This is a genomic window from Paeniglutamicibacter sulfureus (assembly GCF_030512175.1).
GTDB lineage: Bacteria > Actinomycetota > Actinomycetes > Actinomycetales > Micrococcaceae > Paeniglutamicibacter > Paeniglutamicibacter sulfureus.
Genome location: NZ_JAULBL010000002.1, coordinates 57,672 through 99,588 on the forward strand (window position 1 = coordinate 57,672; position 41,917 = coordinate 99,588).

Sequence of the window (41,917 nt, forward strand, 5' to 3'; positions counted from 1 at the left end):
GATCGTGTTTCGTGACCAGTGCACCCGGGGTGACATCTCGAGTGAGCAGGTCGGTGACTGCGGCGGCCATCGCATAGGTGTCGGCCGATGCGTCGTTGAACCACCCGGAGATGGACCCCAACGCTGCGGCTGCCGGTTGGGAGAGACTCATTGGTTTTCCTTCAAGTCGGTGGAGTAGCTCAGTGCCAGCTTCGTATCAATGAGGTGGTGCGTGCTGCGTCGGATATGGTCAATCACCAATTGCTGTCCTTGTTGGCTGCGGTTTTCGGACACGGCCCGCACCAGTGCCAGGTGTTCCGCGGTGGCCCGTTCCGCATCAAACTCATCGACCAACGGTGACCACAACACCTCCACCGTTTCGGCTTGCAACCGAATTTCGGCATTGGCCAGCCGGGTGGATTGGGCAGTCACCGCCAATTCGATGTGAAAGCGGCTATCGGCCCTTGCCTTGGCCTGGGCGCTGTCGGCCATGACCAACGAGCGGGCCATATCCTGCAGCCTCTCCAGTTCATGCGGCTCGGCCCGGTCGCATGCCAGGCGGACTGTGGCCGCGGCAATGGCTGACTGCTCGTCGCCCAAATCCCGGATCTCGGCAATCGATGTGGTCATGAGCCACTCTCGCATGGCCTCCAGCTGGAATTGCGGTTGCTTCAGGATGAAGGTCCCGCCGCTGCGTCCGCGCCTGGTCTCGACGATCCCCTGGTCGCGCAGGACGGCCAAGGCGTCGCGCAGGGTGGCTGCGGCAACGCCGAACATCTCTGACATCTCGATTTCGTTGGGTAGGCGTTCGCCGACGCGCAGCATGCCAAGAGTGATCGCCTTGGAGATGCGGTTGACGATGGCATCGGAACGTTCCAGATCGGGCAAGGATCGATAGATCTGCGACTGGAAAGACATATTTAAAGCCAAACCGGGTACTCCAAGCCAAACAATCGGAAAGTGTGCCCAGTCTATCGGCACGAACAGGCGAAACGTCGGAGCACGACGTGGTTTGGAACAGCGGCTCGGACATCTCTGTGTCCATGCGGGAACTGTCCCGGGGACAGGGAGCTGCAACGTTCCGCTTCCAGGGCACGTTGACTGGAATCAGATCCGTAGCATCTGCTCCGCGACATTGCTAAACACGACCCCAATGGCACGTGGAGCTGAAAGCCAGAGTGGAGAATTCAATCCTTTGATCCGATAATTATCGGGCCGTGGACTGCGCGGTGCTACCTCTCCAGCAGTGAATCCGGGACGGGGGTCTCGGCCGTGGCTTTCCTGTTTCCGATGAGCGAAACGAGTGCCCACCCGATCATTGCCGCAATGAATCCGCCGGCGGTGTTGGTGATGATGTCGGTGATGTCCGAGGCGCGGTTGTTGCGCAGCGCCAACTGGGTGGCCTCAACGCAGATTGAAATGCCCAGCACCAAGAGGGTGGTTTTCAGCACCGCGAACCGACGCCAACAAAAGCCCAACATCAATCCCAGCGGGGCAAAGAGCCCGAAGTTCGCCAGCATCTCCACGCCCAGGTCGCGTTCCCGGTGCGCCAGGAACGGAATCCAGTTGAAGGTACCAGCCGGGATTGAAGGGTCAGGCAGGGGAGCCGCGGGCAGCACGGCCACGGCCAGACCAATGGCCCATGCGGGAATGGCCACGAGCAGCACGCTGCGTTTCGCTCGGACATTGCCCCTGGAAGCGAACCAAAGTAGCGCCGCCAGCAAGGCCATGCTGGCGGCAAGACCCATCACGACAAGCAGGGCAACGGTGGGGACGGCGAAATAGAGCATAGGCATAACAGCGTATCGGCGAACCCTGTGAGCCCGCTGTCTCATACCCGGGTATGAGCCAAGCGGTGGATAAAAGGGTCCCTCAGGATGATCCAAAACCATACAGTGAACACATAACGTGGAACCATGACCATTACTGCACCTCATACCAGTACCGATTTCGCTGTCCACGCGACGGGCCTGACCAAGATCTACGGCGAAGGAACCACGCGCGTCGAGGCCCTGCGCGGCGTCGACGTCTCCTTCGCCCGCGGCAAGTTCACCGCCATCATGGGCCCCTCGGGTTCCGGCAAGTCCACACTCATGCATTGCCTGGCCGGCCTGGATGATGCCAGCGGCGGTCAGATCTTCATTGGCGGGACAGACATCTCGAAGCTGAATGACGATGCGTTGACCAAGATGCGCCGCGAAAAGGTCGGCTTCGTCTTCCAGTCCTTCAACCTCGTCCCCACGCTCACCGCGGAAGCCAACATCCTGCTGCCGCTGGCCCTGGCCGGCAAGAAGCACGACAAGGAGTGGCTGCAGACAATCGTCACCACCCTGGGGTTGACCGACCGCTTGAACCACAAGCCGCACGAACTCTCCGGCGGGCAGCAGCAACGCGTGGCCGTCGCCCGGGCCCTGCTCACCCGCCCCGAGGTCGTCTTCGGAGACGAGCCGACCGGCAACCTGGACTCGCGCACCGGCGCCGAGGTGCTATCGCTGCTGCGTTCCTCGACCCGCGAGATGGGCCAGACCATCATCATGGTCACCCACGACGCGGTCGCGGCCTCCTACGCGGACACCGTGCTCTTGATGAAGGACGGCGAACTGGTCGGCCAACTCGAGGATCCGACCGTCGACACGGTCACCCAGGCGCTTTCCGGGTTGGGTGCATGACCCCGTGCTGAAACTAGCCCTGGCAAACCTCAAGACGTATTCACGGCGCTTCATCGCCGTGACCCTGGCGGTCATGATCGGCACCGCCTTCCTGGCAGCGACGCTCATGGTCAACGCGTCCGCCACCGAATCCCTGAAAGCCAGCATCGGCTCCTCCTACGCCAATGCAGACCTCGTTGTCACCGGCGACTACATGGCCGACATGGACGCCGACGACAGCGAAAGGCCCGAAACCTACAGCCTCGACGCCAAGACGCTGAAGGCCATCGAGGACATTGACGCCGTGGCCGCCGTCCACGGCGTCACCAACTCCGGGGTGAGCGTCAACGCCGGGGGCAGGGACTACTACGCCTCGGCAAACACCGCCGCCACCAACACGAAGCTGAACACCACGACGCTCACGTCGGGGTCCCTGCCCACCGGCGGAGACCAAGTGGCCGTCGATGACACGTACGCCGGTGAATACAACATTTCCGTCGGAGATGTCCTGGAAGTCGGTTCGACCACCGCGGAGGGCAAGGAAGTCAGCCGCCAGGTCAAGGTCTCGGGCATCACCGCTGCCTCCAACGACCCGATCACCGGCGCGGCCATGAACCTGACAGTCGGCCAGTCCCTGCTTGAAGCCCTCTCGGGGCCCGGGGATGCCAGCTACGGCAGCATCACCCTCGCGGCCAAGGACGGAGTTGACCTGCAGGGGCTCAAGGCCCCGCTGGCCACCGCCCTGGAGGCAACCGGCCTGAAATACTTCCACGTCAACACCCCGGATGAGCAAATTGTTGCGGACGTTGCCGCGTTCTCCGGCGGCAGCGACCAACTCACGATCGTGCTGCTGGTCTTCGCCCTGATCGCGCTGGTGGTCACCGGGCTGGTGGTCATGAACACCTTCGCCGTGCTCATTGCCCAGCGCACCCGCGAACTGGCCCTCATGCGCACCTTGGGTGCATTGCGCGCCCAGATCCGCTCCTCGGTCCTCATCGAGGCGCTGCTGATCGGGCTCTTGGCCTCGGCCGCCGGCGTGCTACTGGCCACCGGCATCATGGCGGGCCTGATCGCGATCCTGGGTGCCACCGTTCCCGAGATGTCCTTTGCCATCCTGGCGGTACCGGCACAGGCCATCATCGTGCCGATCCTGGCCGGAACGCTGATCACCCTGGTTGCCGCCTGGGTTCCGGCCGGCAAGGCCATGTCAGTCTCCCCGCTGGCTGCCCTGCGCCCGGCCGACGACGCGGCGGTGGGCAACAAGGCCGGCAAGGTGCGCATCGTCTTCGGGCTCCTGCTGCTCCTTGCCGGCGCCTCCGCCCTGGCCTTCGGCGCGATCCAAGGGAACATCCTCATCGCCTTTGGCGGCGGGATGCTCTCCTTCCCCGGCGTCCTGATGCTCGGCTCTCTCTTCCTGCCCAAGACCGTCTCGGCCATCGGCAAGCTGACCTCCGGGTCCAGCGTTCCGGGCAAGCTCGCCAGCCTCAACGCCGTCCGCAACCCCGGACGCACCACCGCCACCGCCACAGCGCTGCTGATCGGCGTCACCTTGGTCTCGATGATGATGGTCGGTGCGCAGACGGCCAAGACCTCCCTGGGCGATGCCTTGGGCAGTGAATACCTGGTGGACGTCGAGGTCAACGACTACTCAGGCACCACCTATTCCGCTGACTCCCTGTCCAAGGTCGGGGCCATGGACGGCGTCGAGGGCCTGGCCGAACTCACCTTCGTCGGCAACTCCAAGAGCGGCCAGGAAATCTTCGCCACCGATCCCGAAAACCTCAAGTCCGTGCTCAACAGCGGCAAGCAGGTCCCGGCTGCCGGCCAGGTCCTGGTCTCCTCCAACAACGAGGGCAAGACCATGGAGGCCACAGGTGCCGGTGGCAAGAGCGGCACGCTGGACATGCTGGTCACCGAAAGCAACGCGCTGCAGCCGGTCATCGGCTGGGACACCGCCACGTCAATGCTGGGCGTAACCAAGGAATCCGTGGCGACGGACCAAAACGCCCGCACGGTGCTGTGGCTGAAGGTCGATGACCAGCTCGACGCAGCAGCGGTGCGGTCGCTGCAGTCCGACATGGCCGATGAACTGAACGTCGATGAATTCGCCGTGGGCGGCGGGGTCATGGAGAAGCAGATGTTCAACACCGTCATCGACATGCTGCTGATGATCGTCTCGGGCCTGCTGGCCGTCGCGGTGCTGATCGCGCTGATCGGCGTGGCCAACACGTTGAGCCTCTCGGTGCTCGAGCGGACGCGGGAGAACTCGCTGCTCCGTGCCCTAGGCCTGACCCGCCGGCAGCTCAAGGCCATGCTGGCCACCGAGGCGGTGCTGATCGGCGGGGTCGCCGCCCTGCTGGGCGTGCTGCTCGGATCTGCCTACGGGCTGCTCGGCGCCCAGTCGGTCATGGGTGCCTTCGGCGCCATGAGCGTGTCGATCCCGTGGCTGCAGCTTGCAGGAGTGATCGCCGTCAGCGTGGTTGCGGCGCTTGCCGCCTCGATCGTCCCGGCCCGCCGCGCGGCGAAGCTGGCCCCGGTGCAGGGGCTCGCCAGCGAATAGCGCCCGGCCGAATCTAGCCCAGGGGGTCCTGCTCGAGATCGAGCAGGACCTTCTTGGCGTCCAGGCCGCCGAGGTAGCCGCCGAGGGACCCGTCGCTGCGCAGCACCCGGTGGCAGGGGACCAGGATCGGCAGCGGGTTGGTGGCGCACGCGGTGCCCACGGCCCGCACCGCAGCCGGACGCCCGGTCAGCGCGGCCATTTCCTTGTAGCTCATGGTGTGGCCGTAAGCGATCGAGGGCAGCGCCAGCTGGACCTGAAGCCGGTAGCCGCTGGAAAGCCGGTGGTCCAGGGAAAGCTCGAAGCCCGTCCGCGCATGTGCGAAGTACTCATCGAGCTGGGCCGCCGCCGCATCCAGCGGTGCGGCGCGGTGTAGCACGCGCACCCCGACCTTCTGCGCCAGGGTTCCGAGCACCGCATCGAAGTCCTCGGCGGCGAAAGCGACGCGCACGACCCCACGCTCCGTGGCGGCAAGCATGAGCTGCCCCACCGGGGAATCCACCAGCCGGTAGGATACGTCGATCAACCCCTCGGCCGCGGCCCGCTCGGCCAGTTGCTGCCGCAGGACATCCATCTCGTGCATGGCAAGTTCGCTCATGATTCTTCCTCCGCTTCGATAAGTTCCTTGCGCAGGGCCCTGATCCCGTCGGACGCGGCCCGGCGCAGGGAAGCTGCGCTGCCGCCCAGGTACGCCGGGATATCCGCGTAGGGGAACCCGAGCAGGTAGTGGTAGCCGATCACCTTGCGTTGCAGTTCGCTGAGCGAGCCCAGGGATTCGAGCAGCTCCAGCTGTCCCAGGCCTTCGGGTAGCCCCACGGTTTCCGGGAGCTGCCCGACGGGCACGGGATGGTTGGCCCGCAGGATGTCGATGGCCTTGTGCCTGGCGATGGTGATGAGCCACGCCTCGAGGTTGGCGCCCTTGGCCAGGCCCGGATAGGCGCGCAAGGCCGCCAGAAACGTTTCGCTCCAGGCGTCCTGCGCGTCCGCTCCCGGGCCCAGCAGTGCGGTGCACATGCGCAGCACCGTGGTGCCGTGCCGGCGCACCACCAGCTCGAAGGCGGGTTTGGTTGTCATCTCCATACCCTGTAAACGTGCCGGCGGACCATTTTGTGAGGTGCTATCGCAAAATGATGCTCGTGGCCACGGCCGGGGAGCGGCCCGAGGCCACGAAGCCGGAGACATTGGATTCGGGGTGCTTGATGATGTCGCACACCGAACCCAGGTGCCGGGACAGGTCGATCTTGTCCTCCGGGGCCGCGAGCAGCAGCTGGAAGCCGAATTCCTGCAGCGCATTGATGCCGGCTGCCGCATATTCGGAGTTCGCCTGGATGAAGGCCTCATCGATCATCACGGTGCCATAGGCGGTGAACCCGGCCGTGGCGAAGCCCAGCTGGTAGGCCAGTGCGGCTCCCATGATGAACGAGGTGAAGCGCTGGCCCTCGCCGCCCGAAAGCGTGCCGGGCTCCAGGCCGGTCTCGACCTCGCCGTTGGGCTTGTGCTCATTGCAGCTGATGGTCACGTGTTGGCGCACGTCCAGCACGGTGTCGCGCCAGGCCGCACGCGAGGAATCATCCAGGGCATCCACCAGGGCCTCGAGCGCCTTGTAGCTCTCGCTGAGCGTTCCCGCCCCGCGCGAGGAATACGCACCGGCCAAGGCGTCCTTCAAGGCCTGGCGGAACGCGCGGGCCTCGTCCGGAATCGTCGTGGCGACCTCGAGGGCCAGCTTGGAGCCGTGCTCGAAGGTGACATCCGCGAGGATCTGGTTCAGCGGGGAGATTCGCTCGGCAATCGAGCGGCGTTCCTCTTCCAGCAGCTGCAACAAATCAGAGAAGCGCTCGTAGGAGCGGTTGGAGAAGTACTCACGGAACTCCTCCTCGTGCTGCGGCAACCCCTGCTCGATGATGCCCTGGTGCAGGGCGACATAGTGCTCGGCGGCCTCCACCGAGGTGCCGAAGGAGACTGCGGCGGAATTGCCGAATTCGCGGGCAAAGGCCCGGAAGGTGTCCTTCAGCGAGGCTTCCAGCGTGTACGCCTCGCGCTTGAGCTCGGCCCCGGATTCGGACAGCGACAGGGCCAGCGCGTTCAGCGCGGCCTCCAGCTCGGCGGTGCCCACCGGCGAGCCCTCGTCCAGCCGGCCGACCAGCGGCGCCAGCTGCTCGCTGGCGGTAAGCTTCGCCGCTGCCCAGTCCTCGGTCGCCGTGTCGCGCACGCCCGCGGCGCGCAGCGCGGTTTGCGCTTTGTCCAGGGCGGCGGAGAGCGTCGTGGCTTCGGCGCGGGCCACTGCCAGTGTGCCGACGCATTCCTCGAGTTCGGCACGTGCCGCTTCCAGGGAGCGGCGCACGTGGGAGAGGTCCCCGGATTGGGACAGCGCTTCGGCCATGCGCGCTTCGAGGTCCTGCAGGGTGTTCAGGGCGCCGGAGGCATCCAGCGAGGCGAAGCTGCGGTCATCGCTGGCCAGGGTGCCCAACAGCGCCAGCTTGGCCGCGAGCTGGTCCTTGGCGGCGGAACGGTCATCTGCCACCGCGGCGGCCTTGGTGGTCTCGGCCTCGAGCTTCGCCAGCTTGGTCTCCAACTCGGAGATCTTCTCGGCGTTGGTGAAGCCGAGCAGGTAGTCGGAGGCCGCCACGCCGCGGGTGTCGCGCTCGAAGGTCCCCGCACCGGTCTTGATGGTTCCGGCCAGGGAGATGGCCTTGTCGTGCACGTGCAAGCCTGCGTCCGAATCGACGCAGGCCAGCGGGTAGTCGGCGGCGATCTTGGCATGCAGCCAGGTGCCGGCCGGCGAATGCTTGAAATCGAGCTTTCCCACCAGGTCCCCGGGGCCGGCGACGACATCGCGCGGGGTCTTGGAGATGTCCATCCAACGGATCCGGCCCAGTCCCGAGAGCGAATCAATGGCGCGGGTGACGGCCTTGATGTCTTCGCCGCGCACCAACAGGGTGGTGGCCAGGGAACGCAGGGCTTTTTCGGCCGCCGGCCGCCATTGGCCGTGGGCGGGGGACAGGTCGATCAGTTCCCCGGCAAAGGGAAGGTCCTCGATGTCCAGGTTGGTGGAGGCGGCAATGGCGCGGCGGGCGGCAATGGACCTGTCATCGATGTTGGAGCCGCGCTTGGCGTAGGAATCGATCTGCAACCGGAGTTTCTTGGCACGGTCCTTCAAATTCATGACCGATGCCATGGCCTCGTATTCCATGGTGCGCGCGTCCTTGGCAATCGAAGCCAGGTTCTCGGCGCTGACGGCAGCCTGCCGGCGCATGGCCTGCAGGCCGGAGGCGGTGAACGTGAATTTCAGGCCCACGGCCTCGAAGTTCTCCCGCAGGGTGCGCAGGACCGATTCGCGGTCGGCCAGGTTCTTGCGGGCGGACTCGGCCTCGCGCTCCAGCAATGCCAGCCCGGCTCCGCCACCGGCCTCGTGCTGCTCGGCGAGCGACGCGACCTTGGCTTCAAGGGTGGCCTTGCGGACGCCGCTTTCCTCGATCAGCGCCGCATTGGTCTCGACCGCGGCGCTGAGCATGGCGGTTTCGCCCCGCAATGCCCGGGTGGCCAACTGGGCACCGAAGGCCGGAAGCTGGGTGGATACCAGGTTGTTGAGTGTGGCGAGTTCGGCGCTCAGCTCATCGTGGCGCAGCTTCTGCTCGGGTACCGAGGCCAGCGCGTCGCATTGGGCGCGGGCCTCCTCCAGCTGGCGGTGGATGCCCCGCAGGTGTGAGAAGTCTTCGATGGCGCCGGTGGCGGCCTTCATGGTCGCGGGGATTTCCAGTACTTCGTAGCGGAAGAACTGGTTCACGCCCTTGTCCAGTCCCTTGCCGTTCTGCAGGGTACGCAGCAGGGAAAACGCTTTGTCGTTGTCGATTCCCAAGCGGCGACGGAACTTCTCGGCGAAGGCGCGGTGAACGTCGAAGGCCTCGAATCCGGGCAGCGACTTCTGCAGCGAGGAGGGGGTGAAGCGGCGTGCCCCGTGTTCCTCCAGGGCAGCGGTGTCCAACACCCGGTCGCCCATGACGTAGTGCTTTCCGACCTGGCCCTCCAACCCGTTGGCGGGTAGGTCGAAGATCGCGCCGATGCACACGTTCGAGCCCAGCCCGTCTTCGTACACCAGCGCCAGGGCGCTCCAGGTGGCGCCGGGGCGCTGGTACAGGGTGCCGGCCTCGGTCTTGAAGCGGCGCCCGCGCATGTAGGAGTAGGTGGTACGCCGGTCCTTGCGGGTGGAGGCCTCGTGCGCGGACTCGTTGAGCCGCGGGGCGGCATGGAAGATGTGCCCGATGCCGTCAAAGAGGGTCGACTTGCCCACGCCGGGGTGCCCGGTGAGCAAGGTCCCGGCGCGGTCCACATACAGGGTGTGCCGGCCGTGGAAGGTTCCCCAGTTGATGACCTGGATCTGGGTCAATCGGTGCTGCCCGGGGTTCAGCGCGTCAGAGAGCGGAAGGGTCATTTCAATGCTCATAGCTCTTCTGTCTCCAACTCGAATTCTTCGGTGTCATCGGTGCCCACGCGCTCAATGGCCTTGATGTAGTCGGGGATTTCCTCGATCGCGGCAAAAGGCAAGGCCAGCGCCAGCGCCCCGGAAACCTTGTACTCGTCGCCCAGCTCGGTGGGCAGGATGAGCTTCAGGTTCAGCAGCCGGGTCAGGGCCGCATCGGTGTTTTCTTCCAGCTTCTTGTCGTCGGTGTCCCCGGGGGCACGGTGCTCCAACAGGATCTCCCGTGCGGCCTCCCGGGTGATGACCGCGTCGGTGCCCGAACCGGCATGGCGTTCAAGAAGCAGCCGCAGGCGCAATGCCAGCAGGGTCTCCTCGCGCTTCAGGGCTCGGCGCGGGGCAATCGCGGTGGTGTGGGCCGCTTCCAGGTCCACGGGGCTCAGCAGTGCGATCTTGCGGTTGGCATCCACCTCGAGCACCAGGAAGATCTCGGCGACGTAGGCGGCGATGTCGGCCCGCCGGTCCAGCACCAGTTGCCAGAGCCGGGGTTCGGCAACGCCGTCAAGATAGGGGCCGCGCAACAGGCGCACCAGCAGCTGGCGCAGCGGCAGTTCGAACGAACCTGTGTCGCCCTCGAAGAGGCGGCGTTCGTCGATCGCGCCGGTGGGAAGTGGGCTGCTCATGCGGGATCCTTCGTGAAGCTCATGGCCGGCACCAACGCTGTTCGCGTGACGCCGTTGACCTGGGTGAAGCTGATTTCCTCGAGGGTGGACTCGTCGATGCGGTCCCCGCCGTTGCGGGCCGCCTCGATGAGGTACCTGATGGTGTTCAGGTGCCGGTGTTCCTCGCCGAGGCTGTTGTAGGTTTCCCTCAGGCCCGCCGAACCACCGGAGGCGGCGCGGACAGCGGCGATCGCGTTCTTCAGCACCGGGATGTCGGGACCCGGGGTGGAAGGGGTGCGCCGGATGTCGGCGACCGACAGGGGCGGCGGGGCTGCCAGCTTGGGCGGGGCGACATGTTCGTCGGGATCGTAGATGCCCAATGCCGCAATGGAGGTGAAGCGCGGTGCGTACAGCCGGATGGGGGCCACCGGCGTGCGCGAGTGCAGGACGCGCGAGGAGGAAACGGCGACTTCCGCTGCCCGCACCGCCTCGCGCAGGATGGCCGCTTCCTTGAACTCGGCCGATTGCACATAAGCGTGCAGCGATTCCGAGAGCCTGCCGTAGGACTGGTGGACCTCGGAGGCCTGGCGGCGCAATTCCCGCAGCAGGTTTGCCAGGGTGTGGCGTTCCTGGTTGTCCAGTGCGTCCACGAAGTCGCGTTCGAGGACCTCGTTGACCGCCTCGCGGAACCGGACCTGGGCCTCGGGGGAGTTCAGGAACTCCGTGAAGCCGCGGAAGGTCTCTCCCTGCGGGGTGCTGCGCAGCTGTTTGTCGCCCTCCAGCACCGCGCCAACGGCCACGCCCTTGGCGGAGGAGGACTCCATGATTTCCCCGCGCAGGGCGTGGAGCATCTCTTGGACCCCGTCGCGCATGCGCTTGAAGTCGGCGGGCAACCCCGAGGCCATGTCCAGCACCGAGCGGGTGGCGGCCAGCGCGCCTTCGCGCGGCAGCACCGCCGGGGAGGTTCCGTCGCGCAGGGAAGCGATCTTTTCCTGGCGCTGGGCGATCTCCGCCTCCAGCGCACGGATGCGCGCAGCGGGGTCCGGGTCGGTTTCGTGGGCCAGGGATTCGAGGGAGGTGAGCAGGGTGTTAAGCCGCGAGGAGTTCAGGTTGGTCCGGTCCCCGGAGAAATCGGACAGGAATTTCAGCACCCGGGCGGTTTGCGCCGTGGGTTCGTAGACGAAGTGCCCGTCGACCAGCGGTCGGGCCAGGAACTGGTTGCGCACCCAGGCATCGGCGTATTGGGCAGCCCCCATTGAGTCGTTGAAGCCCGGGTCCTCGGAGCGCACGACCTTGAGGAAGGATTCGAGGGAGGCATGGAAGACCTCCAGCCCCACGCGGGGTTTGGCGCTGGTGAACTCGGCGCGCAGGAAGGCCACGGCCCAGGGTGCGGTGGAGAGCAATTTCCAGGCGGCGGACGACCTGAATTGTTGCGTCTGACTCCACAGCGGGCTCGCCTGGTGGGTAGGTCGCATCACGGTCCTTTTGCTGGGGATTGACCAAACAATCCTAGTCCATCGAAGCGGCGGTTTAAGGTTCGGGACCAACCGGGTATGGTCGGTTGAACCACACCGGTGACGGGGCCGGCGGATGGTTTTTCCTTCGTGCCTGGGCTATATGGGAGGGAAAAGTGATGAAACCGCGTCGTCGCTCGGCAACCGCGGTCGCACTGCCGGCAGCTTCGGGACCGGTCTTTGCCAGGTGCATCACTGCGCCCAAGATGCCCCCGGGCGATGCGACCCCACTTCGATCCGTTCGGCCTCGCAATCCATGGTTCTTCCAAGTCGGGAACAGGAAGGCCCGACCGAGACGGATCGCATCGAACGGGCGACCAAGCTGGCGGCGGGCTACGACTATGCGGCTGCGACCACGGCCCTGGCCGGAATCGAAGGTGCCCAGGCGCAGAAGGTCATCGACCCCAGGCGACCCAAGTCGGAGTAGTCGGTCTTGCCTACCTGGCCTCCTGGAATTCCTCGCTGTCGATGGTCTTTTGCTGGTGGACGTTGTACCGCGCCCCGGCAATCGTGGACTGGTTGATGATCTCCCCGGCCTCCGCCAGCTCGGCGGGGGAAAGCGACAGCCGGAGTGCACCGAGGTTCTCGGCGAAGTGGCCGGGGTTCTTGGTTCCAGGGATGGCATGGACATGCTCGCCCTGCGCCAGCACCCAGGCCAACGAGAGCGCGGCGGCGGTGGTCCCCAGGCGTGTCGCCAATCGTGCGAGGCGGTCGACCAGCTCTAGGTTGTGCGGGTAGTTTTCCTGGCTGAAGCGTGGCATGTGATGCCGCATGTCGCCGTCGGCCAGCGCGTCGATGCCACGCAGGTTGCCCGAAAGGAAGCCCCGGTAGAGCGGGGAGAATGCCACCAACGCCGTCCCCAGCTCGGCGCAGGCCTCCACCATGCCCAGCTCCGGGTTGCGGGTGGCCAGCGAGTATTCGTTTTGCACCGCGGCAATCGGGTGCACCTCGTGCGCGATGCGCAGCGTGGCGACCGAAACTTCGGAGAGCCCGATGCCGCCGATCTTCCCCTGGGCCACGGCCTCGGCCAGCGCGCCGACCGATTCCTGGATCGGGACCTTGGGGTCGAGCCGGTGCAGGTAATAGAGGTCGATGTGCTCCGTCTGCAGGCGCTGCAGCGAGGCGTCGACCTGGGCGCGGAGAGTTTCGGGGCGTCCGTCGATCTGCCCGCGGCCATCGACCAGGGCCAGCCCGCCCTTGGAAGCCAGCAGGTACTCGCCCCGGCGCTGTTTCAGGTGCTGGCCAATGAGGTTTTCGCTGCGGTGCCCGCCGTACAAGGTTGCTGTGTCAAGGTGGTCGACCCCGGCATCCAGCACGTCGTGCAGCAGCCGCCCGGCTTCCCGGTCGGTGGGGAAATCCGAGTATCCATGGGCGATGTTCATGGCCCCGAAGCCCAGGGGATTGACGTTCTTGCCTGCCAGTACACGCGTAGTCATGGGTTCATTTCTAGCATGCGACGCCGACCGAGCGCCCATCACCGCGCATCACTTCGTCATGCTCGGAGAGCAGGTGTTTGCCTCGACGCCCGCCGTTCCGGCCTCTCGGTTCGGGTGCATGACGCCGTCTTGGTGGCGCTGGCCCGGAAGCGGTGGGCGTGCTCCGATGCGGGTGGACGCCAAGGGAGTGCACATGGCCGCGGACGCACGGGGGCTGCGTCGCAATTCTTCGGCCAACGCGCGCACGGCGACAGGCTGGGTGGCGAAAATGCGGCTGTCCAGCGGTGCATGTGAATTGGTCATGCCCAATCTTCTCCAACGGACGTGTCCCACCGGCGAACCGGACATGAATCCCTGGGGGTGCCGCCGGGGGTGGTCGGCCGGCTGGCTCAGGACCCCAGGGCCAGGAACGCCCCGAGCTGTGCGAAGGCAGCGGGAGTGGATGGCAGGAACTGCGTCAGCGCGGGGGAGCGCACGATGACCGCCCGCCATTGTCCGCGCGAGACTGCCACATTGATCCGGTTGCGGTTCAGCAGGAAGTCGATGCCGCGGGCCGCGTCATCTGCCGAGGAGCACGCCATGGAGACAATGACCACCGGCGCCTCCTGCCCCTGGAACTTGTCGACGGTGCCGACCTTCACGTCTTCCAACCCTGCCGCGTCGAGCTCGGCGCGCAGCAGGTTCACCTGCGCGTTGTAGGCCGCGACCACCAGGACGTCCTTTGCCAATAGCGGCCTCGGGGACTCTGCCTCGCCTCCAATCCAGGACAATCCCATGTGGGCGCGCACCTGGTTGATGACCTCGTGGGCTTCCTCCACGGATTGGGTGGTGTTTCCGCGGTGCTCCACCAGGACGGTGGACACCCCGGCGGGGACCTGCGAGAGCGAACGCTGTGCGGCCGCGGAGGCCGAATGCAGCTTGGACTCGTAGCTCAGCGCCGAGACCTTGGCACACAGCTCCGGGTGCATGCGCCACGAATCGGCAAGGAAGTAGCCCAGCTCCTCGGGCAGCGTGGGGTGCCCGGCGCTGAGCCAGCCCAGCGCGGACTCGTCCACCGGCTGCGGGTGCGAACCCTGGGTGACCTGCGGCAGCTGCTGCGGGTCACCCAGCAGGAGCAGGCGGGTGGCGGCACGGGAGACCGCCAGCGTGTTGGCCAGCGAATACTGCCCGGCCTCGTCGATGACCAACAGGTCCAGGGAGCCCTCGGGGACCCGCTTGCCGGTCATGGTCCACGCGGTGCCTCCAATCAGTGCCCCCTGGTCCGAGTTCAGCAGATCCTCAACCGCGTCGTCGGTGGTGCCGGACCACGGGACCTCGGTTTTGTCCCCGGCCTTCAGCTTCTTGGCGACCTGCTCCGGATGCACCCCGGCGCTGGTGATGGCCTTGGTCAGCACGTTGTCCACCACCGAGTGGGACTGGGCCACCACACCGACCTTCCATCCCTGTTTCACCAGGGCCGCGATGACGTGGGATGCCACGTAGGTCTTGCCGGTGCCCGGGGGTCCCTGGACTGCAAGATAGGAATCGTCGAGGTCACCCAAGGACTCAATGATGGCACCCACGATGTTGGGGTGCCCGTTGACGATGTTGGGCACCGGCGGGGTGGAAAGTGTCTTGAAGCGCGGTGCGGACTTGCGCAGGATGTCGATCCCCGGGTGCCTGGGCAGGGAAGGCAGCGCACCGCCGACGGTGCGGGCCAGCTCGGCCAGTGCATCACGCAATGAGGTGGTGTTGATCGGCTGGTCCGGGGTCAGCGCCACGGGCAGGGTGCCGAACGGCGGGACCTTGGTGTTGGATTTTTCGGTGATGACGAATCGTTCGTCGTTCTCGTTCACCACGGCGTTGAACAGCCCCGCCCGCCCGGCCATGCTCGGTTCGAGTTCGGGGGGCAACGGCTGGGAGTACATGGCAAACCAGCTCGAGCCGACCTTGAAGTCCGAACCTTCGGCCATGGTGCCGCTCAGCTCGGTGACACGGGATTCAACCCTGGCCCTGGTGCTTGCCTTGTGCCAGTCCTCGAGCACTCTTGCCTCGTCGACAACGAACACGTTGCGGGTCTCGGCCCACGAATCGAAAGGTGCATCGAGCCGGTCGAAGTGCTCCCACCAGAACTGCTTGGCCTCGCGCCGGTGGTAGCCGGTGGCGGCGGCAACCATGGCGATGGCCCGCTCGTCGTCATCCAGTGCGCGGTCCTGAGGGAGTGATTCGAGGTACTCGCGCAGCGCGATTTCCTCAGCGCTGGGCTCGACGTCGTCGACGCCGGGAAGGGGGGTCTCGTCCACCCACTCGGCGCGTGTTTCGTGCGGTACCAGGCCCAGCAGCCAGTCGCGCAGCCGCAACGTGGAGAGGCAATCGTATTCGTTGTAGTCGCGGATGGATTCCAGGATCCGCCCGGCCTCGGCATCGTCAACGCCCAGCTGCTCGGTGTACTTGGCGTAGGCGACGACGGAGGCGCCTGCGTCCTTGACGTCCCCGCCGCGCAGGTGCTCGCCCATGTAGAGCGGCTCGAGCTTCTTGATCGAATAGGAGCGCTCGGAGATCAACAGCGAGTGGCGGACGGTGTCGTAGAGGTCCACCAGCAGCCCATCGCGCAGCCACTGGTCGATGGTGTCCTCGGCGACCACGTGGCGCAGCGAGAGGTTCCGAAGGGCGCTCTTCTCATAGGGCGCATAGTGGTAGATCTTCATCTGGGGGAAGACCGCTCGGCGCGCCTCGACGTAGGCGACGAAGTCGGTGAAGGCCTTGCGCTCCTCGGCCCGGGAATGCGCCCAGAAGGGTTTGAACACCGGCTCGGCCGTATCGATCTCGATGACGCCGAAGAGGTATTCCAGTCCCCAGGACTCGTCAAAAGGATCCTGCCACAGCGGATCGCCTTCGAAGTCAAAGAAGATGTCCCCGGCGTTGGGTTCCGGGAGCCGGGAAATGGTTTGGGTTCCATTGACCTTGTAGGCAACCCCGCCGATGGTTCCGTCGCTGGTTCCGAGCCCGACCTGCATGCGTGCCTGTTCGGCAAGCTTGTGGTGCGGATCGCGTGCCTTGGTGTTGCCTGCGGCGAGCTCGTCAATGGTGTTGATTCCGGCTTCCATGAGCTTCCTGCGCTTGACGGTGCTCATGCCGGCGACCAGCAGCAGGTCGCGGTGCTTGGCCACCTGCTCGGCGCAGTAATCGCAGCGTCCGCAGGCGCCGATGCCGTCCTGGCCCCAGATGACGGGGTTTGTTCCCGACCGATGGGCGAAGGTCAACGCCTTGAAACGGGCCCGGCGCTCCTTGAACACCGGAAGCAGCTCATGCATCTGGTGCACCGAATGCGTCTTGTCCCCGAGCACCAGGGTGGTCTTTGCGGCGACCGGGATTCCGGCGGTGATGAGCTGGTCGCCGTAGGCAGCCAGTTGGAGCAGGGCCGTGACGCGGGCGTGGCGGGCCAACTTGGTGTCCCACACCGCGTAGGAGCCGTCCGGTTCACGGACCAGGAAGTCGGCAAAGCCGACGAATTCCCCGTCGAAGAAGGTCGCCTGGAACACCACGTCGGCGCCCTTGAGCAGCGCCTGGTGCGTTTCCTCGTGTGCCTGCTCCAGCGAGGCCCGATCCCCGCGGACTCCGGCGGCCAGCATCTTGACGCCGCGGCCGGTGGATGGGTCGTAGTCGCCGAATTGTGCGCGCAGCTCTTCCAGGACCTTGTGTTCATGGGCGTCGCCAAGCACCGCGGTGCGGTCGAGCATTTCATCGGGTCCGAAATCGGCCTTGTCGCTGCGTCCCAGGCGTTCGTCGAGCTTGCTCAGCGAGGCGAATTCGCAGCTTGCGGCCACCACGAGGTCGGATGCGGAGTAGATCAGGTCCTGATCGAGGAAAAACACGGGACGGGTGCTCCTTTGCCTTGGCTTGTCTTTGAACCTAGCACCGACCCTCCGTCATTTCGGTTCCGGTGAGGAGCGGCGTGCGCCCTGCGCTACTTGACGCCGGGGGCGGACACCGCGGATTTTTCGTTTCCTTCTTCCTCCGGCTGCATCGAGGCGCCGCGGGTCATGGTGCACAGGAACAGCGCGGAAATACCGGCCGAGACCAACATTGCGGCGGCCATCGGCACCGCGCTGTGCTCGCCGGCCATGCCCACGATCGGGGAGGCGATGGCCGCGAGCGTGAACTGCAAGGCGCCGAGAATCGCCGAGCCGGTGCCGGCAAACCGGGTGACCTGCGCGGTGGCCAACGCCGAGGCATTTCCCAGCACAAGGCCCAGCGCCGAGACCGTGACAAAGAGCAGCAGCATCGTGGGGATCGCCGGGGTGCCGGCGAAGACGATGATGCACAGCAGTGCCGCGCTGCCGGCCAGCAGGCTTCCGACCCCGATATAGGTCAGCCGCTTCGGGCCGGCCCGGGTGACCAATCTGGCCGAAACAATGCTGGCGGCTGTCAGGCCGAGTGCATTGGCTCCGAAAGCCAATGAGTAGGTGGTGCTTCCCAGTCCGATGATGTTCTGCAGGACGAAGGGGGAGGCTGCGATGTAGGCGAACATCGCAGTCATGGCGAAGGCGAACGTGAGTGTGAATCCGAGGTAGGGCTTGTTTCGCAGCACCTGCCCGGCGTTGGAACCCAGTACCTTGAGCCCGCCGGCGCTGCGGCGCTCGGGCGGCAGCGATTCGCGGACCAGGAAGGCGGCGCCGATGATCATCAGCAGGTTCAGTCCCGCCAGCACCCAGAACACGCCGCGCCAGCCGAAGCCCTGGATGATTCCGCTGCCCAGGAGCGGGGCGAGGACCGGGGCGATGCCGCCGACGGTCATCATGATTGAGAACATCCTGGCGGCATTGACGCCGCGGGCGATGTCAGTGATGATGGCCCTGGCCAGGACCACGCCGGCGGCGCCGCTGAAGCCCTGGACGAAGCGCATGGCAATGAGCCACTCGATGGTTGGCGCCAGCGCGCACAGGGCGCTTGCCGCAAGGCAGGCCACCGTGCCCAGCAACAGTGGCCTGCGGCGGCCGAACTGGTCCGAAAGCGGACCGATCACCAATTGTCCCGTTGCCAGGCCCAGCATGAAGGTGGTCAGGGTGAGCTGCACCGAGGTGGCGCTGGTGTTCAGATCCGACATCATCTGCGGGAACGCCGGGAGGTACATGTCGATGGCGAAGGGCGCAATGGCGCTGAGCAGCGCCAGGATGCCCAACAGGGACGCGGAGGTTTTGCCGGGGTTGGTCATGGCGTGGAAGGTGCCCACTTTCTCGTTGCAGGCAGGGTCCGGGACATACCCACCATGTTTCCACATTGATGATGGGCATGCCCGCGCCGGCATCCGTGGGCGGTGCCAAGGACCGTGCTTGCCGAATCAGTCCTTGGAAAGCTGCCTGAGGATGAAGGCCGCGGTGGCCTCGGCGAGCCCCGCACCGTCCTCGGATACCGTGCGCCCGGAGCGGGCGACCTTGAAGGAGTGGTCTCCGCCTTCGAACCAAACCACTTCGCTGGCCGGGTTGAGGTTGGAGACCACGCGGGTCATGAGTTCCTGGTTGGCGAAGGGGTCGCGGGTGCCTTCGAGGAAAAGCATCGGCACCTGCAACGGGTAGAGGTGTTCGTCGCGAAGTTTGTCTTCCTTCTTCGGGGCATGCAAGGGGTAGCCCAGAAAGATCAGGGCCTGGGTGTCCATGCCGTCGGCGACGGCCATGGAGGCCATGCGACCGCCAAATGACTTGCCGGCGGCGAACACCGGAAGTTCCCCGGAGAGGTTCGCGCCGACCCACTCGCGTATCTGTTTCCACACGTTGATCGCAACGGGTGCACGGTCCGGAAATTTCTTGCCCGCATCCATGTACGGGAAATTGAAGCGCAGCACCGAAATGCCTTTTTCGGCGACTGCCCGGGCGTAGCCGGCCATGAAGTCATGGTCCTTGCCGGCGCCGGCTCCGTGGGCGAGGACCAGAAACGCCAGGGGATTTTCGGCCTCATCAAGCAAAGCGGTGACACTTTCGGTGCCGCACGGGATGTTCAATTCCTGGCTCATGGGTTCAAGCCTAGATCTTGTTGGCCGGTTGGATCGAACCGATCACGATGGTCGGAGGGCGGCGCTGGTCGCCACCGACTCCAAGAGCGCTGTCGACGAGGTGGCAGTGCCTTGCGAATTCGAAATGCGCTGGCACCGGCCGCGGAACATATTTGCGCGCATTCCCTGAATGCCGAGGCGCGTCAGTGCAGTGGGAAGTTCGAGTCCTTGATGTTCGCCTCGACCCGGGTGTAGGCATCGCGGGCGACGGCCTTCCAGAAGCGCAAGGCAGTTCCCGGGTCATCGGCCTCCAGCGTGGCGATCGACGCGGCCGAGAGCACCTTTAGGTGCAGCCTGCCCACGGCCGTGACCCGGGTGGTTTGTTCGCCCTCACCGCCCAGGGCGATCTCGCCGAAGGTCATGCCCGCCGAAAGCGTCGCGTGCCGCACCGGCTTGCCGTTTTGCAGGGTCGAGGTGACCACCTTGCCCTTGAGGATGAAGTAGACGCCACCGAATTCCTGGCCGGGCCGGCGAATAATGCGTCCGTCCTCGATCCGGGACTCCTCCATCAGGGATTCGAGCAGGTCGATGTCAACGGCGTCCAGCGGCGCCAGCGCAGCGAAGTCGCAGACCGAGACCTCGCTGGGCACCAGGTCGTCGCCCCCGTAGCGCTGCAGCAACGTGGTCTCTGCCCATTCCACCGCGTCGTTGCGGCTGGGAAAGCAGCGCAGCGACTCCAGCGGCTCGAAGATTTTTTCCTGGACCAACACCATGGTGCGGCCTTCCGCCTCCAGTTCCCGGCCGAGCTGGTGGATCATCTCCACCGCAATGCGATCGATGTCGTCGACCCGGCGCAGATCCAGGATCACCAGTTCCACGGAAGGGTCCAGTTCGCTGACTTCGCGCACCATGGACTCGGTGCCGGCGAAGAGCAAGTCGCCGGCCAGCTCCACGATGTGCGCCCGTTCCCCGTACTCGGCCAACAGCTTGCTGGCGGCATCGGTGTAGCGGGTGTAGGACGGGGCATCGGTGATGTCGAAGTGGTCGCGGATCACCGAGCGGCCCAGGCGGGCGGCGCGCACAAAGTGCATCCCCATATCGGCGCTGATGCGTTCGCTGGCGGCGACCCCGCGCACGGAGGAACCGTGGAGGTCCAAGGCGGGGGAGTAGATGGCCAGTCCCACCTGGCCGGGAAGCACGGCAATCAGCCCGCCGCCGACTCCCGACTTGGCGGGCAGCCCCACGGCGGAGATCCATGCTCCGGCATCGTCATACATGCCGCAGGTTGTCATGACCGACAGGGTGCGCTGGACCGCTTCCTTGCTCATGACCTGAACCCCGGTGCGCGGCTGGGTGCCGCCATTGGCCAGCGTCGCTGCCATCATGGCCAAGTCCTGGGTGTTGACCATGACCGAGCAGGCGCGGAAGTAGTCCTCCAACACCGGGCTTGGATCGGTCTCGATGATGTCGAAGGAACGCAGCAGGTAGGCCAGTGCGCGGTTGCGGTGCCCGGTGAGCGCCTCGGAGGCGAAGATGGAATCGCTTAGTTCCAGGCGTCGCCCGGCGGCCGTGGAGAAGTGTTCCAGGATGCGCTCGAAGCGCGGGGCATCGGTGTTCCTGATCAGCGAAACCGTGGCAATGGCCCCGGCATTGATCATGGCGTTGGCCGGGCGCCCGCTGCCCCGGGCCAGCGAGATCTCGTTGAACGCGTCCCCGCTGGGTTCCACATCGATCTTCGTATCCACCGCGTCCAGGCCGATGTCGTCCAGCGCCAACGCGTAGGAGAACGGCTTGGAAATGGATTGGATGGAGAATTCCAGGTCGGCATCCCCGATCCGGTACACGTGGCCGTCGACGGTGGCCATGGCAATGGCGAACTTCGAGGGATCGGCGTCGGCCATTGCCGGGATGCCCTGGTAGGGGGTTCCTGCCGTGAGATCCAGAAGCTCTGCATGGAGGTCCGCGAGGTAGCTGTCAATGGGGGAGCGCATGACTCCTAGCCTAGGGGTTCGACGCCCGCCGTGTCCGCGATGGCCTGCATGGGCTTGGTGGTCAGGGCCTGTCCGATGGCAGCACCGAGGATCTTGGCGCCCTCGACATTGGGGTGCACCCCGTCGTCGCTGAGTCCCTCAATGAAGGTGTTCGCCTCGCTGCGCAATCCGGCCGACGCGTCCACGTATGTCCAGCCGCGCTCGCCGGCGAAGGTTTTCAGGAATTCGTTGTAGGCCACCGTTGCCGCAACGGCGTCGTCGCGGGGAGGAATGCTGCTCAGCAGAACCATGGGTGCCCGTACGATGCGGGCGATGCGCGCCAGGTTCTCTCCGATCATTGTGTGGCTGTTGCCGTGCGCGAGGTCGTTGGTGCCGGCCAGGATGACCAGGGAATCCGCGCTTCCGGCACGCAGGGCCACGGCCATGTCCCCGCTTTGGGCACCGCCCAGGGCCCAGCCGCCGGTCCATGCCAGGGTGGCGGGCGTCCCGGGTGTGTTCACGTACCTCACCCAGGAGGCTTCGCCGACGTGGCCGACGGCCACCTTGCGGCTTCCCGCTGCCGTGATCGAGTCCCCGGCGACCATGAAGGTGTTGTGGTTTACGCCCGCTGGAACAGCGAAGGCTTGCGGCAGCGGCTCATCTGCGCGCGGCATGCCGGACAGACCCAGCAGTCCCACGAAGACGGCCATGCATGCAAGTATCAAGAAGGGTTTGCGAGTTCCCAAGGTTTTGCCCCTTTCCTGCATTAATCGTAGTGGCCGCGTGTCCCCGATTCGGACTCGTTCCTGCAACGATTGCTTCCCGGGTAAGACAAATCACGGCGGCTTTCCGAACCAGGATTCGTCGGGAAAGCCGCCGTGAACGCGTTGGAACGCGGAGCGGTTACTTGCGCCGGCCGGCCACCAGCGATGCGAGAATCACCGCGGCGGTGACGGAATTGACGGCGGGCCAGGCGCCGATCTTCTTGGCCAGCGGATGGGATGCCCCGAATGCTGCAAGGTAGAGCCCAGTCAGGGCAGCTGCCCTCGGGGTTCCGGCGTTGGCTTTCCACAGAAGGAAGGCACCGGTTCCCGCTGCGGCCAGCACCGCGCCGCCCAGCGGGCGGTTCTTCGTGGTGCGGGCGGTGGCGAAGCCGCCGATGAGTCCGGTTCCGGCAATTGCCGAGGGCAGGAATGACATGGTTGGTGTTCTCCTTTTTCCTTCTAGCTTAGATGCCGATGCCGCCGGTGCATGGGGCGCCGGGCTCGAGGGTCTGCGGGCCCTGGCGGTATTTCGTGATGAAGGTCTTGATGCGCGGGTCGTCCGGGGAATCGACGCTGAGCTGTTCTCCCCAGGCCGTGAGCTTGATCTTCTCTCCCTGTTCCGGGAAGGGGCTCAGGATGAGGTAAGTCTTCTCTCCCACGGCTTCCTCCAAGGCCGTGACTTCCGCATCGCTGGCCCCGTCGTAGGTGATCCATACGGCGCCGTGTTCCATCGAATGAACAGCATTGTTTTCTGGGACCGGAGCCTCATAGATCCCACAATTGAGCCAGACTGGATTGTGGTCACCGCCCACTCCGGGCTTCTGGTCGTAGGCGACCGTTGTATCGACGTGATTGGCCGAGGCCACCTCGTAGGTCTTGACTCCGTCAATGGGGGCGGCGGCGGCTGCGGTTGCGGCAGATTTTTCCTGGGCGGCACCGCTGAGTACCACGCTGGTGGGGATGACGATGGCCAGTGCGGCGGTCGCGATCACCGCCACGGTCAACAGCTTGGTTCGTTTTTCCTTGGCTTTTGCCTTGGCAAGGACCATTTGGGCTTCTGCGCGTTTGTTCATGGGAAGTCGTCCTTTAGCTCAGCTGTGAAAGCAGCTGGTTCAGGGCCGCTATTTCGGCCTCTTGGGTCTTGGTGATCTTGGTGGCGAAGGCGGCGACCATGGCGTTGTCGCCGCGTTGCAGGTAGGCCTCGGCCATTTCGACGCCGCCCTTGTGGTGGGCGATAATCAGGGTCAGGAATTGACGGTCGGCGGTCTCGCCCCGCGCGGCGGTGAGCTTTTGGATGTCGGCCTCGCTGGCCATGCCCATGGAGGCCATGGTGTGGGGTCCGCCGGGGGCGACGCTCCCGTGGCCGGCATGCGAGGCATCCTCGTTGAGAAGGTCGCTCATCCACGTCATGGATTCACCGGTTTGGGCCAGGCCCCAGGTCTCAAGCCAGGCAAACATCTGTCCCGATTGCTGCTGCTGGGTCAAGGCAATGTCGTAGGCCATCGAGCGCACGGCAGGGTTGGTCGAATTTTCCCGAATGATCATGGAAAGCTGCACCGCTTGGTGGTGGTGCGTTTGCATGTCCCGGGAGAAGCCTGCCTCGGGGGAGGCCTCGGAGGGTAAATTGCTGCGCGGATTGGCGGATCCCAGGATCCAGCCGCCGGTGGCCATGGCCAGCATGAGTGCCACCACGGCGATGACCAGGGCGCGGGAAGTTTTCGGTTCGGACATAGTGGGTCCTCGGAACGAAGAAGGCGGTGCACCCGGAATCGGGCACGCGGACGGCAGGAGGAGGAAGCCGTTTTCTACGTTCGGGAAATGGAGAGTTCGTGCAAATCCGGTGCCCGTGCCTGCTGGTCCGACATGTGGCCATGTGCAGCCGGGCCTGCCGGCGCGGCCCCATAGGCTCCCGAGGTGTCGGGGCGCGGTGCAATCTGGGCGACGTTTAGCTGGGGGTCCACGATCGGTTCGCAAAGGTGCTGGGTGGGCGAATCCGTCGGGCAATGCCATGTTCCGGCCGTCTGCGCCGTATTTGCTTGAATCGGGGACGCGGACCCCTTGGGATCGGAACCCAGGGATTGACCCAGAGGCAGCATCAAGGCCAGGGCAAGCAGCAGTCCGATGAATCGCTTCATGCACATGCCGCCCTTCAAGCCCGGTGAAAATTGTTAGTTGAGGAATCAACGGTATAAACGTCAGTTGTGCATTGGCTGTGAGACAGGTTGGGATACCTCATCCCCAACGCGGCTGGTGCAATCGGTGCGCGGGGCAAGACATAGGCTGGCTGAATGGAAATCATTGAGCGGTGGTGGCAAGCGGTGCTCGCGGGCTTCAACAGCAGCGATCCGTTGACACTGACCCCTTGGCCGTTGCTGGGCCTGGCTGCCTTGTGCGTGCTGCTGACCGTGCCGCGGGCAACCTGGCGGATTTTTGGGCTGTACGTGACATTCGTGCACGAACTGGGCCATGCTTTTGCTGCGTTGCTGACAGGAAGGTTCATCCACGGATTGAAGATCCGGCTGGATCATTCGGGGGAATTGGCCAGCAGCGGCAAGCCGGGATTCTCCGCGGTGTTCAGCGGCTTCTGGGGGTACCCGACACCTGCGGTGGTGGGCATGGCACTGGTCGCATCGACGTATTACGGCCATGCTTCTGCAGCACTTTCCATCGGCGCCCTCATCCTGCTGGGTTCGCTGATCTTCCTGCGCAATTGGGCGGGCATCGCGGTGGCGCTTTGCTCTGCGCTGGCAGCTCAGCTGCTGGTGGTCTACACCCCCGTCAGGGCCATCGCCTGGGTAGTGCTTGGACTGGGCCTGATGCTCTTGGTCGGATCGGTGCGAGACCTGTTCAAGGTCATTGGCGTACACACCCGCCGGCGCGGATTGATAGCCTCCTCGGACGCCTACATCCTTGCCACGCGAAGTTGGTTGCCAGCCTGGTTTTGGCTTTTTGGCTTCACCGTCGTGATTGGCGGCTCGGTGTTGATTGCGGGCTGGATGATCGCTTTGATGCTGCGCTAGCGTCGGGTCATTATTCTCCCCATCGACATTCTCCCCATCGACCGCGGCGGTTGGACGGCATGGGTGGGCCGCGGGATGCGGAGCGTTAGGCTCACTGGCCACCCCGTACGGCGATGTCGATCATGCAGGCCGCGGTTTGGATGTTGCGCCCAGGACGGGCCGCCGGCCGGCGGGCTGTCTTTGGATGAAATGCAACGCAAGTGCCCTCTGGATATCAGGTTCGTCCACCTCATAGGCCCTGGATATTTGTTCCAGCGTCCACCCGGCGGTGCGCAGCTCCATGAGGGTTGGATAGGCGGGCATGCCAATACGCATGGTCACCGCTCCCTTCAGACTGGGTCGATAAGTACATTCAACAACACGACACAGACACTTTGGCCGGTGACAATAGGCTGCGCCGCCCTCAGGGAATCTGCTGCGGGGCACATCTTTCGCCTAGTGTGGGTAGAAGGGGGAACCGCCGCGAGATAAGGGATGCACACAGCCATGGCAATCTTTGAATACACGACCCACCTGCCCTACCCGCGGGAAACGGTTTTCCGCTGGTTTGAGCGACCCGGCGCCTTGCCCCGGCTTTCGGCTCCGTTTAGCGGTTCAATCAGGCAGGAACCGGACAAGGGAATTGCCGTGGGATCGCGGGCCATCATGGATGTGGCGGCACCGGGGACACTGGGCACCGGCCTTGCCGCCGCCGTCGCCGCCGGGGCCCAGGCGCTGGGACTTCCCGGCCGGGTGCGCGCCGAAATCCCGTGGCATGCCAAGCACATTTCCCTCAACCCCGGGCACGATTTCACCGACATCATGGAGTCTGGGCCGCTGGCCCGCTGGGAACATCAGCACCTATTCACCGACGACGGCGACGGGCAGAACCGCGGCACCATGATGCGCGACGTCGTGGAGTACGAGCTCCCGCTCCTGGGCAGGCTTCCCCGGGGCCGCGCACACAAGATCGCCGAGCGGGCCTTCAAACACGAACTCATCCAGGTCTTCCGGTACCGGGAACGGATGCTCAGGGCGGACCTGGCCTTCCACGCAAGTCATGACGCCAAGCCACTGACGATTGCCGTGGCCGGTGCCTCCGGCCTGATAGGCACCCAGCTTTGCGCCCTGCTGGGCGGTGGCGGGCACCGCGTCAAGCGACTGGTGCGCGACCGGCACGCGGCCACCGGCGAAGACACGATCTTCTGGGCGCCGGATCACGCGGTGCTCGACGCCGAGGATCTGCGCGATGTCGATGCCGTGGTGAACCTGGCAGGACACACCATTGGCGGAAGGTTCACTGCAAGTGCCAAGGAGGAAATCCGATCCTCGCGCGTGCTGGGAACCGGTCTGCTCGCCCGCGCGTTGGCATCCCTCGCCAAGGACGGGAAGCAACGCAGCCTCATCGTGGCCTCGGGCATTGGCATTTATGGGGCGAATCCTCACGCCGCAGGGCGGGCTGTTCCACTGGGGGAGGACGCCGAACCCGGAAAGGATTTCCTCGCGGAGGTCTGCGCGGCCTGGGAAGATGCATGTTCGCCCGCTCGCGAGGCTGGGGTGCGCGTCGTCAATGTGCGTACCGGCCTGGTGCAGTCGCCGGCCACCGGTGTCCTGCAACGGATGCTGCCGCTCTACGCCCTGGGCCTGGGAGGGCCCCTGGGATCGGAGGCCTGGCAGTCCTGGATCAGCATCGACGACGTGGTCGGCATCTATGCCCATGCGCTGTTGACCGATTCGCTGGTCGGACCCGTCAACGCGGTCGCTCCGCACCCGGTGCAGGCCAAGGATTATGCGCAGGTCCTGGGCAAGGTTTTGCGCCGGCCCGCCCGCATACCGGTCCCCGCGTTCGGGCCCAGGCTACTGCTGGGCAAGCAAGGTGCCGAGGAACTGGCGTTCGCCGACCAGCTCGTCTCCGGCCGCAAGGTCGAGGACAGCGGCTACCTGTTCAGGCATCCGGATCTGGAATCGGCTTTGCGTCACGTGTTGGGGCATTCCTAGCAGTGCGCCCTTAGCGGTCGGCACCGTGGCGTCTGCCCACCAGATATGCCCCGATGGTGCCGGCGGCCGCTGACAGCAGTCCCCAGGGCACTCTCGGACCTGGCAATTCGGCGTCGGGGTGCGCCTCCCCGCCCGCGCGAACCCGCAGGGCACGCGCCTCTTCATGGTCATCAAGCAGGGCCAATTGCGCCTTGGCGATTCCCGTGTCGTCGCGGGTTGGCAACGCCAGTTCATCCTCCACAGCCAGACCTGCGCGCAATTCCCGGACTCGTTCGACTTCGGCGTCAAGTTCGGAACCCAGCAGCAGCGAGATATTTGCCAGCCAGATCCACAACAGCAGAATGATCACGCCTCCCAGGGCGCCGTAGGCGCTTTGGTACTTGCTGAAGTTCACCACGTAGAAGAAGAATCCCGAGGTACTGATAGCCAGGATCACCAAGGCACCCAGGGACCCGGCACTGATCCAGCGAAACCTGGGCTGCCTGACGTTCGGGGTGAAATGGTAGAGCAGTGCGACCATGAGCACCGCAATCAGCACGAGCACCGGCCATTTGGCAATGTTCCACGCCAAGAGCGTCGCCTCGCCGAGGCCCAACACGGAGCCGATTCCCTCGGCCACGGGTCCCGAAAGGACCAGGATGGCAATGGCCACCACCGCCAGACACAGGATCACCAAGGTCAACAGGTACATCTGGGGCCGCAGCTTCCACAGGGGACGGCCTTCGGCGGTGGAATAGGTGCGGTTCAGGGCCCTGCCGAATGCGCCCACGTAGGCCGAGGCCGACCACAGGGCCACCAGCAAACCGGCAATCAACGTCCAGCCGGCCCCGGTCTGTTGCCCGAGCTGGATCAGCAGGGTTTCGGCGTTGGTGCCCATCTCGGAGGTGCTGATCTGGCTGATGGTCTGGACCATAAAATCCCTGGTCTCGGGTCCGCTGCTGATCAATGAGAGCATCGAGAGCAATGCCAGTATCCCTGGAACCATTGAAAGCACCGAATAATAGGTCAGCGCGGCCGCAAGGTCAGTGGCCCCGTCCCGGGAAAACTCCCGTACCGTTCGCTTTATGGCATAGAGCCAGGAATCCCTGCGTAGTTCGAGTTCACTGCTTTGTGTCTGGTCCACTGGGGAATCCACCTGCTTCCGGCGAGGCTGGCATGGTCATTTCCCACCTTACTTCCTAGGTTCCCCTGCGCATGGAACGTGCGGACCGAAATCCGTCGGCGGCCAAGATGACCAGTGCCAGGACTATGGGTGCGTAGGTGAATGCGTCACGGAGAAAGAGCTGCTCGCCCATGGCAACGGCGGCCACCAGGAGCAACACCGGTTCGACGTAGCTGAGCAACCCGAAAAGCGAAAGGGAAAGCATGGAGGCGGCACCCAGGTAGAGGAACATTGCCAAGGCACCTAACACCCCGATGGACAGCACTGGAACGATGGCCGCCTCGGGCCCGCGGACTCCGGTGAGGATGAAATAGACGGCCAGCGGCGTGAGGAACAGGATCTCGAGCGTGAAGGCGGCATTGGATTCAAAGCGCGCGGCTCGCCGTGCCGCAAAATACACGGGATACCCGAGGCAAATCAGCAAGGTGGGCCAGGCCAGGCCGCCGGCGAAGACCACTTGGTGGCCCACGCCGAGGACTGCCAGGGCGACGGCGATTTTCTGTCCCCTGGACAGCCGCTCGGCAAAGGCCGCCCGGCCCACCACCACCATGACCAGGGGGAGCAGGAAGTAGCCGAGCGACGTCGCCAAAGCGAACCCGTTCATGGGCGCATACATGAAGAGCCAGAGCTGGACGCCCACCAGCGAGCTGGCAACGGCTCCGTAAACCAGCAGGCCGGGTCTGGCCCTGATGCGCCCGAGCAAGGCAACCATTTGGACCCGGCGACCCGGAACCAGCGCATAGAACGGGGCAACTATCAGCAGGGTCAGCACTATTCGCCACCCGTAGACCTCCGTGTGTCCGATGTCCTTCAGGGAACCGGAAATGAGGAAGATGGCTGCGAACAGTCCAGAGGCCGCCAGGGAGGCAAGAACGCCGCGATTCATCGATGACGCTCCGTAATTCGTATTCGACTTGGTGTTTCAGTCTAGCGATCCAGCGTTCCGGGCCTGGCCCAACTAGACTTCCAGCTTTCGCCTGATAAACGAGGAGAGCTGGTCGACAAGGATGATCAGCACCAGGACCACCACGATCTGGGTGGCCATCGCATCGAAGCGGAACGACTTGATGGACTGGTTGATCAGCAACCCGATGCCGCCGGCCCCGACCAGTCCCAAGACCAGCGAGGAACGGACGTTCACGTCGAAGCGGTACAGCAGCAATCCCACGAACTGGCCCAGTGCCATGGGCAGCGCGGCATGGGTGACCTGCTGGAACCGCGAGGCCCCGGCCGTTGCCAACGCCTGTTGGGGGCCGGAATCGGTTTCCTCCATAGACTCCGCCCACAGTTTTCCCATGACGCCGGTGTTGTGGCAGATCAACGCGAGCACGCCGGCAAAGGGGCCAAGTCCCACCGCGGTGACGAAGATCAGCGCGAAGACGATGTCCGGCACCGCCCGGAAGAAGGAGAGGACTGCGCGGGAGAGCTGGTAGACGAGCCGGTGCGGCGTGGTGGTGCGCGAAGCGAACACCGCCAGCAACAATGCCGTTGGGATGGAAAGGGTGGTGCCCAGCAACCCGATCCACAGGGTCACGGTGGTCGCCTTCAGTGCCGGGGCGAGGACCGATTCCCAGTCAAGGTCCGGCGGGAAGGCGTCGGCCAGGAACGAGGCCATGCCCTCGGCGCCCGTGACCAGTGCCGACACCTCGAAGTCAGTGCCGCGCAGCGCGAAAACGTGCAGGACGATGAACGCCGCGATGGCGGTGAGGATCGAGGTGATCCGCCACCCGGCGTTGGGGACCTTGGGGACTGAAAGGGAGGGAACCTGCGTGCTCATGCCGCTGCTCGATTCGGGGTGTAGAGGCGGGACTGCATGGAGGCGTCGAGTCCGGAGATGTCCCCGGAGTATTCGATGCGGCCGTTGACCAGTCCAATGACGTTGTCCGCGTGGCGCAGGGCCAGGTCCGGCTGGTGCAGGACCGCCGCGACTGCCAGGTTCTCCGCGTGGGCCAGTTCGGCCAGCAGGGCCATGACTTCCTCGGCGGCGCGCGGGTCGAGCGCGGAGACCGGCTCGTCGGCCAGCAGCACCGAGGCGCGCTGGCACAGGGCGCGGGCCACGGCCACGCGCTGGGCCTGGCCGCCGGAGAGCCGGCCGGCCTTCTCGTGGGCGCGATCGGCCATGCCGACGCGGGCCAAGGCAGCCATGGCCTCTTCCTTCAGCTCGCGGGGGAAGAACATCGGGCTGACGGAGGCGGGGCCGCTGAGCCGGCCCAGGGCGCCGGCGCACACGTTCTCCAACGCCGTGCGCCGCGGGACCAAGTGGATCTTCTGGAAGACCATGGCCACCGAGGACCGTGCCCTGGCCAGTTCGGTGCCGCGCAGCGTGGACAGCTCTGTGCCGTCCAGCTTGATGGATCCGGCCTCGGGGGTTTCCAGGCCCATGATGCACTTGAGCGTGGTGGACTTGCCCGAGCCGTTGGCGCCCAGGAACGCCAGCATGGAGCCGCGGGCAAGGGTGAAATCGACGCCGTCCAGGACGGTGCGCCCGCTAAAGGACTTGGTCAGGTTCCTGACCTGCATGATCTCCTCGCCGGCCGGAACGGCAGGGTGCAAGGCGCGATGTGGCATCCGTAACGCGGTCATTAGATGTCCTTCTCGGTCAGGCCCATGGTCTCGGCCAGGTCAAACAGCGGGTTGTAGGTTTCCTTGGTGACCTCGATCAGGGGCCCGGCCGGGGTGACGTCAAGGAACTTGCCGACGGCCTCGATGTCCGCGGGCGCCAGGTTCAGCAGGGCGTCCTTGACCGCAGCCTTGAAAGCCGGGTCGGCGTCGGCGGAGACCGTGATGGGGTCGTTCGGGATGGCCTCGCTCTTCCAGACCTGGCGGAATCCGGCCGGATCGAAGTTGCCCGAATCTATGGCGCTGGCCAGGGTCTGCGAGTTGATCTGGGCCGCGTCGACGGTGCCCTTGGTCAGGGCCAACAATGCCTCGGGGTGCCCGCCGGCATAGTTCATGTTCAGCTCGTCCTCGGCGATGCCCGCCTTCTTCAAGCCAAAGCGGGGCAGCACATCCCCGCTGGTGGAGCCGACCGAGCCCAGGGCGAGGTCCTTGCCGCGCAAGTCATCGATGGCCTTGATCGCGGAATCCTTGGGAACCCAGATGCCGGCGGTGTAGGAGGAGAGCTTCCCGTCTGCGGTGCCGAAGGAAACCAGCGGCTCGGCGTTGGCCTTGGTGGAGGCGAAGACGAAGCCCATGGGACCGAACTGTCCGATGTCGAGTTTGCCGTTGCGCATCGAGAGCACCTCGGCCGCGTAGTCCTCGACCACCTGGACCTCGACCTTGCAGTCCAGTTCCTTGCCCAGGGCGGCGGCGAGCACCTTGTAGGCGGGTTCGAGCTTGGCCGGGTCCTCGAAGGGCTCGATGCCGAACTTCAGTTCGCCGGTGGGGCAGAACGACCCGGGGTCGGCCGAGGCAGGGGCCTCGGTGGAGGAGCAGCCTGCCAGGGCGAGGGCGGCGGCGGCGGCAAGGGACATGGCGAGGGTGCGTGGGATTTTCATGGTGCGACGGGTTCCTTAGCGAGTGAGGGCGGCGGTGGGCCGGGGGAGGGGACGTGCGGTGAGGTTTGCCTCGGCCAGGCCGAAGGAGATGGTCATGCCGATGCCGCTGGTCACGGAAACCAGGGTGATGGCCTCGCCGATGTCGCGGACCAGAACAGGGGAAACGTCTGAGGAGGCGTAGATGCCCTGCCAGCGTTCGGTGGTGGCGAACGACTCCACATCCAGCACCTTCGCCGCGGCCCGCAGCAGGATCCCGGACGTGGATTCGTCGAGGAACGGATCCTGGGTCAGGTCATAGGAGTGCGAGTCCCCGAGCAGCAAGGTTCCGTCCGGACGCTGGGTGAACATCACGTTGGCGCCGATCCCCAGCAGGTCGGGGTGCGCCTCGGCGACCTCGACGCGCAGTGCGCTCGCCGAGGGCATGTGCGTGAACGCGTCGTAGCGCAGCATGGAGGTCGCGGTGAGCACGGCAGGGACGATGGTGGTGCTTTCCGGCGCGCCGGCGGCCGTCATCTGCAGCGCGCACCGCTCGATGCGGTGCTCGGCCGCGATTTGGGGGAACAGGTAGTCCACGTCGTGGCCGACACAGATGTACACCTGGTCGGCCTCGAAGTCGCCGCGGCTGGTGTTGACGCGGGCCCGGCGTTCGGAACCCTGCCCGAACCCCAGGGCAGCGGTGTTGAAGTGCACCGCTGCCCCTTCTTGTTCGTGGAGCCAGCCCGCCAGTGTGCCCACCGTGCTGCGCGGGTCAACCCGCAGGTCATCGGCGAGGAATGCGCCGCCGCGGATGCCGTCGGTGTTCTCGCGGCCGAGCTTGGCCCGGACTTCCTCGGCGCCCAGCACGCTCACCTGGCCCTCGGGGCGGGACTCGGAGAATTCGCGCAGCAGCTGGAGCTCGGTCTCGGTGGCGGCAACCACCAGGGCCCCGGCTTCGATGGCCCAGAACCCGGCCTTGGCCGAGAAATCGAGCCAGTGACTCCGGCCGGCCTGGGCAAGGTCGTAGAGGTCGCCGTGTTGGGCGGTGATGCAGGCATGGCCGAAGTTTCGCACCGATGCGCCCACCGCACGGTGGTCGCGTTCGATGACGGTGACGCTCAGGCCGGCTTGCTGGGCGAGCGCGGCATGGGCCAGGCCGATGATGCCTGCGCCGACCACCAGGACGTCGGTGCTTGCCACCGGTTCTGCGGTGGCCCCGGATTTCGTTTCGAAGATGTTCACGGCATTGATATTTGCCGGTCCCAAGTCCTGTTTTCAAGCCAGAACGGGACTTGTCCAGACAAGTTCACCAACGGTTCATCTGGCCACCAGCCCCTTCATGACCTGTTCATTTGTAGTTCACCAAGGTTCCCGGGATGCCGCCTGTTCCACTTGTATGATCAAGTACGTGCAGTCAACTTCCGAAGAACCCATCCACCAGCGTCTCAGCGATTTGTTCCGTGAACGGATCTCCTCCGGCGACTGGAAAGAAGGCAAGCCACTGCCCAGCGAGGCGGAGCTCTGTGCGCAGAACGGTGTTTCCCGTGGAACCGTCCGCCAGGCGCTGGCGAGCCTGCGTAGCGAGGGCCTGATCACCGGGGGTCGCGGTAAGCCCCCGGTGGTCGCCCACCCGGTGCCTTCCCAATCGTTTGCCACCTTCATGTCCTTTACCGAGTGGGCCCATTCACTGGGCCGGGAACCGGGACAGCGGACGCTGGAGATCGCACGGCGCCCGGCGGGAGAAGACCTTGCGGGAAAAATGCTCCTTCAACCGGGAGATCCTGTCATCCAGGTGTTGCGCCTGCGCTCGCTTGACGGGAATCCGACCATGGTGGAACGCAGCAACTTCGTCGCCGATGTCGGCAACGCACTCTTTGACTTCGACACCGACAGCGGCTCGATCTTCGGCTACCTGACATCCCGGGGCGTGGACCTGAGCAGGGGCCGGCATGTCATTGATGCCGTCGGTGCCGATGAGATGGATGCCTCCCTGCTGGGAGTGGCCGCCGGATCGCCGCTGTTGCGCGAGCATCGGCTGACCTACGCCGAGGACGGACGCATCCTTGAATGCTCGGATGACCGGTACCTTCCGCATCTTGCGAACTTCGTCATCGAAAACACCCGGGCGTCCAGGGCGGCTTTGGTGCGCGTCCCGCTGGTCGCCTGATAACTGATAGACCAACCAAAGGATGGAAACAATGATTGAACTTGTCGTCTTGGATATGGCCGGAACCACCGTTGATGAGCATGGGATCGTCTACCGCGCCCTGGAGGATTCGGTCACGGATACCGGAGCCAGCGTCGATGCCGCCGACCTGCAAACCTGGATGGGCGCCGACAAGACCGAGGCCATTGCCGCATTGATGGAACTCGGGGGTGTCACGGCGGACCCCGGGCTGGTTGCCCGGCAGTTCGACCACTTCCGCGCCCTTTTGGCGGAGCGCTACGCGGCCAACCCGCCGGTGGCCCTTCCCGGTGTGGAGGAAGCCCTGTGCGAGCTCAAGGGCCGGGGGATCAAGGTAGGCCTGACCACTGGGTTCTCACGGGATGTCGCGGGCCCGATCCTCGAAACCCTGGGCTGGGGGATTGGCGAAGGCCAGCTGCTCGATGCCGTGGTCACCAGCGACGAAGTCGCCGCGGGCAGGCCCGCGCCGTACATGATCCACCGGGTCATGGAAGTCACCGGCGTGCACGATGTGCGCCGCGTCGTGGCCGGCGGTGACACGGTAGTCGACCTCCTGGCGGCATGCAACGCCGGGGTGCGCGGGCTGGGCGTCCTCACCGGGGCGCTTGGCCGTGAAGAACTCGAGCAGCATCCCCACAGCTGGGTTTTGGAAGGCGTCAGGGCACTTCCCAGTGTTCTCGAGTCTTCACTAGTCAGCCCCAAATAATATCGTTTTGGTAACAGCGCCCCGGAGTCCATCTCGGTCTCCGGGGCGTTATGTCGCGTGTGATTAACTTTTTTTAGCACTCTGACTAGGTCGAATGTATCCCCGAAGGACTCACGGCTTGACGTGGCCCCGGGGTGGTGCCGTACCGTCGTTGAGTAACGTTTCTATAACATCAGGTTACGGAACACGTCTCAACTACCGCCGGATATCTGTGCGTTGTCCATTGCGGCGGTAGCCACTCGAATCGTCGATTGCGACGCCGGACAACGCCGCCATGATGGTCCTGGACGACCTATGCGGAGGATGGCACTGGAGAAACATGATCCAGCAGAATTCCAAGAGCAAAAACATTCGCCGCGGCGCAGCTTCTGTTGCCGCACTGGCCTTGGCCGGGGGAGCCATGGCAATGTCGGTGGCACCTGCCTCGGCAGCCAGCACCAGCACCTGGGACGCACTGGCACAGTGCGAGTCCGGCGGAGACTGGTCCATCAACACCGGCAATGGCTACAAGGGCGGGCTGCAGTTCTCCAGCTCGACCTGGAGCGCCTTTGGCGGCAGCGGAAGCGCGAACAACGCTTCGAAGTCCGAGCAGATCCGCGTTGCCGAACGCGTCAAGGCCAGCCAGGGTTGGGGCGCATGGCCCGCATGCTCGGCCAAGCTTGGACTTTCCGGCGGAAAGGGCTCGGTAGCCAAGACCTACGAGTCTGCTCCGAAGAAGGAAACCGTGAAGAAGTCGAGCGAGTCGAGCTACAAGACCTCTTCCACCAAGTCCTACAAGACCAAGTCGGTTCCCGCCAAGAGCTACGCCTCCAGCGGCAAGCGCGCAGCTGCCCCGGTGGCCAAGGCACCGGCAATCAGCGTCAACGTCAAGGACTCGGGCGAGAACTACACCGTCAAGGCCGGGGACACCATGTTCAAGATCGCCCAGTCCCAGGGCCTGAGCAGCTGGCAGGACCTGCATGCCCTGAATCAGGACGTCGTGCCCAGCGCCGACCTCATTTTTGTTGGACAGTCGCTGGACTTGCCAACCAAGTAAGCCGGTCCCTCGCGAGAGCGGACGAACGGCCAGGAGAGCTGTTCCGCAGTCAACCCCCAAGTGGCTGCGGAGCAGTTCTTTTGCGTTTCCGCCTGAAAGTCCCAGGTTCCGGTGCGCGGACTCAGGTGAAGGCGAACACCGGCGGAAATACCAGTACCACCACAGCTGCCCACGCACCGTAAACCGGCAGATAGCGGGTCTGCCAACGCTCGAGCGCCGCGAACGGACGCCTGCCGCGCAGGAATCCGGCGGACAGCCAAGCGGCCCGCACCAGGTGCACCAACAGAAGCAGGTTCAGGCCGAGCGCGGCGACCTTGTTGGGGCTGAAGCCGAACTCGGCGATCCTGGCCAGCATCGCAGTCAGCATTACTGCATCCACGGCCAGGGCCGCCGCGACGAGGATCAGCTGCAGCGCATCGAAGAACCCCGGCGGGGCCAGCGGGTCGCGGGCGGACAACGCGTAGAGCAGGAGGCACAGCACCAGCACCAGGATCGCGTCCATGAGAATGAGCAGGCCGCGGTCGACGTCGACCAGTCTGCCGGCGGTCGTGAGCACGATGAGCATGGCCAGCAGCATCGCAATCGTCAGGGGCGTGAAGACGCGCGTCAGGACAGGTGCGATGTTCTCGATGACGTCCTGCTTGGCCTCAACCAGCCAGGCGGCTACCACCAAGGCCCCCGGAACGGCGAACGGCAGGATCCAGCTTTCCAGTACCGGTTCCAGGTCAAGGCCCACCAGCTGGAGCACGGCGAAGGTAAGCCCAATGAGCACGCCGCCGCCGAGCGCCAACAGGATGAAGTAGATGGCAAGTTCGCCGGTGAACCTCACGAAGTCCATGCGCCTGCCATCGGACCGCCACCGCCCGCCGACGTAGGCGACCCCCGCCAGCAGCCACAGGATCACCGGGACATGCAGCGCCGCGAGTAGCCACGTGGAACCGTCCGAATCGAACGGGTAAATGTTGAGCGCGAGCACCAGTATGGCGAAGGGGATGGCCAGTGCGATCGCCGTGCGTGCAGTGATCCGCCGCTTCCATGCAAAGTACGCGACCAGGAATGGGAACACCAACAGGCCGACGTTGCGCAACAGGGCAGCGTCTTCGCCCAGCCAAGTGAGACCCGCCTTTAGCGCCAGGCCGGCCCCCACCGCGAGGGACAGGACCACTGCAAGCTCACGCCGGGGCGGGGGTCCGGCGACTGCGGGTCCCTCCGGAAGAAGGACGAGCTGTTTCCACAGCCGCTCCGAATGTTCGCGCGCGAATTCGCGAGAGACCGCATCGAGGTTTCCCATGCGCTTGATCGCCACCAGGAAGGCCTCGTCGTCGTCGAGTCCTCCCGCACGCCTTTCGTCGATCTGTTCGCGCAGGTGGTCTTCGAGCTCATCGAGGTCGGCGGGGGAGATGGCCCGGCGGCGGGCTACGTAGCCGCGCCACACCTGAATCTGGGCTTCAAGCCCTGCATGCTCCTCCATTACGCCCATCCCGTTTCCGCGGCTGGCGGGCGCTGCGCCGAATGCCATACTTGTCGCAGCGTCTCGGCGACGACGGTCCATTGCCCTTGCCGTTCGGCCAGGGCGGCACGACCGGTCTCGGTGATGGCGTAGTGCTTGCGACGGCGCCCTGCCTCCGAAACGCCCCAGGACGAACGCAGGTAGCCAAGCCGCTCCAAACGGTGCAGCAGCGGATAGAGCATTCCGTCGGTCCACTGCATGTCCCCGCCGGAAAGCTCGCTCACGCGCTTGATGATGGCGTAGCCGTGCATTTCGTCAGCCTCCAGGATCCCCAGCACGAGCGGGGTCGCCGATGCGGCGACCAGGTCCTTGTCGATGCGCACGTCGTCTCCTTACATAGATCTACTATGTATTAGACATCCGGCGTCCCGTGAAGGCAAGAAAGACGCCTGGCCACGAACGTTTTCATCGGACCCGGCGAAGGTCCCATCCTGGGAAACGGGGGCGGCTCGGGAAATCAGGTGATGCGTCCCAAGCCGCGGTGCCCCGTCACTACCTTGTGGACAGCAGGGTGTCCAGTCGCTCGTACCCCTCCGTGATGCCGCCTTCCATGCCTGAGGCGGCCATGCCGTCGCGAGCCTCAACGGTGGGATAGACGGAGTGCCCGACAAGCCGGCAGCGGTCGCCCTCCAATGCTTCGAAACGCATGTAGTCCATGGCGACGACGTCGGGCTGGCCGTCGTATTCAAAGGTCTGGATGGCGAACTCGTTTTCGCGGACGGTGTGGAACACCCCGTTGAATCCGTAGGTCCCGGATTCGTTGGAGTGGGTGTACTTGTAGGATCCCCCGGTGCGGAAGTCGTAGGTCTCGATTTCCATTTTCAACCCGTAGGGTCCGAGCCATTGGGCAACGAGGGCGGGGTCGCGGTGCGCCTCGAAGACCGCCGCGACGGGAAAGTCGAATTCCCGGGTGAAATCAATGAAGGGTGTGCCTTCGGGGATGCTGAGGTTTAGTGGGTTGGTCATGATGGGACTTTCGTGTTTTTATCCGTGGCGTGCGGATTGGCCTTTGAGCACGGCGTCCAAGCGGTTGTACTTCTGGTCGGCCAGTAGCCGATATTTGTCGATCCAGCCGGTCAGCTCCGTGAGCAGTGCAGGATTCAAGTGGACCGGGCGGCGTTGCGCCTCGCGTGTGCGAGTCACCAGATGCGCCTGCTCGAGGACTTGAATGTGCTTCGAGATGCCTTGGATGGACATCTTGAACGGTTCGGCGAGTTCGTTGACAGTGGCGGGGCCGGTGGACAGCCTGGCGATGATTTGCCGGCGCGTGGGGTCTGCGAGGGCCAGGAATGCCCTGTTGAGATCTTGCTCGTCGAAGGACACGTATTCAACTCTTTTCTTGATCAACCTTTCGGTTGATTACAACGATGCTCCGGTGTTTTCCGATAGTCAAGAGCTGGGGAGTGCTGACCATGGAATTTAATTGGTCGGCCGGATGCCGCCGTTCCGTCTCCGTGCCCCCGCCCCTACGCGAGGGCAGTCAACGCGTCGACGTGGGAGCGTGCCGCGGAGGAGTGGCTGGCCTGGATGCACAGGAAGACTTCGGCGCTTTGGTGGCCTGGCCAGTCCCCGGGCAGGTAGTTTTCCGGCAGCCCGGGATCCAGATACGGAATGGTCCGCCATGAATCAATGGCCCTCACGTAGAGGGCGAAGCTCTCGGCGGCGCTTGCCTGTCCAGCGCCGGCCACGGCCTTGTTCTGGTCAAGAAAGCCGTGGTGCAGTGCCGAAAGCGCATCCAGGTCCCACCATGCAACAGCCGACGCCTGGGCGGTCCCGGTGAACTCCAGGAGATTGGAGACGATGACCGTCGCGTGGTCCTCCAGGCCCAGGACGCGCAAGATCTCCCAGACCTCGGCGCGCAGGTAGTCGGGAAAGATCCACAGTCCCGGCGCCATGAGGCCGCCGCCGATACCCTGCAGGTACTTGCGCAGTTGGTGGCGGCGCTCGCGTTCGGCCTCCGGGATGGAGTAGGAGAGCAGGCACCAGGGATCCGCCGGATCCATGGCGCGCGGTTCGAAGATGCGCCTGTCTCCCCGGGCAAGGATGCGTTCACCGGTGGGAGTGAGTTGGAGCCCCAGGACGTCTGCCCGGGCTTGCTGTTCGAGGATCCCCTTCTTCTTCAGGCGGGAGATCGCCGTCCGCGTCACCTGGGGCGTGGTGCCCAGCGCGTCCATCAGCGCGATCAGGTGCGCCGAGGAAATCCAGCCGCCCAGTTCGCGCAGGTACAGACCCACGATGGTGCGGACCAGGGAGGTGGTGCTGCCCGTGCGGGCATCCAGGTCGTCGAGCTCGGTCAGCATGGTCGGGCGCTACTTGCCGATCTCGGTGCGGACGGCGAACAGCTCCGGGAAGAATGTCAGGTCCAGTGCACGCTTGAGAAAATCCACGCCGGAAGACCCGCCGGTACCCTTCTTGAAGCCGATGGTGCGTTGGACGACGCGCATGTGGCGGAAGCGCCAGGCCTGGAAATTGTCCTCCAGATCAACGAGGTCCTCACAGGCCTGGTAGAGGCTCCAGATGGTGTCGTCCGATTCGTAGATGTCCTTGTAGATGGGAACCAGTGCCTCTTGGAAGACCCACGGCTGGGAGACATCGCGTTCCAGGATCGCCTCGGGGACGGCATAGCCCGAACGGGCCAGGGCGCGGAGGAAGGAATCGTAGACGGTTGGTTCGTGTAGGAGCTTGGATAGCAACTGGTGGGCATCGGGGTCGGATTCAAAGACCTTGAGCATGCCTTCGTGCTTATTGCCCAGGATGAACTCGACGGCACGATATTGGTACGACTGGAAACCGGAGGACGAGCCGAGTGAGCCGCGGAACTGTGCGTACTCGCGCGGGGTGAGTGTGGCCAGAACTGCCCATTGTTCGGTCAGCGTCTTCTGGATGTGCTTGACGCGGGCGAGGCATTTCAGCGACTTGCCGATTTCGTCGCTGTCCATCAGGCGACGTGACTCAACCAGCTCGTGCAGCATCAGCTTGAGCCACAGCTCGCTGGTCTGGTGCTGGATGATGAACAGCATCTCATCGTGGTGCTCAGGGACACTGACGGGGTGCTGTGCCGAGAGCAGGCGCCCCAGGTCCAAGTAGCTTCCGTACGACATGGTGTTGCTGAAGTCGGTACGGACGGTGTCTTCGATTTCGCGTGCACCCTCGGGCGTCTGTGCGTGTGGGCAGGCCATGGAAAGAAGCATATCAGTTCGTCGACGTGCGTCAAGATAGTGAAATGATGCTCGCTGGTGCTTGGCCCAATTGCGGACGACCTGGTGAAACACCCGTGCTGCCGGTGGTGATGGAAAAAGTCGGCTCCGTCTCTCCGTGGCCGTGATCCGGCGCATGCAGTTCCCAGGGTGTGGCCGCGGATCCGGTGCTCAACTGGAAAGAGCGTGGAGGCGGAACCGCCTTGCGCCGCGGTTTGGGTCCTGGTCTGTGGTTTGATAGGGAGTTGAACGTGGATGGCCAGGGGTGCCATCTGGATATTGGGGGACACATGAAGTCGTTTACTCGCATGCTCACCGCTTTGGCGGCCGCTGCTTCGATCGTATTTTCCGGGGCCGCCGTGGCAGCAGCCGCGCCCGTAGCGCCGACCCAAGCGATCAATGTGGTGGCCGCCAAAAAAGCTCCGGCGATCACGATCAACAAGATCGCCAACAAAACGGTCAAGGGTTCGGCCAAGGCCACCATCAAACCGTCGGTCAAGGCGGCCAAGGGCGTCAAGGTCACCTCAAAGGTCTTGACCGTGAAGCAAGGCAAGAAGACCGTTGCCAAGAACAAAACGTCGATTTCACTAAAGGCCGGGACCTACAAGGTGACGACCAAGGTGAACTACAAGATCGGCAAGAAGAAGCTCTCGACCTCCAAGACGCAAACCCTGGTCATCACGAAGGCCAAGGTGAAGAAGACTTGGGCCGCGGCCAAGGGCAAGAACTGCCCCGCAGCCTACCCCGTCAAGGGCAACCAGACCGGCAGCAACAAGGAATGGAAGTACCACGTTCGCGGTGGCCAGTTCTATAGCATCACGGTTCCCGAGCAATGCTTCAAGACCACTTCCGACGCACGCAAGGCCGGATACCGCGCTTCGAAGCGCTAGTCCCATTTTCGGTTGTCGATCAACATCCGTGGCCCGCAGGCAAACTGTGGGCCACGGGTGTTTAAATGTACCTTCGGCGTTGTGCGTTGTTGATTCATCCTGAAAGAGCGTTTTGAAGCACCTGATAAGCATTGTTGTCACCCTCCTGATCCTGACCGGTGGCTTGGTGGCGAATTTCGGCACCCATGTTGGCAATGATCAAGCCAGTGATGTCACCACCTTGGGACCCAGCAGTACTTCGACGTCCGTGGCCGGTGAGGGAGTCACCCCCGGCGCCAAGCTCGATGGCCCGCTCGCGGTTTCGGTCCTGGACGCCTTGCCGGTCAAGGGCAAGGCGCCGGCAACCGGCTACGACCGGAACCAGAAGTTCGGCAATGGCTGGAAGGACTTCAACGGCAACAAATGCGACGAGCGCCAGGACACGCTCAAGCGCGACTTGTCGTCTGTAAAGTTCAAGGACGCGAAGAAATGCCAACTCGCCTCCGGCACGTTGGCTGACGTGTACACCGGGACCACCATTAAGTGGAAGGTGAACAGCGGGTCCGTTGACATCGACCACGTGGTGGCGTTGAAGAACGCATGGGTGTCAGGCGGTGTGCAGCTGTCCCAGGACCAACGCCAGGGTCTCGCCAACGATCCGTTGAACCTCATGGCCTCGCAAGCATCGGCCAATCGTTCCAAGGGCGATGCCAATGCCGCCGAGTGGTTGCCGGCCAACAAGTCTTTCCGCTGTCGGTACGTGGCAACGCAGATCAGCGTCAAGAAGAAGTACACGCTGTCTGTGACCGCGTCCGAAAAGAAGGCCATGGAGCGCGTGCTCTCCACGTGCCCGAAGCAAAAGGCCGCCTT

Annotated in this window: 41 protein-coding genes (1 of these 41 running past the window's edge); 10 read left to right on the plus strand and 31 right to left on the minus strand. The window is 64.6% G+C overall.

From position 1 onward, the window contains the following. The 3 genes from Q2T94_RS06925 to Q2T94_RS06935 form a co-directional block, all read right to left on the minus strand. Positions 1–151, minus strand: partial view of a cache domain-containing protein gene (locus Q2T94_RS06925; RefSeq protein ID WP_302263420.1) — the start only. The gene continues 554 nt to the left of window position 1, outside the view; the window shows 151 of its 705 coding nt (coding positions 1–151); its start codon is at positions 149–151; its stop codon lies off the left edge, out of view. Further along, on the minus strand, positions 148–897 hold the full coding sequence (locus tag Q2T94_RS06930) for a FadR/GntR family transcriptional regulator (RefSeq protein ID WP_302263421.1): 750 nt from the start codon (positions 895–897) through the stop codon (positions 148–150). The genes Q2T94_RS06925 and Q2T94_RS06930 overlap by 4 nt, the downstream gene beginning before the upstream one ends. 314 nt (positions 898–1,211) lie before the next feature. After that, a complete protein-coding gene (locus Q2T94_RS06935; RefSeq protein ID WP_302263422.1) occupies positions 1,212–1,775 on the minus strand; it encodes a VanZ family protein in 564 nt (187 codons plus the stop codon). A gap of 120 nt (positions 1,776–1,895) precedes the next feature. On the opposite strand from Q2T94_RS06935, the gene Q2T94_RS06940 reads away from it, so the two are divergent. Beyond that, on the plus strand, positions 1,896–2,648 hold the full coding sequence (locus Q2T94_RS06940; protein ID WP_302263423.1) for an ABC transporter ATP-binding protein: 753 nt from the start codon (positions 1,896–1,898) through the stop codon (positions 2,646–2,648). A gap of 4 nt (positions 2,649–2,652) precedes the next feature. After that, complete coding sequence (locus tag Q2T94_RS06945) at positions 2,653–5,187, plus strand: ABC transporter permease (RefSeq protein ID WP_302263424.1); 2,535 nt, start codon at positions 2,653–2,655, stop codon at positions 5,185–5,187. Positions 5,188–5,200: 13 nt separating this feature from the next. Here the strand turns inward: Q2T94_RS06945 and Q2T94_RS06950 are convergent, their stop codons facing one another. Genes Q2T94_RS06950 through Q2T94_RS06970 form a run of 5 tightly spaced genes read right to left on the minus strand, consistent with a single transcriptional unit; the run spans position 5,201 to position 11,735 of the window. Beyond that, a complete protein-coding gene (locus tag Q2T94_RS06950; RefSeq protein ID WP_302263425.1) occupies positions 5,201–5,782 on the minus strand; it encodes a methylated-DNA--[protein]-cysteine S-methyltransferase in 582 nt (193 codons plus the stop codon). Continuing rightward, positions 5,779–6,258: an RNA polymerase sigma factor gene (locus Q2T94_RS06955; protein ID WP_302263426.1), complete on the minus strand. Its 480-nt coding sequence runs from the start codon at positions 6,256–6,258 to the stop codon at positions 5,779–5,781. Before Q2T94_RS06955 ends, Q2T94_RS06950 begins: the two co-directional genes overlap by 4 nt. A 43-nt stretch (positions 6,259–6,301) precedes the next feature. Then, a complete protein-coding gene (locus Q2T94_RS06960; protein WP_302263427.1) occupies positions 6,302–9,625 on the minus strand; it encodes an ATP-binding protein in 3,324 nt (1,107 codons plus the stop codon). After that, positions 9,622–10,281 (minus strand): DUF4194 domain-containing protein, encoded by a 660-nt coding sequence (locus tag Q2T94_RS06965; RefSeq protein ID WP_264268414.1) that lies wholly within the window; start codon positions 10,279–10,281, stop codon positions 9,622–9,624. Before Q2T94_RS06965 ends, Q2T94_RS06960 begins: the two co-directional genes overlap by 4 nt. After that, the gene (locus Q2T94_RS06970) at positions 10,278–11,735 is read right to left on the minus strand and encodes a DUF3375 domain-containing protein (protein ID WP_302266371.1); all 1,458 of its coding nucleotides are present in this window, start codon (positions 11,733–11,735) and stop codon (positions 10,278–10,280) included. Before Q2T94_RS06970 ends, Q2T94_RS06965 begins: the two co-directional genes overlap by 4 nt. Before the next feature lie 295 nt (positions 11,736–12,030). Between Q2T94_RS06970 and Q2T94_RS06975 the strand changes: the two genes are divergently transcribed. Further along, entirely contained in the window at positions 12,031–12,201 is a 171-nt protein-coding gene (locus Q2T94_RS06975; protein WP_302263428.1) for a hypothetical protein, read from the plus strand. A 10-nt stretch (positions 12,202–12,211) separates the two neighbouring features. On the opposite strand, the gene Q2T94_RS06980 is transcribed toward Q2T94_RS06975, so the two are convergent. The 11 genes from Q2T94_RS06980 to Q2T94_RS07030 form a co-directional block, all read right to left on the minus strand. Next, on the minus strand, positions 12,212–13,210 hold the full coding sequence (locus tag Q2T94_RS06980) for an aldo/keto reductase (RefSeq protein WP_302263429.1): 999 nt from the start codon (positions 13,208–13,210) through the stop codon (positions 12,212–12,214). A gap of 48 nt (positions 13,211–13,258) precedes the next feature. After that, positions 13,259–13,513: a hypothetical protein gene (locus Q2T94_RS06985; protein WP_264268411.1), complete on the minus strand. Its 255-nt coding sequence runs from the start codon at positions 13,511–13,513 to the stop codon at positions 13,259–13,261. 86 nt (positions 13,514–13,599) lie between these two features. Continuing rightward, positions 13,600–17,064, minus strand: a complete 3,465-nt coding sequence (locus Q2T94_RS06990) for a TM0106 family RecB-like putative nuclease (protein WP_302263430.1) — start codon at positions 17,062–17,064, stop codon at positions 13,600–13,602. Between the two features lie 92 nt (positions 17,065–17,156). Beyond that, entirely contained in the window at positions 17,157–18,422 is a 1,266-nt protein-coding gene (locus tag Q2T94_RS06995; protein ID WP_302263431.1) for a multidrug effflux MFS transporter, read from the minus strand. 108 nt (positions 18,423–18,530) lie between these two features. Continuing rightward, the gene (locus Q2T94_RS07000; RefSeq protein ID WP_302263432.1) at positions 18,531–19,199 is read right to left on the minus strand and encodes an alpha/beta hydrolase family protein; all 669 of its coding nucleotides are present in this window, start codon (positions 19,197–19,199) and stop codon (positions 18,531–18,533) included. A 182-nt stretch (positions 19,200–19,381) separates the two neighbouring features. Then, positions 19,382–21,169 carry a glutaminase A gene (glsA, locus tag Q2T94_RS07005; RefSeq protein ID WP_264268404.1) on the minus strand — a complete coding sequence of 596 codons (1,788 nt, stop codon included), beginning with the start codon at positions 21,167–21,169 and terminating at the stop codon, positions 19,382–19,384. A 5-nt stretch (positions 21,170–21,174) separates the two neighbouring features. Further along, entirely contained in the window at positions 21,175–21,894 is a 720-nt protein-coding gene (locus Q2T94_RS07010; protein WP_302263433.1) for an SGNH/GDSL hydrolase family protein, read from the minus strand. Positions 21,895–22,051: 157 nt separating this feature from the next. After that, on the minus strand, positions 22,052–22,348 hold the full coding sequence (locus Q2T94_RS07015; RefSeq protein WP_302263434.1) for a hypothetical protein: 297 nt from the start codon (positions 22,346–22,348) through the stop codon (positions 22,052–22,054). Positions 22,349–22,376: 28 nt separating this feature from the next. Continuing rightward, positions 22,377–22,985 carry a thioredoxin-like domain-containing protein gene (locus tag Q2T94_RS07020; RefSeq protein WP_302263435.1) on the minus strand — a complete coding sequence of 203 codons (609 nt, stop codon included), beginning with the start codon at positions 22,983–22,985 and terminating at the stop codon, positions 22,377–22,379. A 13-nt stretch (positions 22,986–22,998) separates the two neighbouring features. Then, the gene (locus Q2T94_RS07025) at positions 22,999–23,643 is read right to left on the minus strand and encodes a DUF305 domain-containing protein (protein WP_302263436.1); all 645 of its coding nucleotides are present in this window, start codon (positions 23,641–23,643) and stop codon (positions 22,999–23,001) included. A 74-nt stretch (positions 23,644–23,717) separates the two neighbouring features. Further along, entirely contained in the window at positions 23,718–24,047 is a 330-nt protein-coding gene (locus Q2T94_RS07030; RefSeq protein WP_302263437.1) for a hypothetical protein, read from the minus strand. 153 nt (positions 24,048–24,200) lie between these two features. Between Q2T94_RS07030 and Q2T94_RS07035 the strand changes: the two genes are divergently transcribed. Then, positions 24,201–24,932 (plus strand): M50 family metallopeptidase, encoded by a 732-nt coding sequence (locus Q2T94_RS07035; RefSeq protein ID WP_302263438.1) that lies wholly within the window; start codon positions 24,201–24,203, stop codon positions 24,930–24,932. Between the two features lie 486 nt (positions 24,933–25,418). After that, complete coding sequence (locus tag Q2T94_RS07040) at positions 25,419–26,909, plus strand: TIGR01777 family oxidoreductase (RefSeq protein WP_302263439.1); 1,491 nt, start codon at positions 25,419–25,421, stop codon at positions 26,907–26,909. Positions 26,910–26,919: 10 nt separating this feature from the next. Here the strand turns inward: Q2T94_RS07040 and Q2T94_RS07045 are convergent, their stop codons facing one another. The 6 genes from Q2T94_RS07045 to Q2T94_RS07070 form a co-directional block, all read right to left on the minus strand. Continuing rightward, positions 26,920–28,032, minus strand: a complete 1,113-nt coding sequence (locus tag Q2T94_RS07045; protein ID WP_302263440.1) for a YihY/virulence factor BrkB family protein — start codon at positions 28,030–28,032, stop codon at positions 26,920–26,922. 55 nt (positions 28,033–28,087) lie between these two features. Beyond that, the gene (gene rarD / locus Q2T94_RS07050) at positions 28,088–28,957 is read right to left on the minus strand and encodes an EamA family transporter RarD (protein WP_302263441.1); all 870 of its coding nucleotides are present in this window, start codon (positions 28,955–28,957) and stop codon (positions 28,088–28,090) included. Positions 28,958–29,029: 72 nt separating this feature from the next. Beyond that, positions 29,030–29,848, minus strand: coding sequence for a phosphonate ABC transporter, permease protein PhnE (phnE, locus tag Q2T94_RS07055; protein WP_264268394.1), 819 nt, complete (start codon positions 29,846–29,848; stop codon positions 29,030–29,032). Beyond that, entirely contained in the window at positions 29,845–30,654 is an 810-nt protein-coding gene (locus Q2T94_RS07060; protein WP_302263442.1) for a phosphonate ABC transporter ATP-binding protein, read from the minus strand. Before Q2T94_RS07060 ends, phnE begins: the two co-directional genes overlap by 4 nt. Next, a complete protein-coding gene (locus tag Q2T94_RS07065; protein ID WP_302263443.1) occupies positions 30,654–31,568 on the minus strand; it encodes a phosphate/phosphite/phosphonate ABC transporter substrate-binding protein in 915 nt (304 codons plus the stop codon). Before Q2T94_RS07065 ends, Q2T94_RS07060 begins: the two co-directional genes overlap by 1 nt. Positions 31,569–31,583: 15 nt before the next feature. Further along, positions 31,584–32,810, minus strand: coding sequence for a TIGR03364 family FAD-dependent oxidoreductase (locus Q2T94_RS07070; RefSeq protein WP_302263444.1), 1,227 nt, complete (start codon positions 32,808–32,810; stop codon positions 31,584–31,586). 142 nt (positions 32,811–32,952) lie between these two features. Here Q2T94_RS07070 and Q2T94_RS07075 point away from each other — a divergent pair, with 142 nt between their 5' ends. The 3 genes from Q2T94_RS07075 to Q2T94_RS07085 all read left to right on the plus strand — a co-directional run bounded on the left by Q2T94_RS07075 (position 32,953) and on the right by Q2T94_RS07085 (position 35,471). Continuing rightward, complete coding sequence (locus Q2T94_RS07075; protein WP_264268390.1) at positions 32,953–33,711, plus strand: GntR family transcriptional regulator; 759 nt, start codon at positions 32,953–32,955, stop codon at positions 33,709–33,711. A 31-nt stretch (positions 33,712–33,742) separates the two neighbouring features. Then, entirely contained in the window at positions 33,743–34,435 is a 693-nt protein-coding gene (locus Q2T94_RS07080) for a phosphonatase-like hydrolase (RefSeq protein WP_302263445.1), read from the plus strand. Between the two features lie 319 nt (positions 34,436–34,754). Beyond that, the gene (locus Q2T94_RS07085) at positions 34,755–35,471 is read left to right on the plus strand and encodes a LysM peptidoglycan-binding domain-containing protein (RefSeq protein ID WP_302263446.1); all 717 of its coding nucleotides are present in this window, start codon (positions 34,755–34,757) and stop codon (positions 35,469–35,471) included. A 121-nt stretch (positions 35,472–35,592) separates the two neighbouring features. On the opposite strand, the gene Q2T94_RS07090 is transcribed toward Q2T94_RS07085, so the two are convergent. The 6 genes from Q2T94_RS07090 to kynA all read right to left on the minus strand — a co-directional run bounded on the left by Q2T94_RS07090 (position 35,593) and on the right by kynA (position 40,160). After that, positions 35,593–36,942: a permease prefix domain 1-containing protein gene (locus Q2T94_RS07090; protein WP_367281528.1), complete on the minus strand. Its 1,350-nt coding sequence runs from the start codon at positions 36,940–36,942 to the stop codon at positions 35,593–35,595. Beyond that, positions 36,942–37,304, minus strand: coding sequence for a PadR family transcriptional regulator (locus Q2T94_RS07095; RefSeq protein ID WP_302263448.1), 363 nt, complete (start codon positions 37,302–37,304; stop codon positions 36,942–36,944). Before Q2T94_RS07095 ends, Q2T94_RS07090 begins: the two co-directional genes overlap by 1 nt. 169 nt (positions 37,305–37,473) lie before the next feature. After that, entirely contained in the window at positions 37,474–37,947 is a 474-nt protein-coding gene (locus Q2T94_RS07100; RefSeq protein WP_264268386.1) for an SRPBCC family protein, read from the minus strand. An 18-nt stretch (positions 37,948–37,965) separates the two neighbouring features. Then, the gene (locus tag Q2T94_RS07105) at positions 37,966–38,304 is read right to left on the minus strand and encodes an ArsR/SmtB family transcription factor (RefSeq protein ID WP_264268385.1); all 339 of its coding nucleotides are present in this window, start codon (positions 38,302–38,304) and stop codon (positions 37,966–37,968) included. Between the two features lie 143 nt (positions 38,305–38,447). Next, the gene (locus Q2T94_RS07110) at positions 38,448–39,281 is read right to left on the minus strand and encodes a PaaX family transcriptional regulator (RefSeq protein WP_302263449.1); all 834 of its coding nucleotides are present in this window, start codon (positions 39,279–39,281) and stop codon (positions 38,448–38,450) included. 9 nt (positions 39,282–39,290) lie between these two features. Then, positions 39,291–40,160: a tryptophan 2,3-dioxygenase gene (gene kynA, locus Q2T94_RS07115; RefSeq protein WP_302263450.1), complete on the minus strand. Its 870-nt coding sequence runs from the start codon at positions 40,158–40,160 to the stop codon at positions 39,291–39,293. A 308-nt stretch (positions 40,161–40,468) separates the two neighbouring features. Between kynA and Q2T94_RS07120 the strand changes: the two genes are divergently transcribed. After that, the gene (locus Q2T94_RS07120; RefSeq protein ID WP_302263451.1) at positions 40,469–41,068 is read left to right on the plus strand and encodes a sunset domain-containing protein; all 600 of its coding nucleotides are present in this window, start codon (positions 40,469–40,471) and stop codon (positions 41,066–41,068) included. A 112-nt stretch (positions 41,069–41,180) separates the two neighbouring features. Further along, positions 41,181–41,917 (plus strand): HNH endonuclease family protein (locus tag Q2T94_RS07125; protein ID WP_302263452.1); only part of this gene is annotated, 737 nt, incomplete at its 3' end.

What these genes read in the sequence shown, in the direction of transcription:
- Q2T94_RS06930 (WP_302263421.1), bottom strand. Translation starts at nt 897, where the DNA reads ATGTCTTTCCAGTCGCAGATCTATCGATCCTTGCCCGATCTGGAACGT.
- Q2T94_RS06935 (WP_302263422.1), bottom strand. Translation starts at nt 1,775, where the DNA reads ATGCCTATGCTCTATTTCGCCGTCCCCACCGTTGCCCTGCTTGTCGTG.
- Q2T94_RS06940 (WP_302263423.1), top strand. Translation starts at nt 1,896, where the DNA reads ATGACCATTACTGCACCTCATACCAGTACCGATTTCGCTGTCCACGCG.
- Q2T94_RS06950 (WP_302263425.1), bottom strand. Translation starts at nt 5,782, where the DNA reads ATGAGCGAACTTGCCATGCACGAGATGGATGTCCTGCGGCAGCAACTG.
- Q2T94_RS06955 (WP_302263426.1), bottom strand. Translation starts at nt 6,258, where the DNA reads ATGACAACCAAACCCGCCTTCGAGCTGGTGGTGCGCCGGCACGGCACC.
- Q2T94_RS06960 (WP_302263427.1), bottom strand. Translation starts at nt 9,625, where the DNA reads ATGAGCATTGAAATGACCCTTCCGCTCTCTGACGCGCTGAACCCCGGG.
- Q2T94_RS06965 (WP_264268414.1), bottom strand. Translation starts at nt 10,281, where the DNA reads ATGAGCAGCCCACTTCCCACCGGCGCGATCGACGAACGCCGCCTCTTC.
- Q2T94_RS06970 (WP_302266371.1), bottom strand. Translation starts at nt 11,735, where the DNA reads ATGCGACCTACCCACCAGGCGAGCCCGCTGTGGAGTCAGACGCAACAA.
- Q2T94_RS06975 (WP_302263428.1), top strand. Translation starts at nt 12,031, where the DNA reads ATGGTTCTTCCAAGTCGGGAACAGGAAGGCCCGACCGAGACGGATCGC.
- Q2T94_RS06980 (WP_302263429.1), bottom strand. Translation starts at nt 13,210, where the DNA reads ATGACTACGCGTGTACTGGCAGGCAAGAACGTCAATCCCCTGGGCTTC.
- Q2T94_RS06985 (WP_264268411.1), bottom strand. Translation starts at nt 13,513, where the DNA reads ATGACCAATTCACATGCACCGCTGGACAGCCGCATTTTCGCCACCCAG.
- Q2T94_RS07000 (WP_302263432.1), bottom strand. Translation starts at nt 19,199, where the DNA reads ATGAGCCAGGAATTGAACATCCCGTGCGGCACCGAAAGTGTCACCGCT.
- glsA (WP_264268404.1), bottom strand. Translation starts at nt 21,169, where the DNA reads ATGCGCTCCCCCATTGACAGCTACCTCGCGGACCTCCATGCAGAGCTT.
- Q2T94_RS07015 (WP_302263434.1), bottom strand. Translation starts at nt 22,348, where the DNA reads ATGTCATTCCTGCCCTCGGCAATTGCCGGAACCGGACTCATCGGCGGC.
- Q2T94_RS07020 (WP_302263435.1), bottom strand. Translation starts at nt 22,985, where the DNA reads ATGAACAAACGCGCAGAAGCCCAAATGGTCCTTGCCAAGGCAAAAGCC.
- Q2T94_RS07025 (WP_302263436.1), bottom strand. Translation starts at nt 23,643, where the DNA reads ATGTCCGAACCGAAAACTTCCCGCGCCCTGGTCATCGCCGTGGTGGCA.
- Q2T94_RS07030 (WP_302263437.1), bottom strand. Translation starts at nt 24,047, where the DNA reads ATGAAGCGATTCATCGGACTGCTGCTTGCCCTGGCCTTGATGCTGCCT.
- Q2T94_RS07035 (WP_302263438.1), top strand. Translation starts at nt 24,201, where the DNA reads ATGGAAATCATTGAGCGGTGGTGGCAAGCGGTGCTCGCGGGCTTCAAC.
- Q2T94_RS07040 (WP_302263439.1), top strand. Translation starts at nt 25,419, where the DNA reads ATGGCAATCTTTGAATACACGACCCACCTGCCCTACCCGCGGGAAACG.
- rarD (WP_302263441.1), bottom strand. Translation starts at nt 28,957, where the DNA reads ATGAATCGCGGCGTTCTTGCCTCCCTGGCGGCCTCTGGACTGTTCGCA.
- phnE (WP_264268394.1), bottom strand. Translation starts at nt 29,848, where the DNA reads ATGAGCACGCAGGTTCCCTCCCTTTCAGTCCCCAAGGTCCCCAACGCC.
- Q2T94_RS07060 (WP_302263442.1), bottom strand. Translation starts at nt 30,654, where the DNA reads ATGACCGCGTTACGGATGCCACATCGCGCCTTGCACCCTGCCGTTCCG.
- Q2T94_RS07065 (WP_302263443.1), bottom strand. Translation starts at nt 31,568, where the DNA reads ATGAAAATCCCACGCACCCTCGCCATGTCCCTTGCCGCCGCCGCCGCC.
- Q2T94_RS07080 (WP_302263445.1), top strand. Translation starts at nt 33,743, where the DNA reads ATGATTGAACTTGTCGTCTTGGATATGGCCGGAACCACCGTTGATGAG.
- Q2T94_RS07085 (WP_302263446.1), top strand. Translation starts at nt 34,755, where the DNA reads ATGATCCAGCAGAATTCCAAGAGCAAAAACATTCGCCGCGGCGCAGCT.
- Q2T94_RS07090 (WP_367281528.1), bottom strand. Translation starts at nt 36,942, where the DNA reads ATGGAGGAGCATGCAGGGCTTGAAGCCCAGATTCAGGTGTGGCGCGGC.
- Q2T94_RS07100 (WP_264268386.1), bottom strand. Translation starts at nt 37,947, where the DNA reads ATGACCAACCCACTAAACCTCAGCATCCCCGAAGGCACACCCTTCATT.
- Q2T94_RS07110 (WP_302263449.1), bottom strand. Translation starts at nt 39,281, where the DNA reads ATGCTGACCGAGCTCGACGACCTGGATGCCCGCACGGGCAGCACCACC.
- kynA (WP_302263450.1), bottom strand. Translation starts at nt 40,160, where the DNA reads ATGGCCTGCCCACACGCACAGACGCCCGAGGGTGCACGCGAAATCGAA.
- Q2T94_RS07120 (WP_302263451.1), top strand. Translation starts at nt 40,469, where the DNA reads ATGAAGTCGTTTACTCGCATGCTCACCGCTTTGGCGGCCGCTGCTTCG.